Origin of the sequence: Postechiella marina (genome assembly GCF_039538365.1) — a bacterium.
Lineage (GTDB): Bacteria > Bacteroidota > Bacteroidia > Flavobacteriales > Flavobacteriaceae > Postechiella > Postechiella marina.
Window position 1 is genome coordinate 403,700 of sequence record NZ_BAABCA010000001.1, and the last position, 57,671, is coordinate 461,370.

Below are 57,671 nucleotides of genomic sequence, written 5' to 3' on the forward strand. Positions count from 1 at the left end.
TTTACTACCCTTGACAGTTTGTCATTACAGGAATTTGATGAAAACTCAGAATTAATTCCTTTAATGACGCCAGAGGATGAAGAAGAAATAAATAATGAAGCATTGCCAGAAACCTTGCCAATACTTTCGTTGAGGAATACGGTATTATTTCCTGGTGTTGTAATTCCTATTACAGCAGGGCGAGATAAATCTATAAAATTAATTAACGATGCTAATAAAGGGAGCAAAGTAATTGGTGTTGTTGCGCAAAAAGACGAATCTGTAGAAGACCCAACAGCAAAAGATATTCACGAAACAGGAACTGTAGCAAGAATATTACGTGTTTTAAAAATGCCAGATGGTAATGTAACCGTAATAATTCAAGGAAAAAAACGCTTTAAAGTAGCCGAGGTTATTACCGAAGAGCCATACATGAATGCTACGGTAAGAGATATGCCAGAGGCAAAGCCAGCGATAAAAAATAAAGAGTTTGGTGCTATAATAGAATCTATAAAAGATTTAGCTTTAGAGATTATTAAGGAAAGTCCAAACATTCCTAGCGAGGCTTCATTTGCTATTAAAAATATAGAAAGCAATTCATTTTTAATCAATTTTGTGTCATCTAACATGAACCTTTCTGTTGGAGAAAAACAAAAACTTTTAGAAAATAACGATTTAAAAAGTCGAGCTTTAGCTACGCTAAAGTATATGAATGTTGAGTTTCAGAAATTAGAACTTAAAAACGACATACAGTCGAGAGTTCAAATGGATATGAGCCAACAACAACGTGAGTATTTCTTGCATCAACAAATGAAAACCATCCAAGAAGAATTGGGAGGTGTAAGTCATGATCAAGAAATAGAAGAAATGAAGGCTCGTGCGCTAGAAAAAAAGTGGGACGAAAAAGTTGCTAAGCATTTTGATAAAGAGATAGCTAAAATGCAACGAATGAATCCGCAAGTTGCAGAGTATTCTATACAACGTAATTACTTAGATTTATTTTTAGATTTACCATGGAATGAGTTTAGCAAAGATAAATTCGATTTAAAACGTGCTATGAAAATTCTAGATCGAGATCATTTTGGTTTAGAAGATGTTAAAAAACGTATTATAGAGTATTTAGCAGTTTTAAAATTGCGTAACGATATGAAATCGCCAATTCTTTGTCTTTATGGTCCTCCTGGTGTTGGTAAAACATCTTTAGGTAGGTCTATTGCAGAGGCATTAGGTAGAGAGTATGTGCGTGTATCTTTAGGAGGTTTAAGAGACGAAGCCGAAATTAGAGGGCATAGAAAAACTTACATTGGCGCTATGCCAGGGCGTATTATTCAAAGTCTTAAAAAAGCGGGTACATCTAATCCTGTTTTTGTTTTAGATGAGATTGATAAACTTTCTAATTCGCATCAAGGCGACCCGTCTTCTGCTTTGTTAGAAGTTTTAGACCCTGAGCAAAATAGTGAGTTTCACGATAACTTTTTAGAAATGGGTTACGATCTATCTAAAGTTATGTTTATAGCAACATCTAATAGTTTAAATACCATTCAGCCAGCATTGTTAGATAGAATGGAAATTATAAACGTTACGGGGTATACTATTGAAGAAAAAGTAGAAATAGGAAAGCGTCACTTATTGCCTAAGCAAGTAAAAGAGCATGGTTTAACAGACGAGCATATAAAAATAGCAAAACCACAGCTAGAAAAAATTGTTGAAGGTTATACTAGAGAGTCTGGAGTACGTGGTTTAGAAAAACAAATAGCTAAAATGGTGCGTTATGCAGCTAAAAATATAGCTATGGAAGAAGATTATAACGTTAAAATATCTAACGACGATGTTATAGAAGTTTTAGGCGGACCAAAATTAGAACGCGATAAATACGAAAATAATAATGTTGCAGGTGTTGTAACTGGTTTAGCTTGGACGCGCGTTGGTGGCGATATTCTTTTTATAGAATCTATTTTATCTAAGGGTAAAGGAGCTTTAACCATAACAGGCAACCTTGGTAAGGTTATGAAAGAGTCGTCTACAATTGCTATGGAGTATATTAAAGCAAATGCAGATGCTTTTGGTATAGATGCTTCGGTTTTCGATAAATATAATGTGCATATTCACGTGCCAGAAGGTGCTACACCAAAAGACGGACCTAGTGCAGGTGTAACAATGTTAACATCTTTAGTATCGTTATTTACACAGCGTAAAGTTAAAAAGAGTTTGGCTATGACAGGCGAAATTACTTTGCGAGGAAAAGTATTGCCTGTTGGCGGAATTAAAGAAAAAATTCTTGCTGCTAAACGTGCAAGAATAAAAGAAATTTTATTGTGTGAAGATAACAGACGCGATATAGAAGAAATTAAACCAGAATACTTAAAAGGTTTAACGTTTCATTATGTATCAGATATGAGTGATATTGTAGATATTGCTATTACCAACCAAAAGGTAAAAAATGCTAAAAAATTATAGTTCAAAATTATAAATATTTAAAGCCTCAGCATCTAGTTGGGGCTTTTTTTATGCGGTTAAGTGGCTTTATTACTTTTTAATTTTTAAATATTTTATAGTTGTTGTAATGTCTTACAATAAATTAATATTACAACAATTACTTAATCTATGAGTAACATTTTAATTATTCATTAATCGTATTATGGTCGATTAATTAAAACGTAAATGATAAGGGTATTTTTAATTGGTATTTGCATTATATTTTATAATAATGTAGTCTCTCAACAAATAAAATTTAAAACACTTACAACATCCGATGGGTTATCTAACAACTCTGTAATAGATATAATTAGTGATGCCAATGGAGGTTTATGGTTTGGCACATACGATGGTTTAAACTATTACGATGGTAAAAACTTTAAGGTTTTTAAGCATATTAAAGATGACAAAACTTCTATTTCTGGAAATTATATTACTAACATAATAAGAGACAACTCTGGTTTTATATGGATACAGAATAAGCAAAAGGTAATTAGTAAATATATTGGTAATGGTAGATTCGAGAATTTTTATTTCGACAAAGCAATTAATGCTTTATTTATTTCTAAAGACCAAAAAGTAGTTGTGCTCTCTTTAGGAAGTTATTTTGAGTATAATGGTAAAACATTTAAGCTTGTACCAGAGGTAGAAAAACAGTTTTATAAAGATAATACAACACTAAAAAAAATATTATTAAAAAAGAGACCCGATGTTTTTATTAATGATGTTTTAAAAGATAAAAAAGGTAATATATGGTATGCTACTAAAAACCATGGTCTGTTTTATATAGATAATAAAAGCAATACAGAAAGCAAAGGTTATGTAAAAAACTACTTACACGATGCGTATAACGAGTATGCATTTAAAAGTAATGAGATAGAACGTGTTTTCGAAGACGATTCTGGGCATATTTGGTTGGCTCATAAAGATGGAGGAGTAAGTATGGCTTATTCTAATTCTGATAAAATAAATACCGTTACACCGCATCCTATAAAGAATACAAGTTTACCAAACGAAACGGTTAGGGCTATTGCTAAAAATGAAGACAATGTACTTTGGTTGGGTTATTATTCTAAAGGCATATATTTTTATGATAAACTAAAACAAGATTATCGCCATTTTATAATTAAAGAAGCAGCTTTAAATAAAGATTGGAACCGTATAAGAAGCATGTACTTAGACTCTGAAGGTGCACTTTGGATTGGAACTTATGCAGGGCTCGTAAAAATTAAAAATGGCAAGTATAACTTATACGAACCTAAAAAAGCAAATGCATTTTTTAATGGCAGAAATTATAGCATAGTAGAAGATAATGCTAAAAACCTTTGGGTTTCGTGTTGGAGTGGTGTTTCTAAATTCAATATTAAAGAAAACAAATTTGTAACCTTTAAGGGGCAAGATTCGTTTAAAAATTTAAACATTAGGCATCTTAGTTTTTATCATAACGAGTTAATAATTTCTACAGAGTTAAATGGTGTGTTTTTATTAAATACAGAAACAGGGGCTATTCAAAAAATTAATACAAAAAATAACATTCTGTCTAACAGTATTTACTACGTTTATAAAGACTATTTGGCTAATAATTATTGGATAGCAACTTCTGGAGGTATAAGTATTTATAATAAAAAAGAAGGAGTAATAAAAAATATAACCGAAAACGACGGTTTGCCTAGTCATGTAGTTTATACTTTGTTACCAAATAATTCTAAAATTTGGCTAAGTACAGCAAAAGGAGTTGCGGTAGTAGATAAAAATAATTACGATGTAAAAAACTTTCCTGCTAAAGAAGGTTGGCAAGGCGCAGAGTTTTCTGAAGGCGCATATTATCAAGACTCTAATGGCACTATTTATTTTGGAGGCGCAAATGGATTCAGTTATTTTCAGCCTAGTATAATGGATTTGTCGTCTAAAAAACCAAAAATAAAATTAAGTGTAAACGGTAACGATAAATACAATAAAAATCAGGTTAAACCATATTCTCAAAACAATATAAAGATAGATGTAACGCCTATTATTTTTGAAGGAGATCAAAATTTAAAAATCTTTTATAAGCTAGAAGGGGTAGATGATGTCTGGAAAACTGTTAGCAAAAACCAAGCAATAAGTTATTTTAATATACCGTCTGGCGCCTATAAATTTAAAGTAAAATACAAAGACGAAGCAAATACTCCTTTACAAACCAAATTTAGTTTGCTTATAGAAAAGCCCTATTACAGTACGGTTTGGTTTTACTTTTTGGTGGTACTTGTTTTAATATTATTAATGGCGTTTTATGTTTATAAGAAAAGTCTAAATAGTAAAAAGCGACAAAAAGAATTAGAAAATGAAATAACCGAGCGAACTGCGTTAATACGAAAGCAAACCATAACATTGCAAGCAACTAATGCTAAGTTAGACGACAAAAACAAAGAGATTTTAAGACAAAAAGAAGAGCTTTTAGCTATTCATAATAATTTAAAAACGGAAGATTTCGAATTAGAAAAATTTAAAACCTTTGCTTTTTCAGAGTTTCAAGAGCCTATATCTAAAATACGAAAAGCTTCAGACGAAATAGATGATGTAAAAAAACTAAAATCAGTTATACACAAAGAGTCTAAAAAATTCTTAGGTATTATGAACGAGTGGTTTTATTTAGATCATATTAAAGATTTATCTCACTCCAAAGCATCTGCAGTTCTTTTAAAAGCATTATTAAATAATTTATTGGAAGCTTTAAACGTAAAGCTTAAAAAATCTAATATTGGTTTTAATTATACCATAGATACTGCAGCGGTATCTTATTTAGAAATAGATGTACTGCGTTTTAAACTTTTGTTTCAATATTTATTTCATGATATTTTAAAATACTCAGAATCTAATAGTCTATTAAATTTAAAAGTAGCTTATAAAGCACATAATTTAGTGTTTTATATAGATAGTACAAGCTATGTTTTGATTGATAACTGGGAGGTTGTAACACAGTATAGTCCGTATTTTAAAGCTTCTAAAATTTTAATTTCAGATTTAAATGCCATCGTAAATTTAAATCTTGAAAAAAGATTTGAATTAAGCTTAAAAATTCCTGTAAAAGCACTCTCTACCGAAAAATCGACGCCCGAAGTTGTGTTATGGAAACACATGCAGTTAGATGAAACCTTACCAAAAAACAAGAATAATATATTGGTGTATACAGAGTCTACAAATTTCGATATAGTAAAACAACTTCTGGATAATAACGATAATTTTTTAATTTTTGAAAGCGATGCATTAGCGTTAGTATCGGCTGTTAAACATTTAAAAGTATCTATGTTGCTGCTCTATAACGTTGCACTTACTAATAATATAGTAACGTTAATTAGCAATTTAAATAAGAAAAAAAACAAGCTTTACATTCCTGTTGTGTTTCTATCAGAACATATTAATTATATCGAAGATCAGCAATTTATCGATTTAGATTTAGATCTAAAATTAACCATGCCTATAAGCCAAGAGCTTCTTCATAGAAAAATAAAAAAGACTTTTACTAAGCAAGAAAAAATAAATCAGAAACTAGAAAAAGATGGTTTGTACGAGCACATTAACTCTAAAGACGATTTTTTAAGTGTAAACGAAAAATTAGTAAAAAAAGCACTGTTTCTTATAAAAGATAATTTGCATGATGCTGCTTTTAATGTAGAAAGACTTGTAGAGGTTCTAGGTATTTCAAGAATAAAATGTTACCGTGTTTTTAAAGAAACTTTAAGGCAAGCACCTTCAGAGATTATTTTGAGTTTAAGAATTGAAAAAGCAGAGTATTTATTAAGAAAGAAGAAGCTAAACATATCAGAAGTTGGCTTTGAGTGTGGTTTTAACGATCCTAAATACTTTAGTAAAACATTTAAGAAGCACAATGGTGTTAGCCCTAAAGTTTTTATTAAAGAAATGACATAAAAATTATTATGCTAGGATTAACCCAATGTTAGCTAAATATTACTGAAACAAAAGTGATAAAATTAGAAACAATTCCCCCTTTATTTTGAAACATTTTCGCCTTTTAGTGAAACATTTACACCCCCTTTATAAGTTTTGTTGAAATAGTTTTGACCAGAATTTAAAAATGAAATTAAAAATGAAAAAACTTTATTTATTTATTATAACAACTTTAATATCTGTGCTAGGTTATGCACAGGTTACCGTTACGGGTATTGTTGTAGCTGCAGATGGAATGCCTATTCCTGGTGCATCTGTAATAGCAAACGGAAACACTCTTAGTGGTGTTGCTACAGATTTTGATGGCAAATTTATATTAGAATTAGATGCAAACGAGGGGGTTTTAAAAGTATCGTCTATGACTTACGAGAGTCAAGAGATTAAGTATTCTGGGAATCAAAAATTAAATATTATTTTACAAGAATCTTTAAGTGTACTTGACGAGGTTGTTTTAATTGGTTATGGGTCTACAAAAAAGGGAGATTTAACCTCTGCAATTTCTAAGGTTGAAAATATAGAAAGTATTGCAAGTAGGCCAGTTTCTAATTTAACAGATTTTATTCAAGGTAATGTGCCAGGTGTAACTGTTTTACAATCTGGTGGCGATCCTTCTTCTAGCGGTAAAGTTGTTATTAGAGGTTTAGGTTCTGTAAACTCAGGTTCAGAAAGTGTTTTAACAGTTGTAGATGGTGTGCCTTATTACGGACCAGCAATAAACCCGAACGATATTGCTTCTGTATCTGTGTTAAAAGATGCAGCAGCAGCTTCTATTTATGGGGCTTTAGCAAGTTCTGGTGTTATTGTTATTCAAACTAAAAAAGGAAAAAAAGGAAAGCCAAGAGTTAGTATCGATACCTATACAGGTATTAGGTCTGCAACTAATTTACCTACAGCTTTAAATGCAAAACAGCAAGCAGATGTTTATAATATGGCTACAGATGCTGCAGGAGCTCCAAGGCAATCTGCTCATGATGCTGCTCAAAATCCATGGGGGCAAGTAACAAGAACAAACTGGGTAGATACTATTTTTAGAGATGCAAGCACAACAAACTTAAACGCAAATATTAGTGGAGCAGGAGATAATTTTAATTATTTAACGTCTTTTGGGTATAACTCTACCGAAGGTGTTTTAAAAGGAACAGATTCAGAACGTTATTCTTTTAGAGTAAAATCTGATTTTGATTTAACTGATAAAATTACCATTGGAGAAAATGTTTATTTCTCAGAATATGAAGCTTTAGGTACAGATACTAAAAACGGTTATTCTGGTACTATTATTAATGCTATTTATATGCCATCTGCAGCACCTGCTTACGATGAGTTTGGCGAGTTTCATGGTGTAGCTCCATATAGTTTATCTCAATTTGCAGGAGCTTATGGCGATGTTTACAACCCTTTAGCGTTATTGCTAAGACCAGTAAATAAAAGACCATCAACGTATATTAATGCTAATGTATATTTAGATTACGAAATAGTTAAAGGTTTAAACTTTAAAACAACGTATTCTTATGCTTCAACAAATTCAAATTCTAAATCTTTTAACCCTAGAAGACCAGAGTTGGGTAGAACAAGTTTAAGTAATTCTCTAGTTCAAAGTGAATCAGAGACTAATAGATGGGTTTGGGATAATCAAGTATCTTATGTAAAATCTTTTGGTAAAAGCAATTTGAATTTAACAGCAATTTATTCAGCTCAATTAGAAAAATTCGAATCTTTAAGCCAACGAGGCGAAGAGTTTAGTAACGAGGCATCTTTTAATCAGTATTTAGGAAATGCTACTATTTTTAAAACGCCAATATCTTCTGCTTACGAGGAAGCTTTAACATCTTCTATTGGTAGGGTAATGTATAACTACGATAGTAAATATTTTGCTAGTGGTAGTGTAAGGCGAGACGAAACGTCTAGATTGTTTATAGAAAATCAATCAGATGTTTTTTACTCAGCAACTTTAGGATGGAAAATATCTAACGAAGATTTCTTTAAGAGCGACCTTATAGATAATTTAAAAATAAGAGCATCGTGGGGACAAATTGGTAACGTAAATTCTGTAAACAGATATTCTTTTAACGTGCCTTTAAGAAGTAACACAGTGCTTTTAGGAGAAGGAGCTACAGATAATAATAAAGCACTTTATCAAGAAATACAGTCTAACGAAGGTTTAGGTTGGGAGCGCTCAGAATCTATAGATTTTGGTTTAGATGCTTCTTTACTTAACAACTCGTTATCTTTTGTAATAGATTATTTCGAGAAACGTACAAAAGATATGATTTTAGATGGCGATGGAGACGATCATTTAGGTATTACTGCAGGTAAGGTTAATGGCGGAGAAGTTATAAATAAAGGTTTAGAATTTGCTGTAAATTACAGTAATAATATTGGCGATTTAAACTTTAGAGTTAGTGCCAATGCCTTCTCTTTATTAGATAATAAATTGTTAAATCTTAAAGGATTTAGTGAGAGTGGTACTGCATTTGTGCTTCACGACGAAGAAGAAGTAAGAGGAGGCGTTTTAAGACCATATAGATCTGGAGTTGGCGAAGAGTTGTTTTCTTATTTTTTAATTCCATACCAAGGTATTTTTCAAAACCAAGCAGAAATTGATGCTTATACAAAAGATGGTAACTTAATTCAGCCAGAAGCAGTTCCTGGAGATTTTAAATTTGAAGATACAAATAACGATGGGCGTATTGATGGTAACGATAGAAAGTATATGGGAAGTTACCAACCAGATTTTACATATAGTTTTGGTTTAAACCTAGATTATAAAGGGTTTGATATGAGTATGATTCTTCAAGGTGTAAGTGGAGCAGAAGCTTTTAATGGTTACAAATACACAACTTACAATGCTGCCTTGCAAGGTTATAATTTAGATAGTAGAGTATTAAACGCATGGACACCAACAAATATAAATACAGATATTCCTAGAATTTCTAGAAGCGATAAGAACAATAACTTTGGTAGAAACTCGAGCTGGTATTTAGAAGATGCATCGTATTTAAGGCTTAAAAACATAACAGTTGGCTATAATCTTCCTGTAAAAACAATGAATCAATTAATAGAAGGTTCGTCTTTACGTGTTTATTTCTCAGCAGAAAATTTATTTACAATAACAGATTATTCTGGGATGGATCCAGAAGTAGGAGGAAAAGGATTAGACGTTGCAAATTACCCATTGTCGCGAATATTTACAGCTGGGTTATCATTAAAATTATAAAAATCATTTAAAGAGAATATAAAAATGAAAAATACAATAATAAAATCAGCAATGGTTTCGCTATTTACTTTAGTGGCAAGTTTAGGAGCAGTTTCTTGCTCTGATGATTTTACAAATTTAGAGCCAATTGGTAGTGTGTCTTCAGGTAATTTTTGGAGTTCAGAACAAGATGCAGAAGAGGCAGCAAATAGTTTATATGTAGAGATGAAATCTCAAAATGTATTTGGTCGTGGTTTTTTCTGGTACATGAATGCATCAGATGATATGATTACAGGAAGAATAAAGTCTTACGCAGATAATGCAAAGAATTTTAACCTAACAGGAGACGAAGGCGCTTTTAATGCTATGTATGTAGATAATTACAAAGTAATAAGAAGAGCAAATGCTATTTTAGCAAATGTACCAAGCATGGACATTTCAGATGCTGTAAAAAATAAAGTTTTAGGCGAAGCTTATTTTATGCGTGGTTTTAGTGCATTTTGGGTAGCACATACTTATGGAGATGATGGAGAAAATGGAGGCGTGCCAATTATTACTGTGGAGAATATGAATAATCCTGCAGGTAGTTTTTCTCGACCTGCAAGCGTAACAGAAAATTATGCACAAATAGTTGAAGATTTAAAAATGGCTGCAGATTTGTTACCATTATTTACAAATCTTGATACAGCAGATTATGGTAGAGCGCATAAAGATGCTGCTTTGGCATACTTAGCGAAAACCTATTTATATTGGGCGCAACACGATAATACAAAATATGCAGATGCGGTTATCTATGCAGATGCTGTTGCAAACTCAGGATCTGGTAGAGCTTTATTAGATACAGATAACCCAAGTACCGATTACAGAATGCTACACAGCTCTGTAAACGAATGGGGTAGCGAATACCTTTGGTCTGTAAATTCTAGCGAAGAAGGCGGAAGCATTTTATCTGGTGTTATGTTAGAAAACAAAGGTTGGGGTAAATACAATGGTTGGGGGTATTTTCAGCCAACAGCAGAATTATATGATGAGTTCGAAGATACAGATGCAAGACGTGCAGTAACTGTTTTAAAATTTGGAGACGAATTCCAGTTTTTTGGAGAAACTAGAAGGTATCAGTCAGAGAATTCTTTGTCAGGGTTTCAATTTAATAAATACATGTACGAGTTTCAGTTTGCAGACGCTGTAGGAAACCTTGTTAACTCTAATGGAGATAACCCTACTACAGATTATAATGTGCCATTAATGCGTTATGCCGAAATTCTTTTAATAAAAGCAGAAGCTTTAATTATGCAAGGTAAAAATGGAGATGCACCTTTAAATCTAGTTAGAGATAGAGCAGGTTTGGCGCCTATTGTAAATGCAACTATGGACGATTTAAAACACGAAAGACGTGTAGAATTAGCAGGAGAATTTGCTAACAGGCATTTCGATTTAGTAAGATGGGGCGATGCACAAGCAACCTATGCAAAACCTTTACATGGTAGAATACATACAGATAGGTCTAACCCAGATTCGCCTTATACAGTAGAAGAGATTTGGCCTGCACGAACATTTAATCCAAATGTTATGCATGTTTGGCCAATTCCAAATAGATCGATAGAATCTTCGGGAATTCCTCAAAATAAAGATTGGTAGTTTTTTTATTGTTTTTTAGTCCGAAAGGGTGCTGCCATTTGGCAGCATCTTTTTTTAATTAGTTATATTTTATGTCACACAAAATCATAATATTTTATATTTTTCTTATATTTTTTCAATTAAGCTTTTCGCAAAATAAGTCTAGTTATATTGTTCATTCTCATAACGATTATTTGCAAAATTCGCCATTTTGGTCTGCCTTTTCTAGTGGTGCAAATTCTATAGAAGTCGATGTTTTTTTTAAAGATAATAAACTTTTTGTTTGCCACACAGAAAAAGAAATTATTGAAGGTAGAACGGTTAAGAGCTTATACCTAGAACCGCTTAAAAAGGCATTACAGCTAAAAATAAATACATTTAATCAGCTGTATTTAATGTTTGATGTTAAATCTGAAGCTATTTCAACATTAAAATCTTTAATAAAAACATTAAAGCAATACCCTGATATTATTCAGAATAAAAAAATAAAAATTGTAATTTCTGGTAATAGACCTCATACCGATAAATATGTAAATTATCCAGATTATATTTATTTTGATAATCAAGATGTAAACCAAAAGTTTACAAGCAAAATACTAGAAAAAGTAGCGTTTACAAGTGTAGATTTTAAAGCGTATTCTGTATGGAATGGTAAAGGAAGACTAACACACGACGACGAAAAACGTGTTAAAGCAGTTATAGCAAAAGCCAAAACTTTACAAAAACCATTTCGTTTTTGGGGCACGCCAGATTCTAAAACCGCATGGAAACGTTTTACAGACATGGGTGTAGATTTTATTAATACAGATATGCCTTTTAAATGTCAAAATTATTTAAAAACATTGTTAAATCGTACGTACACTTCTAATGTTTTTTCTAATGTTTATAAGCCCTCTTTTAAAAACGACGGAAGTAAAGTACCTGTTAAAAACGTTGTTTTATTAATTGGAGATGGAAATGGATTGTCTCAAATATCATCTGCGGTGTTAGCTAATTTTGGGCAGTTAACATTAACTCAGTTAAGCCATATTGGTTTAATTAAAACACAATCGGCAGACGATTTTGTAACCGATTCTGCAGCTGCAGGCACAGCATTGGCAACAGGCGAGAAAACAAATAACAGAGCAATTGGTGTAGATATAAATGGAAAAGCTATTAAAAACATAACAGAGCTTTTAGATGCTAAAGGTTTTTTAACAGGATGTATTACAACCGATAAAATGACGGGCGCAACACCTTCTGCTTTCTACGCGCATCAAAGCGATAGAGATTATAGTAATGCAATTGCGCAAGAGTTATTAAAATCTAAATTATCTTTATTTATAGGAGGTGGCTCAAACGATTTTAAATCGGTAAAACTAAACACCAAGTTTGACCTGCATTCAGATTTAAAGTCTTTTAATAGCGATACAAATAAAAAAGTGGGTGTTTTTATTTCTAAAGGTAAGCCTTTATCTGTTTTAAAAGGGCGCGGTAATTTATTAGCAGAAGCAACTAGTAAGAGTTTAGCCTATTTTAAGCGTCAGCAAAAACCATTTTTTTTAATGATTGAGTCGGCGCAAATCGATTCTTTTGGGCACGAAAACGATACAGCGGGTGTTATATCAGAAACCATAGATTTTGATAGAGCTATTACCGAAGCTATTAAATATGCTGAAGAAAATGAAGATACTTTAGTGTTAATAACAGCAGATCATGAAACATCTGGTTTTAGTATTCCTAATGGAGATTTAGACGATCATACTATTGAAGGCGATTTTTCTACACACGACCACACCGCTGTTATGGTACCAATTTTTGCCTATGGCGCCCAAGCTAAAAAGTTTACAGGTGTTTACGAGAACAACGAGGTGTTTCATAAAATTATAGAAGTATTAAATGTAAATTAGAAAAATTTCTTTTTTTTCTTATTTCATGATATAAAGGTGCAATAAAATAAATAATATATAACAGCGTTTTAAGATAGATTTAGTTACTTTGTACGCTATATGTTAAAGAAAATTATTGCACTTTTTTGTTTGTTATCTAGTGTTATAACTAGTGCTCAGGTTGGAGGAGAGGCTACATACCAGTTTTTAAATTTGGTGTCGTCTCCACGTCAAGCAGCATTGGGTGGTAAAGTATTAACAAATGTAGATTACGATGTTACTCAGGCTTTGTATAATCCTGCTACCATAAATATTGATATGGATAATCAATTGGCAGTAAATTACACCAATTATTTAGGTGGTATTAGTTATGGTACAGCAGCTTATGCGTATACGGTAGATAGGCGTACACAAACATTTCATGCTGGAATAACCTATATTAATTATGGCGATTTTGAAGGTTACGACGAAACCGGAAACCGCACAGGTACCTTTACAGGTAACGAAGCAGCACTTTCTTTTGGCTATGCTACACAAATAGGCTATTCAGATTTTTATTTTGGTGCCAATGCTAAATTAATATCATCAAAATTAGAGCAATATAATTCGTTTGGTGTAGCAACAGATTTTAGTGTAATTTATATAGACGAATATTTAGATTTTAATGCTGCATTGGTAGTTAGAAATTTAGGAACTCAAATAACAACTTATGCAGGTTTAAGAGAAAAATTACCTTTCGAAATAGCGTTTGGTATGTCTCAAACACTAGAGCATGTGCCAATACGTTGGCATGTTACTTTCGAGAATCTTCAAGATTGGCCAATCGCAAAGCCTAATCCAGCACGCGTAACTAGCGATTTAAGCGGAAATCAATCCGAAGAAAAAGTTGGGTTTTTGGGGCAGGTTATTCGTCACACAATATTAGGCGCAGAGTTGTTTCCAGAAAAGGGTTTTAATATAAGAGTTGGTTATAATTTTAGGAGAGGCGAGGAGTTACGTATTGTAGATGAGCGTAATTTTTCTGGTATTTCTGCTGGTTTTTCAATAAAGTTAAATAAAATGAGATTTAGTTACACGCATGCTAAATATACGAGTGCAGCAAATTCTAGCTTCTTCGGACTTCAAATAGATTTACAATAAATAGCCTTTTATCTTAAATACTATTTAAGTAATTTTGAGCCTTTCAATATAAAAAAACTAATGGGTAAAATTACTATCGCAATAGACGGATATTCTTCTACAGGTAAAAGCACAGTAGCAAAGCAACTAGCAAAGCATTTAGGTTATGTATATGTAGACTCGGGCGCTATGTATAGAGCGGTTACGTTTTACGCCATGCAAAATGGCTTAATTACAGAAACCGATTTTAATAAAGAAGCATTAATTTATCAATTAAATAAAATAAATATAAGCTTTAAATTTAACGAAGCTTTAGGTTTTGCAGAAGTGTATTTAAATGGTAATAATATTGAAAAACAAATTAGAACATTAGAGGTTTCTGGTTTTGTTAGTAAAATAGCAGCAGTGTCAGAGGTTAGAGAGCAGCTTGTTGAGCAACAGCAACAAATGGGTAAAGACAAAGGTGTTGTTATGGATGGAAGAGATATTGGCACCGTTGTGTTTACTGATGCTGAATTAAAATTATTTATGGTCGCTTCTGCAGAAAAAAGAGCTACTCGACGTTATAACGAACTTACAGAGCGTGGCGATAGTGTTACTTATGAAGCTGTTTTAAAAAACGTTGTAGATCGAGATTATATTGATACAACAAGAAAAGACTCGCCTTTGGTTAAAGCTGATGACGCCATAGAGATTGACAACTCTAATATGACAAAAGACGAGCAATTTAGTAAAGTATTACAACTAGCTATTATGACAGTTGAAGGCTTAGAATAAGCTCGATACTATTTATTAACCAATAAGTATTGTTTTTCTAAAGGCACGCCAAATTGCCCTTCTAAACCATCCTTTATTTTTTTATAAAATTTAGTATCTGGGGGCGCACTTAAATTGTCCCAAAATACCTTTTTATATGGCAAGTTATCCATGCCTATATCTAAGTTTATTCCGTAAGGAGAAACCCTTATTTGCTTTTTATTAGTAATTACTTTGTAAACAAAAGCTTCGGCTTTAAAGTGTGTTTCTTTAATATGTTTTCTATATGCCATGTCTATTCTATCTTTCGATAGATGCCAATCGTGCTTATAGTAACTTAAAACCAATTTACCGCTTTGGTGTTTTTTATAAATATATAAGGTTTTTCCTCTTTCAATTCTGTATACTTTATAACTGTCTACACCAACGTATAACTTTATAGATTCCCATTTCATTTTTGGATTTTTTCCTTCTAAAATAACAACGTCTTCACCTTCGTAAGACGAGTCGCCTGTTTTTTTCCAGATGAATTTTTTTATATTTCTTGAATGTTGAGAATCATTAGGTCTAAAAGGATTTAATTGAGCAAGAGCATTTATAGAGTGCCATCTAAGATTTGGTTTCCATATTCTATAATCTGCAGATTTTCTAGACTCTGCAATTTGCATTGGTCCAAAATAAGAGCCTAAGCCACGTGCTTTAATTTTAATATAATTTTCTACTAAATATTTAGCACTACCATTTTCTGTGGTTGCACTTCGATATAGCATTTCTACCTGGTGTGGACTTGTAATGGTATTGTTTTTAAGGTTTTTAATGGCTAGGTTTACATATTCTCCAGGAGCTAAAATTTTTACAGCGTCAAGTTCTGTTGTGCTTTCTATTAAAACAATTTCTTTTTTCTCTTGATTTAAATAGTCTTCAATTTTAATTTTAAATGGGTTATATCCTAAACTAGATATGGATAAAGAATCTTGCAATTCGTTTTTACTTACTAAAAACGAAAATTCACCATCTTCTGTACTCGATGTACCAATGTATTTTTCTACAATACCAACAGCTGTGTATGGTATAGGAAAGTTAGATTCGTCTAAAATAATACCTTTCACTTCTATTTTTTCTTGCGCAGAAATAGACGTTGTAAATGCTGTAACAATTAATAAAATTGCAAAACAGGAGTTTTTTAAGAATGAGGCTTTAGTTCGATTTCTATTAATAATCATGTATCGTTCTCTTTTTTAGATTAGTTGTTCTTAGTTATTAGAAGCAATAAATTTATAGTAAATTATTGTTTGTAATTACTCATTAATACTCTAAAACTTGTCTGCTTTTAACTATTTTGGTTTATTTATTTACTAATTCAAATTGTTTTTCTAGAGGTACACCGTAGTTGCCTTCTAATTGTTTTTTTATTTTTTTGAAGAATTTAGTGTCTGGTGGCATGTTTAAATTTTGCCAAAAAACAGGGTTGTAAGGTAACTCTATACTACCCATATCTTTTTCTACTCCAAAGGGTTTTACCTTAATTTTCTTTTTATTTGTTTCTACATTTAAAACAAATCCTTCTCTTTTATATTCTAAGGTTTCTCCTGGAGTTCCTAAATATTGTTTTGGTATTTTGTCTTTAGGAAAACGCCACTCACCTTTAGTGTAACTTAAAACCATTTTACCTGTTTTATGTTTTTTGTAAATGTATAGCGAGTTACCTCTTTCTATGCGGTATACTTTGTAAGAATCTATACCAATATAAAATTTCATTTTTTCCCATGCCTTTTTAGGGTTTTTGCCTTCTAAAATTACAACATCTTCTCCTTCGTAAGACGAGTCGCCAATTTTAGACCATTTAAACTTTTTTAAATTTCTAGAATGCTGAGAATTTCCTGGTCTTAATGGGTTTACCTCAAAAGCCCCTACAATAGAGTGTCTCCATTGTGTTCTTTTCCAATACCTGTAATCTGCAGATTTTCTAGCCTCGGCCACTTCTATAGTTCCTAGAGGGTAAGCGGGTCCGCGATCTTTAATTTTTATATAGTTTTCTACAAAGAATTTGGATTTACCGTTTTCTGATGCAGCACCTCTATACAGTATTTCTATTTTATGAGGTGTGCTAATCGTATTATCTCTTAGACTTTTTAAAGCGTTTAATATATAATCGCTAGGCTTTAATAATGTAATAGCGTTAAGCTCTGTAATTGTTTCTTTTAAAATAATTTCTTGCTTTTCTTGTTTTAAAAAATCTGCTACTTTAACTTTAAAAGGGTCAAAACCTAAACTAGAAATAGATAAAGAGTCTTGAAGCTCGTTTTTAGTTATAAAAAAAGAAAATTCGCCATCTTCAGTACTTGCAGTACCTATGTATTTTTTTACAATACCTACTGCAACATAAGGTACAGGGTATTTAGTTTCGTCTAAAATAATTCCTTTTACCTCTATTTTATCTTGAGCAGAAGCTAAAAAAGAAAAAGATAATGCGAGTAAAAAAAGTTTAAATGTGCGTTTTAAAATTGTGGTGTTTTTTATTTTTAATATAATCATTTGGGTATTTTTATTAGTAGTAGTTGGAGTAAATAAATAAAATTGCTTTTACTGTTTAGAGAACTTATTTATTTACTAAGTCGAATTGTTTTTCTAATGGGACACCATAGTTTCCTTCTAATTCTTTCTTAATTCTTTTAAAAAATTTAGTATCTGGAGGTGTACTTAAAGTTTTCCAAAAATTAGGGTTGTATGGTAAATCTTGAGAACCCATATCGGTTTCGCCTCCACGAGCTCTAACTCTTATTTTCTTTTTGTCTGTTTCTATGTTTAATACGAAAGCTTCTAAACGGTAGCTCATTTTTTCTGCTTCGGTATTCCAGTATTTCTGCGGAATCATATTTCTTCCAAATCCCCATTCGTTGGCATAATAACTTAAATAAAGTTTCCCGCTTTTATGTTTTTGAAAAACATATAAAGATTTTTGTCTTTCTATTCTAAAAACACTGTAAGTATCTAAGCCAATGTACATTTTAATTTTATTCCAACTATCTTTGCCAACACCTTCAACAATTACAACATCTTCGTTTTCGTAAGAGGTATCTCCAACTTTTTTCCATTTAAACTTTTTTAAGTTTGGTTGTTTGTCACTAGGCCTTAATGGGTTTCCGCTAGCCATATAGTTAATGGAGTGAGTCCATTGTTTTCTTTTCCAAATTCTGTAATCGGCAGATTTTCTTGCCTCAGCAACTTCTACAGTTCCTAACGGATAAGCAGAACCTTTATCTCTAATTTTAATATAATTTTCTACAAAAAACTTAGATTTACCACCTTCTGTAGCAGCTCGTCTATACAATATATCTAATTGATGCGGAGTACTAATAGTGTTAGTTTTAAGTTGTTTTAAAGCATTTAAAACGTAATCTATAGGTTTTAAAAGTGTTATTTCGTTCATCTCGACAACACTTTCTTTTAAAATGATTTTCTTTTCTGGTTGGTTTAAATAGTCTTGAACTTTAATTTTAAAAGCATCATATCCTAAGCTAGATATAGATAAACTGTCTTGCAATTCGTTTTTAGAGATAAGCATAGAGAATTCTCCATCCTCTGTACTAGAGGTGCCTTTGTATTTTTCTATAATACCTATGGCAACATATGGTACAGGGTAATTTGCTTGGTCTACAATAATACCGCTTAGCTCAATATTGTCTTGTTGAGCGTGGCTGTAAAACGAAAAAAGAAGTAAGCATGTAATGGTTAAAAATAAAAGATTTAATGTTTTAGTAATGTTGTGAATCATAAATAAGTTTTAATAAATAAAGAACCTTGTAAATATATATACAAGGTTTTTTATTTACCACGAAAAATGTCCAAGAAACTAGAACAAATGTGTTTCTATAGGTTTGGAATAATTAATTCTTGATCTGGATGAATAATGTCAGGATTTTTTAAAATATCTGAGTTTGCTTTAAAAATGTCCTGATAATTAGAAGCTTTTCCATAATATTTAACAGCTATTTTACCTAAAGTTTCTCCACTTTTAACGGTATGTCTGTGAAAAACAGATTCGTCTTCCACTTTTATATCAGCCATAATATCTGATGGGTTTTCGCCTCCAATTTCTTTTATTTTATCCCAAAGTAAGTTTTTTTCGTAAGGCGTTTTTGCTGTTCCCCAAACTTTAAGTACGCCATTTTCTTCTTGAACGTCTCCGTTTTTAATACTTAAAGCCTCTCCTAAATCTAGTACTGCTTGGTATTTTGCTCTCATAATGCTGTTTTTTATTAAAATTTAACTCATTAAATATAGCAAAAGGACTATTAATTAGCTTAAAAAAAATATAATATATTTAGAGGTCTATAAATCAACACTTTAAAATAATATCATCTAATTAGGGATATTTGTTAAAAATGTGTATTTTTGCACTCCTTTTAGCGATTTGTAGGAAAGATAAAAGGAATTAAACTAAAATAAAAATAACGCTTCTGTGTGTTAAACGCTTAAATCTTCCTAAACATGCAGAATACAAAATGTAATGTCTAAACAAAGGTCGCTAAAGCGATAAAATAATCAAGACATTATATAGAATAATATTTAAATGGCTGAAAAAGCAAAACAAGCTGAGGTTGAAGCAACTGAAGCAAAAACTGTTGAAGCTCCAGTAGTATCTGAAGCGCAAGCAAACCCTGAAAAATTCTTAGCAGAGTTTAACTGGCACAATTACCAAGAAGGTATTGATGAGGTTGACGATTTACAACTTAAAGAATTTGAAAAATTAGTAGCAGAAAATTTCGTAGACACTCTTAATGATGAAGTTGTTGAAGGTACTGTAGTTCACATCTCAGATCGTGATGCAATTATCGACATTAACGCTAAATCTGAAGGTGTTATTTCTTTAAACGAATTTCGTTACAATCCTAACTTAGCAGTTGGAGATAAAGTAGAAGTGTTAATTGATGTACGTGAAGATGCAACAGGTCAATTAGTATTATCTCACAGAAAAGCTCGTGTAATAAAAGCATGGGATCGTGTTAATAAAGCACACGAAACTGGCGAAATAGTAAATGGTTTTGTTAAATGTAGAACTAAAGGAGGTATGATTGTAGATGTTTTCGGAATCGAAGCATTCTTACCAGGTTCTCAAATTGATGTTAAACCAATTAGAGATTACGACCAGTATGTAAATAAAACTATGGAATTCAAAGTTGTGAAAATCAACCATGAGTTTAAAAACGTAGTTGTTTCTCATAAAGCACTTATTGAAGCTGATATTGAAGAACAAAAGAAAGAAATTATTGGTCAATTAGAAAAAGGTCAAGTATTAGAAGGTGTTGTTAAAAACATTACTTCTTACGGTGTATTTATCGACCTTGGTGGTGTTGACGGTTTAGTTCATATTACAGATCTTTCTTGGTCTAGAATTAACCATCCAAATGAGATTGTTGAGTTAGATCAAAAATTAAATGTTGTAATCCTTGATTTTGATGAAAACAAATCAAGAATCCAATTAGGTCTTAAACAATTATCTAAACACCCATGGGAAGCTCTTGCAGAAGAAGTTAAAGTTGGTGATAAAGTAAAAGGTAAAGTTGTTGTAATTGCAGATTACGGTGCATTTATCGAGGTTGCAGAAGGTGTTGAAGGTTTAATTCACGTTTCTGAAATGTCTTGGTCTACACACTTACGTTCTGCTCAAGATTTCGTTTCTGTTGGAGACGTTGTTGAGGCTCAAATCTTAACTTTAGATAGAGAAGATCGTAAAATGTCATTAGGTATTAAGCAATTATCTCAAGATCCTTGGACAGATATTACAGCTAAATACCCATTAGGTTCTAAGCACACAGGTATTGTACGTAACTTTACAAACTTTGGTGTTTTTGTTGAATTAGAAGAAGGAATTGACGGATTAATTTATATCTCTGATTTATCTTGGACTAAGAAAATTAAGCACCCATCTGAGTTCTGTGCAGTAGGTGATAAATTAGACGTAGTTGTTATAGAGTTAGATGTTGAAGGACGTAAATTATCTTTAGGTCACAAACAAACAACTGAGAACCCATGGGATAAATATGAAACTGAATTCGCTTTAGAAACAGTTCATACATCAGAAATAACTGAAATCGTAGATAAAGGAGCAACTGTTACTTTTAACGAAGATATCGTTGCTTTTGTACCATCTCGTCACTTAGAAAAAGAAGATGGAACTAAACTTAAGAAAGGTGAAACTGCTGAGTTTAAAATTATCGAATTTAATAAAGAGTTTAAACGTGTAGTTGCTTCGCATACTGCAATATTTAAAGCAGAAGAAGTTGCAAATGTAAAAGCTGCTGTTAAGAAAGCTGCTAGTGCTGCTGCAGAAGCAAAACCTACTTTAGGTGATGCTAATGATGCTTTACAAGCTCTTAAAGATAAAATGGATGGGAAAGCATAATTTTTCAAATCATTTATAAAATTAAAGCCTTCAAGAAATTGAAGGCTTTTTTTATTCTCTAAATTTATTATTAGGCTTATAAAGTTACTTAAACTGATGTATATTTAATGTTTCTACTTTTAAAATTTTGCATTACCTTTGCTTACCGAATACGTTTGGATACTATATGAGTCAAAAAGTTTTACTTAACGAAAAAGAGGTAAACATCATTCTTCACCGATTGGCTTGTCAACTTATTGAAAAACATCACGACTTTTCTAATACCGTATTAATAGGTATGCAACCACGTGGCGTATTTTTAGCCAATAGAATAGCAGCTATTCTAGAAAAAGATTACAAGGTTAAAAATATTCAATTAGGGCAATTAGATATCACTTTTTATAGAGATGATTTTAGAAGAAGCAATAAACCTTTAGAGGCAAACTCTACACAAATTAATTTTATTGTAGAAGATAAAAATATTGTGTTTATAGACGATGTTTTATACACTGGCCGAAGCATAAGAGCAGCATTAACAGCTATTCAATCTTTTGGAAGACCCAACGAAATAGAATTGTTAACGCTTATAGATAGGCGTTTTAGCAGACATTTGCCAATTCAGCCAAATTATAGAGGCAGACAAGTAGATGTAATAAATAATGAAAAAGTAAAAGTAAACTGGAAAGAAAATGAAAACGAAGATGCAGTTTACTTAATAGAAAAATAATGATTTAGCTAGAAGCTAAAATAGAGAATAATAGGCATTTTAAAATTGCCATCTGAATACTAAAAAGAATGAGCGAATTAAGTGTAAATCACTTATTAGGAATTAAATATCTTAACAAAGAAGATATTAAACTTATTTTTGAAACTGCCGATCATTTTAAAGAAGTGATTAATAGGCCTATTAAAAAAGTGCCTTCGCTTAGAGACATAACTATTGCAAATCTTTTTTTCGAAAATTCTACCAGAACAAAATTATCTTTCGAATTGGCAGAGAAAAGATTGTCTGCAGATGTTATTAACTTTTCATCAGCTCAATCATCTGTTAAAAAGGGCGAAACACTAATAGATACCGTAAACAACATTTTGTCTATGAAAGTAGATATGGTTGTTATGCGTCATCCAAACCCAGGCGCAGGATTATTTTTATCTAAGCATGTAAATGCAAGTATTGTAAATGCAGGAGATGGAGCGCACGAGCACCCAACACAAGCTTTGTTAGATTCTTACTCTATACGCGAAAAATTTGGTGAGGTTAAAGGCAAAAAAGTTGTTATTGTTGGAGATATTTTGCACAGTAGAGTAGCGTTATCTAATATATTTGCTTTGCAATTACAAGGTGCAGAGGTTATGGTTTGTGGCCCTAAAACATTAATTCCTAAATATATAGATAAGTTAGGAGTAAAAGTAGAAACTAATTTGCGTAAAGCCTTAAATTGGTGTGATGTCGCAAATATGCTTCGTGTACAAAACGAACGTATGGATATAAGCTATTTCCCGTCAACACGAGAATATACACAACAATTTGGAGTTAATATGGAGATATTAAACTCATTAGATAAAGAGATTACAATAATGCATCCAGGACCTATAAATAGAGGGGTAGAAATTACTAGCGATGTGGCAGATTCTGGACAGTCTATAATATTAGACCAAGTACAAAATGGTGTGGCAGTAAGAATGGCAGTTATTTATTTATTAGTTTCAAAAATAAAACAATAAGTTATGATTTTAAGTCAAGACGGAAACATTTACATTATTACTCAAGAAAAGGCTACTATTATAGAGTTAGTAAAGAAAATAGAAGCATTATACCCTAAGTTTAAAAACAACAATGTTATTGTTAATTTAACATCTTTAGGAGAAATTAAGAGTAATGAAGTTGTAGAATTTCTTCAAATATCTAAAACGCATAGAAACACAAACCAGTCGTTTGTTATTGTGTCTAATAAAGTTAATCTCGATGATACTTTAGACGAGCTTATTATAGTACCAACGCTTCAAGAAGCTTACGATATTATTGAGATGGAAGACATGGAACGCGATTTAGGGTTATAATTTATGAGCGTTTATCATTTATCTCAAGTAAATATTGCCAAGCGGTTAGCTCCCATAGACGATCCTATTATGCAAGATTTTGTAAATAACGTCGATAGAATTAATACTTTAGCCGATAAGCACGAAGGGTTTATTTGGCGATTAAAAGATGAAGATAAAGAAGTGGCTGCTCAAGTTTTTGAAGATGATACTTTATTAATAAATATGTCGATTTGGGAAAATCTAGACACACTTTTTAATTATACTTATAAATCGGGTCATGTAGATATTTTTAAACGAAAAAAAGAATGGTTTAGCAAAATGAAATTAATGCATATGGCTTTTTGGTATACACCAGAAGGTTATAAACCAACTTTTAAAGATGCCAAACAGCGTTTAGATTACTTACATAAACATGGCGATACACCTTATGCTTTTGGGTTTAAAAAGAAATTTACGGTAAAGGATGCTATAAATTACACACCAATTATATAATATGAAACTATCAATATTAGGGTGTTACAGTGCAACGCCAAGAGCTATAACTAACACAACTGCGCAAGTTTTAGAGATTAATAACAATATGTTTTTAATTGATTGTGGAGAAGGTACCCAAGTGCATTTACGCAAGCATAAAATTAAATTTAATAGAATTAAGCGTGTTTTTATTTCTCATTTACATGGCGATCACTTTTTTGGTTTAGTAGGTTTAATATCTACATTTAGGCTGTTAACAAGAGAAGCAGATTTACATGTTTATGGACCTAAGGGCATTAAAGAAATAGTAACGCTTCAAATGAAGTTAGCCGATTCTTGGACAAATTATAACCTTTATTTCCATGAGTTAACCTCAGATAAATCTGAATTAATTTTTGAAGATGATACCGTAGAGGTTTATACCATACCGTTAGAGCATAGAATTTATACAAATGGCTATTTGTTTAAAGAAAAAGCCCATGATCTTAAAATAGATATTGAAGCAGTTAAAGAAGCTAATATTAATGTGGCGTATTATAGAAAACTTAAGCAAGGCTTTGATGTAGAGAATGAAGATGGCGTATTAATAGACCATAAAAAAGTAACACAAAAAGGTAAAAAAGCCCAAAGTTATGCATTTTGCAGCGACACGGTTTATAAAGAAGACATAGTGCCAATTATAAAAGATGTAGATGTTTTATATCATGAATCTACGTTTTTAGATCAACACGCTCATTTAGCACCAAGAACAAAACATTCTACAGCAAAAGAAGCAGCCATTATAGCTAAAAAGGCAAATGTAGGTACATTATTGCTAGGTCACTATTCTACACGCTATGGCGATTTAAAGCCCTTTAAAGATGAAGCTAAAAAGGTTTTTAATAATGTGGAATTGAGTGAAGACGGAAAAGTATTTGAGTTTTAATTCAACTCATTTAAACCTGTAATCCAAGTAACAGCCTCATCAAGAGAATTACAGCGTTTCATACTAGTTTTAGAAAAATGTTTCTCTAAAGTTGCATTTAAATAAGTAGAAGAATTGTAAATAACAATTGCACTCGCCAATAGTAAATTATGTTCTTTTTGAACTTTAGACCAATTTTGAGGATCTATAGAATAGGCATTAACTCGGTTTGATATAAAACCAATTTTGGCATTATCTCCATAAAACTCTATTAATTCCTTAAGTAGTAATTTTGTTTTATCCCAATCAAAATGGATACCATGATCTAGTTCTGAAACAACAAACTTTTCATATAAATAGTAATTACCCCATGGCATTACCAACTTAAAATGTTTTATAGTTTTAAAATATTTAGATTGTTCAAATTTCATACTACCTTTGTGGAAAATCGTGCAAATATAAGAAGTAATGTTTGTATTTTTTTTAATATATCTGTAATAAATTGTTAAAATGGAAAAAGACTTAAGTAATTATAGAAGATCTTACGAAAAAAGTGAGTTGCTTATAAAAGATGTACCAGAAAATCCTATAGAGTTATTTCAAAAATGGTTTTTTGAGGTAGATAAATTTTTTCCTGAAGATGAGAATAACGCTATGACTGTTTCTACTTTTGGGTTAGATGGTTTTCCTAAGAGTAGGGTAGTACTTCTTAAAAAATATACTTTTGAAGGTTTTATATTTTATACTAACTACGCAAGCGAGAAAGGTAAAGCTATAGAAAACAACCCCAATGTATGTTTATCTTTTTTTTGGCATGGTGCAGAACGTCAAGTTATAATTAAAGGTAAAGCAGAAAAATTACCAAGTAATTTAAGCGATGGTTATTTTGAGTCTAGACCAAGAGGTAGCCAATTAGGTGCCTTAGCTTCTAACCAAAGTGAGGTAGTAGCTTCTAGAAATGTTTTAGAAGAACGTTTAAAAAAACTAGAAAGTAAGTATGAAGGAAAGCATATAGACCGACCAGATTCTTGGGGAGGTTATATTGTTAAACCTGTTGAAATTGAATTTTGGCAAGGACGTCCAAACAGGTTACATGATAGAGTACGTTATGCTTTACAAGCGGATTATAATTGGCAGATAGATCGTTTATCTCCTTAAAAATACGCTGTAACGCGTTTTTTATTTTGTTAAAAATGCATTTTAACGATTAAAAACATAAAGTATCGATAAAATGCATGTTTTTGGTCGATTTTAACATTTCATTAACGTTTATTTGAGGTAAGTCTCCTAATTTTACAGAACCTAAAACCTACTTACCTATGAAACTACCTACAAAACTTCCGTTAATGGTATTAATTGCCATATTATCTTTTTCATGTTCAACAGATAGTATTGATGAAAAAGCTGATGCTATAGAATTAAATTTAACTACACTTGATGCAAAAAGTATAGAAGTAGAAATTCTTGAACTTATTAACGATCATAGGATGTCTATTGGACTTAATACTCTTAAAGAAATGCCTGTAGTAAAGTCTGTAGCATATAGTCATACAGATTATATGATAGATAATAATGAGATATCGCATGATAATTTCTATACTAGAAGTGATTATTTAAAAGCTAAAGCTGGAGCAAAAAAGGTTTCAGAAAATGTAGCTTATGGTTATACATCTGCTGAGTCTGTTGTTAAAGCTTGGATTAAGAGTGAAGGACATAAAGCAAATATTGAAGGTGATTTTTCTAACTTTGATATTTCTGCAGAACAAGGCGTAGAAGGTAAATGGTATTATACAAACATTTTTATTAAAAAGTAATATTAAAATATATTTTAAAAAAAAGAATCTCGTAGCCTTATGGTTAAGAGGTTCTTTTTTGGTTTTTGTTAGTTATGTTTTAAAATTGATATTCTATAAACGTTAGATTAAGCTAGTATTGTCTTTAGTATCTAGATAGGATATAAGTAAAAACCACAAAAGAAATGCTCTTTTGTGGTTTTAAAATAAATTGGTGGTTAGTGCTTTGTTATTTTATTTCATTTTTATAATCATAAACTGGGTACGTCTATTTAATTGATGTTGTTGATTTGTACATTTAATAGTGCCATCGCAGTTATTTATTAATTGCTCTTCGCCATAACCTTTGTGCGACTCAATTCTAGTAGCATCTATACCTTTCGAAATTAAGTACTCGTAGGTAGATTTGGCACGTTGGGCAGATAGTTTAAGGTTATATGATGCAGGCCCTCTAGAATCTGTGTGAGATTCAATTTTTATAACCATATTAGGATACTTGTTTTTCATTAAATGAGCAATTTTGTCCAATTCTATGCTACTGTCTCCACGAATGTTATATTTATTGTAATCAAAATAGATGGGATCGAGCTTAATAGTAGGCTCTGGTTCTTTTATTTTGTTAGCAATGGGGTTTAATATAATGTCTGCTGTAATACTATATACATTATCATCAATATTTTTAGAGGTTACTTGTAGTGTTCTGTCCTCGTAACCTTCTTTTTTTGTATCAATAATATAATCTGTATCTCTATCTATATTTAGTTGGTAGTAGCCTGTACTGTCACTCTCTAATATAGCTATTTCTTTCTTATTACTATCTAAAATAGAGACAAGTGCTTTGTTAATAGGTTTGTTTGTTTTAGAGTTACTTACTACGCCTTCAATTATAAGTTGTAAAATCCTATTGTATGCATATATATCGTCGTCTCCTAAACCATCGTCTCTATTTGATGATATATATCCAGAGAGGCCATCATTATTCATAAAAAAAGAAAAATCATCTTTATTAGAGTTAACAGGAATTCCTAAATTTAAAATGCTTACAATATTATTTTCTCTATCAGAGACGGTTCCAAATATGTCTAAAAGTCCTAAACCTAAATGTCCATCAGACGAAAAGAATAGCACATCTTCGCTATTAACAAAAGGGAACAATTCATTTTTATCTGTGTTTACAATTGGCCCTAAGTTTACAGGAGTACCAAAAGAACCATTCTCAAATAAATCTATATAATATATATCTGATCCACCCATACCTCCAGGCATATCCGAAGCAAAATATAGTTTAGTACCATCATTATTTAAAGCTGGATGACCTACAGAATAGTCGTCGCTATTAAAGCTAAGCTCTTCTACATTTATCCATTTATCATCTACCAAAGTAGATTTATAAATTTTTAAATTACTTACACCTTTGTTGTCCTTTTTTAAACCAATATTTTTGTTGTAATTGTTGCGACAAAAGTACATGGTTTTTCCATCTTTTGATAAGGTAAGAGGTCCGTCGTGGTAAGTTGAATTTATATCGCCTTTTACTTTGGCTTTATGATGGATAATTGTGTCGCTACCTTTATCTGTAGCATATATATCTAAAAAAGGTTGGTTGTTCCAGCCATAAAGATGTTTTATTGACACGCCTTTATTCGCTGTCGATGTAAAATATATTTTACTGTCGTGCTCGAAGGCTCCAAAATCGCTTAATTTAGAATTAAAGTTTACGTCTTTTAAGAAATAGTGTTGTTTTGCATTAAATATAGATGTTATAAAATTTGCATCTTTAGAAAGTTGTTTTTCATTTATAACACCACCCAAAGTCTTAAATTTTCTCATCCATTCTCGAGAGGCTTTATAATTTTTAACACCTCTTAAAGACTGCGCGTATTTATAGTAATATGCTACAGGAATGTTTTGCTGAGTTATAACTTTTTTATAATATACAACTGCACTATCTGGGTTTCTTAAATATGCATAGCAATCTGCTAATTGCCTAGTGGCATAATCTGTATTAAAATTTTTATTTATTAATTCGCGATATGCTTCGGAAGCTTTAACAAAAGAAAATTTATTAAATAAGTTATCGGCTTTTTTTTGTAAACCTTGCTGAGCAAAACTTAATGAAGCCCAAAAAGCAATACAAATTACTAAATAGTTTTTTAATTTCATGGGGTCTTATGTTTTAACACACAATTGGTTGGTTGTGTTTTGAAATTTATTCCATTTTTATAACAATAAATTGAGTTCTTCTATTTAATTGATGATCGTCTTCTTCACATTTTTCTCCATCTTCGCAACCATTTGTTAATTGGCGCTCTCCAAAACCTTTATGTTCTGTTATTCTTTTAGCATCAACACCATTGGCTACTAAATACTCGTAAGTTGCATTGGCTCTGTCTATAGATAGCCTGTCGTTGTATGAGAGTGACCCTCTAGAATCTGTATGAGATTCTATTCTAATAACCATATCTGGGTATTCTTTGGTCATTAATTTTACAATTTTATCAAGTTCTAATTTAGCATCTTCTCTAATGTTATGCTTGTCGTAATCAAAATAAATATTATTTAATTCGGCTAAGACAATAACGTCTTGAACAGGGTTTAAAATTAAATTCGCAGTTATGGTTGACTCTACACTTTTTAAATGTTTTGATGTAAATTCTCTATAATCGTCAATGTATTTCTTTTGACTACCAACTATTTTATAGTCTTTATTTCGGTCTATATTAATTTCATAATAACCAAATTCGTCGGTTACCATATAGGCAATTTCATTTTCTTTATCGTCAAATAATTTAATAACAGAATTAGCAATAGGTTTTCTATTAATAGCATCTGTAACCACTCCTTTTACGTGTAGTACAGGAACTCTATAAAACCCATAAATATCGTCGTCTCCACGTCCACCTTTTCTGTTAGATGAAAAATAACCAGTTACACCATCGTCATTTGCAAAAAAGGAGAAATCATCTTTATTTGAGTTAATTGGTACGCCTAAATTTACATAATCTACAATTTTATCGTTTTCGTCTGTTATTGTAGCATATATGTCTAAAAGACCAATGCCTAAATGCCCATCAGATGCATAAAACAAAGTGCCTTCGTTATTAATAAATGGTGTGCCTTCTGTTTTTTCTGTGTTAACAATATCTCCTAAGTTTTCAGGAGTACCTAAGGTACCATCAGGGTTAATGTCTACAGAATAAATATCTGATTGGCCATAGCCTCCAGGCATATCCGATGTAAAATATAACTTAGTATTATCTCTATTTAAAGCAGGATGTTGGGTAGAGTATTCTACATTATTTATCGATAAATCTTCAATATCTGTCCAAATGCTATCTTTAAGAGTCGCTCTGTAAATTTTCATATTGCTTATGCCTTCTTTATCGGTTACTTTGCCTAACTCGTTAGCATTATTTCGAGAAAAATACATTGTTTTTCCGTCGTTGGTAATGGTCGCAGGGCCATCGTGATAAATAGAGTTTACATCTCCTTTTACTTTTGAAGAATAATCTACTTGTCTTTTTCGGTCTTTGTCTGTTACATAGAGGTCTAAGAAGGGTTGTTCGTTCCAACCATAAACACGTTTTATAGCTACACCTTCGTCTCTTGAAGAAGTAAAGTATATTTTGTTATCATGCTCAAAAGCACCGAAGTCGCTGTATTTGGTATTAAACCTAATTCTAGATAAGAAATATTGTTGTTTGGCGTTAAACACATGCGTTATAAAATCGATGTCTTTATCGAAATCTTCAGTGTTAGCTATACCTCCAGAGTCTTTAAAGGTTTGCATCCATTCTCTAGATTCTTTATATTTTTTTGTTCCTCTTAAAGATTGAGCATAACGGTAATAATACTCTACAGGAACATTGTCTTGTTTAACTACAGATTTGTAGTATCTAGATGCATTTCGCGGATCTCTTAACAGGGCATAGCAGTCTGCTAATTGTCTTGTAGAATAATCTTTGTTGTAATTATCTTGAATTAATTCGCGGTATATTTTAGCAGCTTTTACAAAAGAAAATTTGCTAAATAGGGTATCTGCCTTTTTTTGTTTTCCTTGTTGAGCAAACATAATTAAGTTTAGCATTAAAGCTAGACAGACTAATATGTATTTTTTTAGTTTCATAATAAAAAATTAAAAATATCTAGGAGATTTTAATTTAGAACTTAAGAATTTGAATTCGTACATAAGTAATAATTCATGAGTTCCGCTAGTATATGCTCTAATTTCTGAGGTTGGTTTTTCGTAGGCGTAACCTATTCGTAGTTGTCTTGATACTTGAAAATCTGCAATGCCACCAATGGCTGCTGTAGACTCGTTAATTCTATAAGAACCACCTAGCCAAAACTTCTCGTTAAACAAGAAATTGGCTGTTAAATCGTAAGATAGTGGTGCGCCATTTGTTGCTTTAACTAAAAAAGCTGGTTTTAATTTTAAACGTTTACTTAAATCGAATACATAGCCACCTGTAAAATAATAGCTTAGTCGCTCTAAGGCTTCATATTCTTTAGTCTTGTTATAATCTGTATTAAGTATTCTAGGTGTAGAAAGGCCTAAATACATTTTATTTGTACTCCAATAAACACCAACACCGATATTTGGAGACCATCTATCTTCTACGCCTAATATATTGGGGTCAAAACTTTGAGATTCTCTAAAATCTGCATCTAAGCTATATTGTGTAAACCCAGCTTTTAAACCAAAAGCAAGTTTACCATCTCTACCTGTAGGAATTGAATATGAAAAGTCTCCATATAAATATGAAAAGTTTTGAGGCCCTAAGTCGTCTTCAATAAAAGATAAACCTAAACCAATTCTATCGTTTCTTAATGGGGTATGAATGGATAATGTTTGTGTTATTGGACCTCCGTCAAAACCTACCCATTGGCTTCTATGTAGCCCAACTACACTTAAAGCTTCTCTACTACCTGCGTAGGCAGGGTTAATTGAGATTGTGTTATACATATACTGTGTAAATTGCGGTAATTGTTGGGCAATTCCGACGGTACAGCTAAATAACGCAATAGCGATTATGTTCTTTTTTAAGAGTTTCATAGGTTAATTGTTATTTGGTTCCTAAGTAAAGAGGTCCAGTAAATGGTTCCAATCCACTGTTTTTTAAGACTATTATATAATAATATGTTCCGTTAGGTACTTTGTCTGCTGTTCCAATTGATGATTTGTGAGCAGATCCTTTCCAGGTTCCTTGTTTTTCTCCTAATGTGTATGCATCATCTTCATAAATTAATGCACCCCATCTATTAAATATTTTTACATTAGCAGTAAATCCACATAAATCAATTCCCATAATATCGAAACTTTCATTTATACCATCACCATTAGGAGTTAAAGCTGTAGATATTTCAATATCATTTTGACCACATGGTAAAACAACACAATCTGCATTAATAGATAAAGATATTTCGGTTACACTAATACATCCATTATCTGTTGTTGTATAGCTAAATAAGTAGTCTTTTGTGCCTTCTCCAGGAAGAAAATCTTCGGCTAGTTCAAGAGTACTTGGGTTAAAAATATTATTATTTAATTCTGCATTAGTATCGCCTTCTAATAATTCCCATACGCCAGATAAATTTTCTACAGTAACATACTCATTTAAATCTATAAGACCATCGTCAAAACATTTTTCTGGAGCAGTAACTTGAATTACGACTTCGTCTAGAATTACAGTAAGTGTTTGTACATAATCTTTTTCGTTGCCACAATCATCTTTAACAGTCCATGTTCTTACAATTTCGTAATCTGTAGGTGTATTTTCGTTAAAAGAGTTTGTTTCATTAAAATCTACTGTAACACTTGAAGAACAGTTATCTACGAAATCTAAATTAGGTATTTCAGGAATATCTGTACAGCTTACAGTAATACCAGCCTCAAAAGTAGTTGTTGGTTCTGGAGCTGTAGTATCTTGTACAGTTATTTGTTGCATATGGCTTATTGCTAAACCACATTCATCTGTAGCAGTATAAGTTCGCTCTATTACATAAGAAGAATCGCAATCTCCATCTATTTTAACATCTACTACCGTTACGGTTGCTGTATTACAATTATCTGAAGCAGTTATATCTTCAGCATCAGGAATATTGTCGCATTCTACAGTTATATCCAAAGGTAATGTACTAGTAAATTCAGGAGCAGTAGTATCTTCAACCGTAATTGTTTGTGTGTGTATTGTTGTTAAGTTTGAAGAGTCTGTTGCTGTCCATGTTCTTTCTAATGCATAATTAGATTCACAATTGCCATTTATTCTAACTTCTTCAAACGTAACTTGTGCATCTCCACAATTATCGATTGCAGTTAAGGTTTCTGCATCAGGAATGTTGTCACATTCTACAGTTGTGCTAGTAGGCAGTGTTTCTACAAATTCTGGTGCAAGGTTATCTACAACAGTTATGGTTTGTTCGCAATTGGTTTCGTTACCAGCTTCGTCTGTAATAGTCCATGTAACAATGGTTTCTCCAACATTAAAAGTAACAGGAGCATTGTTTGTAATAGTAAGGTTGGTACAATCTTCTGCCTCTAAGTTACCTATATCAACATTGGTAGCGCCACAAGTATTGGAGTCTACATTAACGGTAACATTTTCTGGGCAAATTATTTCAGGTAAACTTTGGTCAATAACTGTTACAGTTTGTTGGCATGTAGCAATGTTTCCTGAGCCATCTGTAATTGTCCATGTTATAACAGTTTCTCCAATTGCAAAAGGTTCTACAGCATTATTGGTTACAGATTCTACTGTGCAATTATCGTTAGTTATTGCTTCACCTAAATCTACATTACTAGCAGAACAAGTGTTTGGATCTGCAGTAATAGTTAAATTCTCAGGACATGTTATTGTAGGTAATTCAGTATCTACAACAGTTACGATTTGTTCGCAGGTTACAGTGTTTCCAGAACCGTCTATAACTGTCCATGTTACAGTAGTATCTCCAATAGCGAATGGTTGTACAGCATCATTTGTAATAGAAGCTATACTGCAATTATCATTTGTAGTAGGAGTTTCAAGATCTACAGCCGAAGCGGTACATAATCCAGCATCGGTAGATACAGAAATATTACTAGGACATGTTATTGTTGGTAGCTCATTATCTATAACGGTAATAGTTTGTTCGCAGTTAGTTTCGTTACCAGCTTCGTCTGTAATAGTCCATGTAACAATAGTTTCGCCTACTTCAAAAGTAGAAGGCGCATCGTTTATAATTGTAATTGTAGTACAATCTTCAGCAGCTAAAGTACCTAAGTCAACATTTGTAGCACCACATGTACCTGGATCAACATTAACAGTTATATCTTCAAGACAGGTTATTTCAGGTAAACTTTGGTCAATAACTGTTACAGTTTGTTGGCATGTAGCAATGTTTCCTGAGCCATCTGTAATTGTCCATGTTATAACAGTTTCTCCAATTGCAAAAGGTTCTAGAGCATTGTTTGTAATAGAATCTACTGTGCAGTTATCATTTCCAATTGCTTCACCTAAATCTACATTACTAGCAGAACAAGTGTTTGGATCTGCAGTAATAGTTAAATTCTCAGGACATGTTATTGTAGGTAATTCAGTATCTACAACAGTTACGATTTGTTCGCAGGTAGCTGAGTTTCCAGACTCGTCTGTAACTGTCCATGTTACAATAGTATCTCCAATAGCGAATGGTTGTACAGCATCATTTGTAATAGAAGCTATACTGCAATTATCATTTGTAATAGGAGTTTCAAGATCTACAGCCGAAGCGGTACATAAGCCAGCGTCGGTAGATACAGAAATATTACTAGGACATGTTATTGTTGGTAGCTCATTATCTATAACGGTAATAGTTTGTTCGCAGTTAGTTTCGTTACCAGCTTCGTCTGTAATAGTCCAATTTACTATTGTCTCTCCAATATTAAAAGTAGAAGGCGCATCGTTTGTTATTGTAATGCTAGTACAATCTTCTGCATCTAAATTTCCTAAATCAATATTTGTAGCAGTGCAAGAACCAAGGTCTGTATTTACAGTTAAGTTATCTGGACAAACTATTTCAGGTAAATCTCCATCAATAACTGTAACAGTTTGTTCGCAAGTAGCAGTGTTTCCAGAACCATCTGTAATAGTCCAAGTTACAGTGGTATCTCCAAGTGGAAATGGCTCTAAAGCATTATTTATGATAGAGGCTACAGAACAATTATCGCTTCCTGTAGCATCTCCAAGAGCTACATTTGAAGCAGAGCATAGCCCGCTATCTGCATTTACTGTAATGTCTGGAGGACATATAATTGTTGGTAACTCGTTATCTGTTACCGTAACAGTTTGTTCGCAAGTAGCAGAGTTTCCAGAACCATCTGTAACTGTCCAAGTTACAATAGTATCTCCAAGAGCGAATGGTTCTACAGCATCATTAGTAACCGATGCTACCGTGCAGTTATCATTTGAAGTTGGAACATCCAGATTTACACCTGAAGCAGTACATAAACCGGTATCAGCAGAAACCGTTACATTTGTTGGGCATACAATTGTAGGTAGTTCATTATCTGTTACTGTAACAATTTGTTGACACGTAGCACTATTTCCAGAACCATCAGTTACTGTCCAGGTCACTATTGTGTTTCCAATAGTAAAAGGTTCTGCAGCATCATTGGTAATAGATGCCACAGTACAATTATCATCTGTAATCGGGTTGCCTAGATTTACATTGGAAGCTGTACATGAGCCTAAATCAGTAGAAATAGTTATATCGCTAGGACAAGATATTGTAGGTAATTCATTATCTGTTACTGTAACAATTTGTTGGCATGTAGCACTGTTTCCAGAACCATCTGTGACTGTCCAAGTTACTGTAGTATTTCCAATAGCAAAAGGTTCTGTAGCGTCATTAGTAACAGAAGCTATACTGCAATTATCATTTGTAATAGGGGTGTTTAGATTTACATTTGAAGCAGTACATAAACCAGCATCTGCAGTTGTTGTTATGTTTTCAGGACATGTAATTGTTGGTAGTTGTTCATCTGAAACAGTAACAGTTTGTTCGCAAGTAGCACTATTTCCAGAATCATCCGTTACTGTCCAAATTACAGTTGTATCCCCTAGCGGAAAAATAGCAGGCGCATTGTTACTAACAGTTGTCTCAACACAGTCTGAGGTTGTAGGAGTGCCTAAGTTTACATTTGAAGCAGTACATAAATCAGCGTCAGTATTTACAAATACATTAATGGGGCAAGTAATACTTGGGGCTATATTATCAACAACTGTTACTGTTTGTGTACAAGTAGCACTGTTTCCAGCTTCGTCTGTAACTGTCCAGGTTACAGTTGTATCTCCTATAGGATAAGAATTTGGGCTATCATTGGTTATTGTATCTATATTACAGTTATCTGTAGCTGTTGGTAAACCTAAATCTACAGTAGAAGAAGAGCAATTTGCTACATCTACATTTACTGTGACATTGTTAGGGCACGAAATTATAGGTAACTCTGTATCTTCAACAATAACAGTTTGGTTAACATTTACGCTATTACCATTCCCATCATCAAAATTCCAAGTAATAGTATAAGTACCTTGGTTATTATAAGTTAAAGGGGCGTTGGTTGTAGCTGTGATTGTTCCCGAACAATTATCAGTAGTTGTAGGCGCAGTAGCAGTAACCGAACATTGCCCTGTTAAATCTGTAAGTGTAGGTTCTGCTGGCGCAGTTGTATCATTTACAATAACAGTTTGGTTAACATTTACGCTATTACCATTCCCATCATCAAAATTCCAAGTAATAGTGTAAGTACCTTGGTTGTTATATGTTAACGGATCGTTGGTTGTAGCTGTGATTGTTCCCGAACAATTATCTGTAGTTGTAGGCGCAGTAGCAGTAACTGTACATTGCCCTGTTAAATCTGTAAGTGTAGGTTCTGCTGGCGCAGTTGTATCATCAACAATAACAGTTTGGTTAACATTTATGCTATTACCATTACCATCATCAAAATTCCAAGTAATAGTGTAAGTGCCTTGGTTATTATAAGTTAACGGATCGTTTGTTGTAGCTGTGATTGTTCCTGAACAATTATCTGTAGTTGTAGGCGCAGTAGCAGTAACCGAACATTCACCTGTTAAATCAGCAAGTGTAGGTTCTGCTGGCGCAGTTGTATCATTTACAATAACAGTTTGGTTAACATTTATGCTATTACCATTACCATCATCAAAATTCCAAGTAATAGTGTAAGTACCTTGGTTGTTATAAGTTAAAGGGTCGTTGGTTGTAGCAGTGATTGTTCCCGAACAATTATCTGTAGTTGTAGGCGCAGTAGCAGTAACCGAACATTCACCTGTTAAATCAGTAAGTGTAGGTTCTGCTGGCGCAGTTGTATCATTTACAATAACAGTTTGGTTAACATTTATGCTATTACCATTCCCATCATCAAAATTCCAAGTAATAGTGTAAGTACCTTGGTTGTTATAAGTTAAAGGGTCGTTTGTTGTAGCTGTGATTGTTCCCGAACAATTATCTGTAGTTGTAGGCGCAGTAGCAGTAACCGAACATTCACCTGTTAAATCAGTAAGTGTTGGTTCTGTTGGCGCTGTTGTATCATTTACAATAACAGTTTGGTTAACATTTACGCTATTACCATTACCATCATCAAAATTCCAAGTAATAGTATAAGTACCTTGGTTATTATAAGTTAAAGGGTCGTTTGTTGTAGCAGTGATTGTTCCCGAACAATTATCAGTAGTTGTAGGCGCAGTAGCAGTAACTGTACATTCACCTGTTAAATCAGCAAGCGTAGGTTCTGCTGGCGCAGTTGTATCATTTACAATAACAGTTTGAATAGCATCAGTACTATTACCATTACCATCATCAAAATTCCAAGTGATAGTGTAAGTGCCTTGGTTGTTATATGTTAATGGGTCGTTTGTTGTAGCTGTGATTGTTCCTGAACAATTATCTGTAGTTGTAGGCGCAGTAGCAGTAACCGAACATTCACCTGTTAAATCAGCAAGCGTAGGTTCTGCTGGCGCAGTTGTATCATTTACAATAACAGTTTGAATAGCATCAGTACTATTACCATTACCATCATCAAAATTCCAGGTAATAGTGTAAGTGCCTTGATTATTGTATGTGAGAGGGTCACTTGTTGTCCCTGTTATTACATTTCCACTACATCCATCTGTAGTTGTAGGAGCAGTAGCAGTAACCGAGCATTGCCCTGTTAAATCAGAAAGAGTTGGTGCAGTAGGTTCTGTTGTATCATCAACAATAACAGTTTGGTTAACATTTATGCTATTACCATTACCATCATCAAAATTCCAAGTAATAGTATAAGTACCTTGGTTATTATAAGTTAAAGGGTCGTTGGTTGTAGCTGTGATTGTTCCTGAACAATTATCAGTAGTTGTTGGCGCAGTAGCAGTAACCGAACATTGCCCTGTTAAATCAGAAAGAGTTAGTGCAGTAGGTTCTGTTGTATCATCAACAATAACAGTTTGGTTAACATTTATGCTATTACCATTACCATCATCAAAATTCCAAGTAATAGTATAAGTGCCTTGGTTATTATAAGTTAAAGGGTCGTTGGTTGTAGCTGTGATTGTTCCCGCACAATTATCAGTAGTTGTAGGCGCAGTAGCAGTAACCGAGCATTGCCCTGTTAAATCAGAAAGAGTTGGTTCTGCTGGCGCAGTTGTATCATTTACAATAACAGTTTGGTTAACATTTATGCTATTACCATTCCCATCATCAAAATTCCAAGTAATAGTATAAGTACCTTGGTTATTATAAGTTAAAGGGTCGTTGGTTGTAGCTGTGATTGTTCCCGCACAATTATCAGTAGTTGTAGGCGCAGTAGCAGTAACCGAGCATTGCCCTGTTAAATCAGAAAGAGTTGGTGCAGTAGGTTCTGTTGTATCATCAACAATAACAGTTTGGTTAACATTTATGCTATTACCATTCCCATCATCAAAATTCCAAGTAATAGTATAAGTACCTTGGTTATTATAAGTTAAAGGGTCGTTGGTTGTAGCTGTGATTGTTCCCGCACAATTATCAGTAGTTGTAGGCGCAGTAGCAGTAACCGAACATTGTCCTATTAAATCAGAAAGAGTTGGTGCAGTAGGTTCTGTTGTATCATCAACAATAACAGTTTGGTTAACATTTATGCTATTACCATTCCCATCATCAAAATTCCAAGTAATAGTATAAGTACCTTGGTTATTATAAGTTAAAGGATCGTTGGTTGTAGCAGTGATTGTTCCTGAACAATTATCAGTAGTTGTAGGCGCAGTAGCAGTAACTGTACATTCACCCGTTAAATCAGCGAGTGTAGGCGCTGTAGGCGCTGTAGAATCTTGTATAGTAATTAGTTGTGTAACGTTAGTAACATTATCACAATCATCAGTTACACTATAAGTTCTCGTTATGATTTCTGGATTAGAACCATTATCAGAAATATCAGAAAGGTGTGTAACGGTAGGAAGTATCCCAGAATTGTCAGCTAAATTTGTAACAGTGGTAATATCTGCTTGCGGTACATTTTGATTACATTGTACTGTTATAGCAGCTGGAGGAGTAGCAGTAGGAGCTTCATCTACATAGTCTCGATAATTTATGTCAATAATATTAGGAGCAGGTATGGGTTCTCCTTTACAAGGGCCACTTGTTTCGTAGCCTCTAATTAAATTAGTAGAAAATGATGTTCCTGATGTTGCTCCTGTACCAGAAATGGTTCCGCTGAGGCTAATAGTAGGGTTGTTTTCAAATACTGTACTCTTTAAAATATCACAATCTTGTGTGGCTGTAAGTTTAAATGTTATATCTGCTAAAACGGTATCTGGGTCGTTGGGCTTTGGTAAATTACCTATTTCCCAAACAATAGAACCATTAGGGCCAAAGCCAGGTCCTGTTTTGTATTCCGGAAGGGTTGTAGTTGTTAGAGGCGCATAAGTATTAGAACTTACAGAAAGAGAACTAGCATCTACACTTGTTGGTATGGGTAGAGTGATAATAGTTTTATCTATAGCTTCTGTACCAGTATTTTTTAGTTCTATTTTATAAGATACATTTTCGCCAGGTATAATTTCTAATGTGCCAGGGTTTGTGTTTCCATTTACCTCTGTAGTAGTTAATATACCTTCAGGTTCTGGAACATAAGCATCAACAGAAAACGTTACATTAAATATAATATACGTATCTCTAGTAGATCCATATCTAAATCGTGTATATGTTTGATTGTTTTTTATAACTTCAATAATACTGTTGTCAATATCAAACATAGCAATGTCTAACCCTGTATTGTTTTGCAAATTAGGGTTTCTAAGATTTCCACCGGTATTAATAGAAGAGTCGAAAAAGTTAGTAGCAGAATTTGTAGAATGACTTAGTGGTTGGTATAAGTTATTATTTAAAGTACTTACATTATTCGGGTCATCATCATTATCAGGAATTAATATATGAAAATAATCACCAGAAACTCCAACATCTCCTTCTCCAGACATAAGACCTAGCTTTAGGTTTACGTCTCCATTTTGTACTGCATTAAAGCCATTAATATCAAGCGTTTCAATTCGAGGGTTTGTAGGAGAACCTATTTGAACATAGGCATGACCATCAAAAACAGTAACATCTCTATAATTCATTTTAGAGTTTTCGTAAACAACTACCATTCCCCATCCACCGTAATATCCAATATCATCGGTAGAGCCTTCTCTTAAAGCTAAATCTGCAACAAAATATTCACCAATACCATTTTGTTGCACATATTCAGTAATTTCAGAATATGCAGAATACATTTTGCCATGTTGACTTGTCGGGAAGTATATCTCGTCTGCGGTAAGTTCTGTATAACTCGTAGAATTTGGACCTTTTAATTTAGCTTTATTTGTATTAAATGTTTTAGTTTCTCCATTTTTAGTAACCTCAAATTCATTTGTAGCAGTTTCAGAGACTGTAAAAGCTCTTCCTGTCCAATATAAACCTGCATAAATAATATTAGAACAATTTTGATCAGCACCATTTTCATTAGAAAAAGTTAATGTAGAAGAAGATGAATTCCAAGTATCATCATCGCCATCAATATCTACATAACGCATATCATTATTATTGTTGGTAGAGTTACCATAAGTTACCAAGGTTAAGTTGGTATTACCCATCATAGTAAAATCTCCTTTAACACTATAGATAGTGGGTGCAGGGCTAGGAATTACAGTAGATGTTCTAGGAGTAAACTTTACTATTTCTTGAGAGTAGCTAATGCCAATGTTAGCTAATAGTAATATAGCAAGCAGAATGAAATTAACAATTTTGGGTTTCAATTCTGATTTGGTTAGGTATGTTTTTTCCATTTCTTAATCTATTAAATTGATCTTGAGACTGAATTTATGATGGATTTTCCATTTTATAGAAAACTCTATTATGCTCTTTTGTTTTTATAAAAGATTTAATTTGTGCTTCGTTAGGTTTAAAGTAGCACCTTATAAATATGTATTTTAAATTATCGAAACCTTTTAATGAAGATAAATCCATTGTATTTTGGATTTCAGAAATAGTATCAAGTGTAATTGTTATTATTTCAATGTTTTTAAAGTTGTGGTTAGCGGTTTTTAAATAATTAAAAGCGCCTGTTCCTCTTAAAGCTAATTTTTTAGGTTTTCCATCTCCATAAGCCTTTTTTATTTTGCCATTATTAACATAATAGGTTGTATAAATGTTTTCTATAAGATTGTAAAACTCTACTCTATCTAAACTAGAGCCTTTTTTATACTTCCCTTTATTTACTTGTCCTTGCGTTTTTGCAATAGTAGCATTGTCTAGTTCATAAATATCTTTTTCTTGCGCGTTTACATGTTTTACAATTACTAATAAAAATAAACATGTAATAAGGCTCGACCTTAAGGTTAAAGTTAATTTATTACTCATGACATTATCAATTTATATTTTGTTTAACTATATGTTTATGTTTGGCAATGTTTACTAATTAAATAATTCTTGATTGTATTAGCTATAGTCATATGGTATTATTGACGATAACAAATAATTTACTTGTGTTTTGAGGGAAAAAACAGAGAGGGAGAGCTTGTAATACGTAGTATTGTTTTTTTTTGAAATTAGATTTGGGGTCATAATTTTCTGTAATTTTAAGGTTAACAAAAAAAAACATATAATAATAGAAAGTCAAAAATATGTGGTTAAACACGAATAAACTCGTTAAAAAGAAAAATCTTTCATTTTATCGTGCTTTAGTAATGTTTAATCGGTGCGTGTTGTTTTGTTTATATTTTTGTCCAGTAAACTTTATCTTTTACCAACAATTATTAATAGCTTTACATTGCAAATAACATGATTTTTATCGATAATAACAACTTTTAATCGATAATAAACGCGCTTAATCGAAAAACATGAAAAAGTTAATTATAATAAGACACGCTAAATCATCATGGAAATATGATGTTATAGATCACGAAAGACCATTAAATTCAAGAGGATTATCAGATAGTGTTTTGATTTCTAGTACTTTGAAGTTTAAAAATATAACAGCAGATCTAGTTATGGTAAGTGACGCTTTTAGAACAAAAGAAACTGCAAATATTATTCTCAAGGCATTAAAATTTGATGAAAATAAGGTTATTTTTAATCATGATTTGTATGATTTTGAAGGGCGAAATTTATTGCAGGTTATTAAAAATTGTGACAAAAGCATAAATACCTTAATGGTTTTTGGTCACAATCACGCGATAACCTCATTTGTAAATACTTATGGTAATAAAATTATAGAAAACGTACCCACATGCGGAGTAGTGATTATTGATTTTGATATAGATAGTTGGAAGGGTTTAAAAAAAGGCAAAACGGTAGAAACAATTTTTCCTAAAAATTTAAAAAATTAAAAAGCACTTTTAGTAAAAAAATGTTGATGTTAACTAATCATCATTAGTAGGTTAATTTATCAATTAAAAGCCTTTGTTTTTGGTGGTTTGTTAAATATTTTGTGTAACAAAATAGGCGTAAAAACCTAAAATAATTGAATTAAAAAAAATACATTTTATTAGATTTAAATTTCAATTTAAATAGAATATATTTGTTTTTAGATTATGAAAATAAAATAAATAATGATCAAAGCCGAAAACCAAAACAACCAGTATATAAACAGAGAAATTAGTTGGTTACAATTTAATGGAAGAGTTCTACAAGAAGCTTCAGACAAAGATGTACCTTTAATAGAACGTTTAAGATTTCTTGGAATTTTTTCTAATAATTTAGATGAGTTTTTTAAGGTAAGATATGCAACAGTTAAACGAATTGTTGATGCAGGAAAAGGAGGGAAAAATGAGTTAGGAGGTATTAGGGCAAAAGAATTATTAGCCATAATAACAAAAAAAGTTATTGAGCAACAAAGCGAGAGTTTAAATATTCTTAATAGCATAAAAGACGCCTTAGAGGGAGAAAACATTTATGTTATTAACGAGACGCAAATCGATAATTACCATCATAATTTTATTAAAAAATATTTTATAGAAGATGTAAGCCCTGCATTGGTAACCATTATTTTAAACGATATGGTAGAGCTTCCTAATTTAAAGGATAGTGGTGCTTATTTGGCGGTAAGAATTTTAATGAATGATGATACTAAGCAATTTGCTTTAATAGAAATACCAAAAAATATAAATCGCTTTGTAGAGTTACCTATGCAAGGAGACAAGAATTATATTATAATGATAGACGATTTAATTCGTTATTGTTTAAGCGATATTTTTAATATTTTCGATTATAAGAGTATTAGCGCTCACATGATAAAAATTACGCGTGATGGTGAATTGGATTTTGAAAGTGATTTAAGTAAAAGTTTTATGGATAAAATCTCTGATAGTGTAAAACACAGGCAAGTTGGAGACCCTGTACGTTTTGTATACGATAAAACCATAAACGATGATACATTAGAGTATTTAATGTCTAAAATGGGAATAGATCAAACAGATAGTATTATTCCTGGTGGACGTTACCATAATAGAAGAGATTATATGGGGTTTCCTAGTTTAGGACGCAAAAACCTTATGTACGATAAAATGCAAGCCTTACCAGTAAAAGGGTTAAGCTTAGAAAGTAGTATTTTTGATGCTATTTCGCAGAAAGATTATTTGCTATATGCGCCATATCACACCTTTTCGTATGTTGTAAAGTTTTTAAGAGAAGCAGCCTTAGATCCTAAGGTAAAAAACATAAAGATTACAATATACCGTTTAGCTCAAATTTCGCATATTGCAAGTGCTTTAATAAATGCAGCCATAAACGGAAAAACAGTAACCGTTTCTATAGAGTTAAGAGCAAGGTTTGATGAGCAAGCAAATATCGATTATGCTCAACAAATGGAAAACGAAGGTGTTAATCTTATTTTTGGAGTACAAGGACTAAAAGTACACAGTAAAATGTGTGTTGTAGAGCGAGAAGAAGGAAAAAAAATAAAACGCTATGGCTTTTTAAGTACAGGTAACTTTAACGAATCCACAGCAAAAATATATACAGATTATACCTTGTTTACTTCAAACCAGAGTATACTTAAAGATGTAAATAAGATTTTTAGTTTCTTTGATACTAATTACAAAATATACAGATATAAGCACTTAATTACTTCTCCGCATTACACACAAAGTTCTGTTTTTAAATTAATAGACAAAGAAATAAATAAAGTAAAACAAGGTAAAGAAGGATTTATTCGTTTAAAAATGAATAGTATATCTAGCTATAAAATGATAGATAAACTTTATGAAGCTAGTAGAGGCGGAGTAAAAATTCAAATGATAGTTAGAGGTATTTGTTGCTTAATTCCGGGAGTAGAAGGAATGAGCGAAAATATTGAAGTTATAAGTGTTATAGATAAGTTTTTAGAGCACACCAGACTTTATGCTTTTGGTAAGGGTGAAGAAGCAAAACTTTATATTTCTTCTGCCGATTGGATGACAAGAAATATAGATAATAGAGTAGAGGTAAGTTGCCCTATTTACGACGAAGATGTAAAACAAGAAATATTGGATACTTTTAACATTTGTTGGAGCGACAATGTTAAAGCTAGGCTTCTAAACACAGATATAGAAAATGAATACAAAATAGATAACAAGCCTAAAGTAAGATCTCAAACCGCTATTTACGATTATTATTTAAATAAGAATGTTTAATATATGCTTTCAATAAAAAAATACGCAGCCATAGATATTGGCTCTAATGCAGTACGTTTACTAATTTCTAATATTATAGAAGAAAAAGGTAAACCGGTACAATTTAAAAAAAACTCATTAGTTCGTGTGCCTATTCGTTTAGGAGCAGACGTATTTTTAAAAAATAAAATATCTAAAGAAAACACACAAAGAATTTTAGATACCATGTTAGCCTTTAGGCTTTTAATGAAATCGCATAAAGTAGTTAAGTATAAAGCGTGTGCAACATCTGCCATGCGCGAATCAGAAAATGGAAAGAAACTAGTAGAAAGGGTCTTAAATGAATCTGGAATTAGTATAGATATAATTGGAGGCGAAGAAGAAGCAGCTATAATAGCAGCAACCGATTTAAACAAGTTTATAGATCCAAATAAAACCTATTTATATGTAGATGTGGGTGGTGGAAGCACAGAGTTTACAGTAATAGATAAAGGTATACAAGTAGCATCAAAATCTTTTAAAATAGGTACCGTAAGGTTGCTTAACGATATGGTGAAGCAAGAATACTGGAAGGAATTAGAGCAATGGATAAAAGAAAAAACAAACCAATACGATAAAATTAGTGTTTTAGGTTCTGGAGGTAATATTAATAAAATATTTAAGTTATCTGGTAAGTCTATGGGTAAGCCATTAACTTTCTTTTACTTAACATCTTATTATAATATGCTTCAAACTTATTCTTACGAAGAGCGTATTACAGAATTGGGTTTAAATCAAGATAGAGCAGATGTTATAATTCCAGCAATGCGCATTTATTTGTCTGCAATGAAATGGAGTAGTTCTAAGCACATATATGTTCCAAAAATAGGATTGGCAGATGGTATAATAAAAAGTATATTTTACGACACTGTTTCTAGTAATACACAGTAAAATATTGCTTTTTACCCTTTATAATTGTTCTTTTTTAATTTTATAATATATATTCGTACATATATAATTACTAGATAATTATACCCTAAATCTATTAAAATGAAATTAGCATAACCTAGTTCTCTTCTATTTATGGAAGCTTTTTAATATGCATATAACATTATTTTATTTACGATTAATAAAGAAAAAGATGAAAAAAATATTACTATTAGCTTTATTTCTTGGTGTTTCAATTCAAGGCTTTTCTCAAAAAGGAATGTATGGTATTCGTGGTGGTTACAATATTTCTAATTTGAATTTTGAAGAAGGAAAAAGCTCAAATATAGAGAATAAACATAGAAACAGTTTTTATATAGGATGCTTTGGAGATTTTAAATTATCTGAAAAAGTATCTATTGTTCCAGAATTACAGTTTTCTGCTGAAGGTGCTAAAGATGAAAGATTACATTTAGATTATATTCAAGCTCCAATTCTTTTTAAATTAAAAATAAGCCCGAAAATTCGATTAGCAGCAGGGCCACAAATAAGCTTAAAGTCTTATAAATACGAAGACGGTGTAAAAAACTTTGCTTATTCTGGTGTTGGAGGTGTAGAGTATAAATTAACAGAAATGTTGTTTATTGATTTGCGATATACTTTAGGGATGTCTAATATCTTTGACGAGCATTTAATTACAGAAGCAAAGAACACAAATATTCAATTTGGAGTTGGTTACCAATTCTAAAAGCTAAAATATAAAAAACAAAAAAAGCTCTATTATTATAATAGAGCTTTTTTTGTTTAACCGTGTATAGATTCGCTTTTACTAAGGTTTTTCATAATTTCGGCTTCAAACTCTAAAAGAGCTTGCCACTTAGTGTCTACCTCTTTTTTATCTCCATATTGTCTAGCAAAGCCTAAAAACATGGTGTAATGGTTGGCCTCACTTACCATTAGGTTTCTGTAAAACTCTGCCAATTCTTTATCTTCTAATTCTTCCGATAGTAGTCTAAAACGTTCACAACTTCTAGCCTCAATTAAGGCAGCATAAAGTAACCTGTGTACTAATTGGTTAGTTCTGCTTCCTCCTTTAGGAAAAAACGTTATTAATTGTAAAACATAATCGTCTCGACGGTCTCTTCCTAAGGTCCAACCTCGCTCTAAAATTTTATCGTGAACCATTTTAAAGTGACTTATTTCTTCTTTAACCAAAGCAGTCATTTCCTGTACTAAATCAGAATATTCAGGGAAACTAACAATTAAAGAAATAGCAGTACTTGCTGCTTTTTGTTCGCAAAAGGCATGATCTGTTAATATTTCTTCAATATTTTTTTCTACAATATTTACCCATCGTGGGTCTGTTGGAAGTTTTAGTCCTAGCATAATTATAATATTAAATGGGGTAGCTCTTGGTGGTGTGCATAGTATATTTGCCTGTTTTATCTATATGCAGGTTTATTCTAAAGTCTAATTCGTGATTAGGGTTGTAAGCATTTATACTAAAATAGATTGCTTTTTTATTTGTTATAAATGTTTTTTGGTCTAGATTTAAATCTCTTATAATTAAATCGTCTTTGCCTATTTTGGTAAGTATGTTGGTATTATTTTTTAAAAAAGCTGTGTCTATATCATTATCAAAAATTAGCTCATCTTTATAATATAATTGTAGTTTTACTATGCTTTTTCTGTAATATAAACTTTTAGTTAATTGGTTATTTGTATTTTGTTTTAAAATAGCTTGATCCATATTAGCAGAAGACATAATTTTAAATTTAAAGTGGTTACTTAAAATTGTATCTGTTACTGTAATTTTATTTTCTTGAGGTATAAAACTAGCTGTTTCTATAGGAGTAATAGAATTTTTAAATCTAGAAACAGATTGATTTAATAGGTCCTTTTTATATTTTTTACTATCGCAGCTGCTAGCTATGCCTAAAACCATAATTAAAAATAAAAGGATTAATTTATTCATAATAAGGATTAATTTATTCATAATAAAGAATTATAGAACATCTAAATCAAATGTGCGTCTTAAAAGTTCTAAATTAGGATTTTTTTCTTTTAACATTTCAAATTTATCTGCTGTAGTGTAAGCGTATTGTTTTTCTAAAACTTCGTTTATGGTAATAGAAAGGTTTACGTTATAGTTGTTTACAGATTTTCTAAGGTAATTCATTAAATCGTATTGTTGGCGTTCCAATTCTACCTTATTTGTTTCGTTAGGGTATTCTAAATGTATTGTTGTTCCTTTTACTTTAGGTACAGCCATAGATAAAATAGAGGCTAAGTTATGTTTGCCTTGCTCTATTAATATTTCTGTAAATTTATGCCAATGTGCTATTAAATCTTCTGGATCGAAATCTTCTGTTGGTAAGTTTTCTTCTTCAACAACAACGTCCATTTGTTTAATTTGATGCGCTTTTTTGGCGCGAATACTACTAAGAGATAGTCCGGAAGATCGTCTTTCGTTTTGTTTTAATATAATTTTTTTTGGCGTACTGTTAGAAAACTGACTTGTGTTTTTTGTAGCAGTATTTGTTTCTTCTTTTTTCTCTACTTCTTGGGCATCTTCTTTTCTAGCAACATTAACTGGTACAGGGGTAATGCCTTTCTTTTTAAAATAAGAAGCTGGTATTATGTAATGTTTGCTATTTTTTTTTTTTCTCCATCAAAAGTGATAGAGGCAAGCTGCATTAAACAAAGTTCGACGAGAAGTCGTTGGTTTTTACTGGATTTATACTTGAGATCGCAGTCGTTAGCAAGATTTATGCCTTGTAATAAAAACTGTTGCGATGCTTTTTTAGATTGCTCTAAGTATTTTGTTTTAGTTTGATCTCCAACCTCTAGCAAATCTATAGTTTGTGGTGTTTTACTAACAAGTAAATCTCTAAAATGAGAGGCTAAACCTGCTATAAAATGGTGTCCATCAAATCCTTTTGATAAAGTGGTGTTAAATTGTAGCAACAATTCGGGTATTTTATTCTCTAAAATTAAGTCTGTACTAGTAAAATAGGTTTCGTAGTCTAGTACATTTAAGTTTTCTGTTACTGCTTGTCTTGTTAGGTTTTTACCAGAGAAACTCACTACTCTGTCAAAAATAGATAAAGCATCTCGCATAGCGCCATCAGCTTTTTGAGCTATAATATGCAAGGCATCGTCATCTGCTTGTACTCCTTGTTCTTCGGCTATATATTTTAAGTATTCTTTAGCATCTTTTACCGTTATACGCTTAAAATCGAAAATTTGACAACGAGATAGTATGGTTGGTATAATTTTATGTTTTTCGGTAGTTGCTAATATAAAAATGCAGTGTTTTGGTGGCTCTTCTAATGTTTTAAGAAAGGCATTAAATGCAGCTTGAGATAGCATGTGTACCTCATCTATAATGTAAACTTTGTATTTGCCTACTTGTGGAGGTATTCTAACTTGGTCTGTTAAGCTTCTAATGTCGTCTACCGAGTTGTTTGATGCAGCATCTAATTCGAAAATATTAAAAGCGAAATCTTCCTCAGAATTTTCAGAATCTTCACTGTTTATCATTTTAGCTAGAATACGTGCGCATGTTGTTTTGCCAACACCACGTGGCCCTGTAAATAATAAGGCTTGTGCTAAATGGTTATTATCGATAGCATTAAGTAACGTGTTGGTAATGGCTTGTTGCCCCACTACATCTTTAAATGTTTGAGGTCTATATTTTCTTGCCGATACTATAAAGTGTTCCAAATTTTATCGAATTTGATTTTAGCAAATTGTGATAACAAAGTTAAGAAATAGGCTTAAAATTAAGAATTTTGTTAGGTTGTTTTTTGGATAGTTATTAACATCTTTTAAAACTAGGTACTACTCGTAGTTAGTTATTTGTAATTATAATTTTTTTGTAATGCTGCTTGCGTTAGGGATTAAGGTATTGTTGAAGCTCTTTTTGTGTTGTTGCGTATATGCAACACAAAAAATCGACTACCGAAAGCCCGACCCCTTGTGGTAACGCCTAAATTTTTAAATAGTGTTAAATAAACTTAGATTTTAGTGTTTGTTTATTGTAATTTTGTAAACAAGTAAATCGCCCTATCGAACTAAAGTTAATTTTGGTTAGGAAAGTCCGGACACCGTAGTGCAATGTAGTGGTTAATGGCCACCAGCCGAGAGGTTAGGAAAAGTGCAACAGAAAGTATGTACAGGTAATGCTGTAGTGAAACCAGGTAAACTCTATGTGGTGCAATGTCATGTAAACCAGTGATTGAAGGCGGCACGCTTGATGCTGGAGGGTAGGCAGCTAAAGCGTATTGGTAACAATGCGCTAAGATAAATGATAGGGGCTCTTTTAGGGTACAGAATCCGGCTTATAGATATACTTAAATAAACAGAAGAGCTACTTTTTTTAGAGTAGCTCTTCTTGTTTTTAATAGAGTGACTAATTCTATAATTATTATTGTTTATTAGAAAAATAATATAAATCGGGCCTCATTTGCCCTGTATACTCCTCAATTCTTGAGGTGTATTTTAATAGTTTTCTAAAAGTTTCTATACGTTCTGGACCAAGAACTTCTTTGTTATTTATGCTTTTTGTCGCAGAGTCTATTTCATCTTTACTGGAAATTACTACGAGGTAATAATTTTCTAATTGACCAAATACACCTTGATATATTCTGTAATAGTTTTTCGATTTTTTTGAAGTAAACATATCTTTTACAGCGCTTATGTTTTCTCGTATTTTTTCGGCATTGCTAGGTGTGTAATAGAGGTATAAGAAATCGAGGTAGTTTTCGTCTTCACTTGATGAAGACTCGTTTTCTGGCATGTACGATAGTTTTTCGTTTAAGCTTATAATGTACGAACCGTGGGTGTCGTAACAAGCATTAAATTTTTTAAAGAGTTTTGAAAAATCGTCGCCCATAGCTTTAGCCATGTCTGCAAAAGGGTCTACGTCTAGTTCTGCAAAGTTTTTTATGGGAGTAAGGTAAAAGTAGTTTAAGTTACTTGTGCTTACTGTTATCCAGCTGGTTTGTAAATTGTGTTTAGTGCTAGCTGTAATAAATTCTTTTGAGGTTTCTTCGTACTGGTTTAGCATTGATGGCTTTACATTGTCTTGATGTACCAAGTACATTTTTTGATAAGCTGCAAGGTTTAGTGTTAAAAACATGGTTAACACTAGTGTTAAAACGGTTTTAAATGGTTTCATAATTATTGGTTTTTGGTTAGTATTAGTTAACAAAAACCATAGCAATAAGATAAAACAAAGTGTTTTCTAGGAAAAAAATAATATGTTAGAGTCGGGGATGACTCTTAAGGAGGATGCTAATTTACTGATAAAAAACGACTTACGTTTCGTTTAAATGTTAAATTTATTGTTTTTCGAAAAAACTAAACATATTACCTCCATAACTTTTTGAATAATCGAAGTTTTCTAAATGAGATAAATCTGTATGTTTAGAGTGTTCTATAATTAAAATACCATCTTCTAACAAAAGATTATTTTTAAATACTAATTCTGGTATTTTGGCAAATAATTCTACAGTAAAATTATATGGAGGATCTGCAAATATAATATCTGCTTGTAAACTAGACTTTTCTAAAAATTTAAAAACATCACTTTTTATAACCTGCAGTGGCATATCAAAAGCATCTGCGGTTTGATTTATAAATTTAACACAGCCATGGTCTTGATCTACACAAGTAATTTGCTCTGTGCCACGCGAAGCGAATTCGTAACTTATATTGCCAGTGCCTGCAAACAAATCTATAACAGATATTTCATCAAAATAAAAATGATTATTTATAATATTAAAAAGGGACTCTTTGGCCATATCTGTTGTTGGGCGAACAGGTAAATTTTTTGGCGCAACAATTTTTCTACTTTTATATAATCCTGAAATAATACGCATTAAAAACTTTTTATTAAAGTGAAATTACTGTGGTTTGTATTTGGTGTTTTGGTGTATTTATAGTTGTCGTTTCTATTACCAAAATGTATGTGTCTAATGTACTTGTAGGTTATATTGTAAATGGCATCATCTTTTGTTATATCGCCTAAAAAAACAAGTTCTACTTGCTCTGGGTTTAAATGTAATTGCTCTGCAGTAAATAATAGATAATAAATAAAATCTTCTTCACTATTATATTCAAAACTATTGTATAGTAAAAGTTTACCGTCTTTGGTTATTACAAGTTCGAAATGGTTCGAGCTTACATGTGCGTAAATTTTAGTAGATGTGTTATTTTTTTCTAACAGCAATATTTGTTCTATTAAAATAGTAGAAAAGTGTTTGAAAGTAAAAGCGCCAAATTTTTCGTAAATAAAATTATTAATATTTACATAAGGTACATAAACGTTAACGCTTTCGTTTAGTTTAATATCATCGTAAGTTATATAGTCAGACTTGAGTATTTTAGAATTAAATTTAAGGTAGTCTGCTATATTATCTTCATTAAATAAAGCTTTGGGTACCAATGTGGCTAACTCGTTAACATGTATTATGTAAACAGCGTCAAATTGCTTTTGTAGAGCTTCCTCTGTATTAAAAAGTTGTTTTAATTGGTCTAGAAGAGCAAAAGGGTTTAGTTTTTTATTAAAGCTAAAATGGTTTAAATAGCTTATGGTATTGGTTTCTTTTTGTAGTATACAAAAAGAAAGTCCACTCAAACTAATTTGAATGGACAATTCTGTATAATTATTTACGTCTTTAATCTTAGTTTGTGTCATAAAGTTTAGGCCAGTTTCCAGAGGTATTAACTTCGTCCATAGAACCAACTTTAATGTTATCACCATTCACAGCTTCAACAGACATAACTTGATTTTCTGCTACTAAAAGATCTTTATCTTGATCGTATAAAATAATATCTTTTTTAATAGAAGCTTCAAATACAGGTATTTTAACATCGCTTTGCTCGATAAATCCAGCTTTAAGTTCAAATTTAGCACCCGGTTTACCAACACCTTCTGGTAAATTCATCATGTTTTTGTATCGTGTAGATCCTTTAAATAAAGAATCTTTAACAGATGCGGTGCCTAATGTATCTATAACTACAATTTCTTTAGTCATAGAGTTTAATCCAAAACGTCTATTTGCTTCCTCATCAATTACTGTAGAATCTTTACGTTGTGTAATTGTAAACTCTGCTGTATCAATAAATTTAATTAAATTTTCAAATTTATCAGCAAATTTACCTGTCACTGTTCTGTGCGCTAATTGTGCATCCCTAATATCTTCTAAGCTACTAATAACTTTAGCGTATCGTTTTTCTTTTTCTTGGTTAAACAAAATAGGATTGTAAACAGACATATATGTATTGTATCCTAAAAAGGCAATCAACGCCCAAAGAGCAACTATTAATACTGGTTTAAACTTTGTAGGTATAAATTTATCTACAAGCTTAACCAAACCGATTGTTAATAATATTACACCAACGGCTACAAGAAGAATTTTAAACATAGTATACTATTTTATTTATAAAGTTTATTTAATGGTCTTTCGCAAATCTACAATTTTTTTTTAATCGTAAAAACCATTGTAGCTAAAAATCATTTCTATATTTGAATAAATTTTAATTTTTAAGTCAGAAAATGACCTCATCTCAATTTTATTCGCTTGTAAAACAGTCTTTTCCGTTTGCTCCAACGTTAAAACAAAATATTGTACTTCAGCAATTATCTAATTTTATTTTCGATAACTCTAAAAACAAGCTTTATTTGCTAAAAGGGTATGCAGGAACGGGTAAAACCACCATTATTGGTAGCATTGTAAGCAATTTATGGAAAGCAAAAATGAGTGCTGTTTTAATGGCTCCCACAGGTAGAGCTGCAAAAGTAATTGCTAATTATTCCCAAAAAGAAGCGTTTACAATTCATAAAAAAATCTACTTTCCTAAAAAAGAGAGTGGAGGTGGAGTAAAATTTGTTTTACAACCAAATAAGCATAAAAACACCATTTTTATTGTAGACGAAGCATCAATGATTCCAGATACACCAGGAGAATCTAAATTTGTAGAAAATGGATCTTTACTAGACGATTTAATGCAATATGTTTATGCTGGTAAAAATTGTAAGTTACTTTTAATAGGAGATACTGCACAGTTGCCTCCCGTAAAATTAGATATTAGCCCTGCTTTAGACGAAAATAAATTAGAATTAAACTACGATAAGGAGGTTATAAAAATGGAACTAGACGAAGTGGTTAGGCAAGGACAAGACTCTGGTATTTTGTCCAATGCTACTATACTTCGAGAAGTTTTAGCAAGTTCGTTTTTCGAATCGTTTCAATTTAATTTAGGCCATTTTAAAGACATTGTTAGATTAACAGATGGATACGAAATTATGGAAGCCATAGATGGTGCGTACAGTAATTTAGGAAACGAAGAAACCGCAATTATTGTAAGAAGCAACAAGCGTGCTAATTTATACAATAAGCAAATACGTAGTAAAATTTTGTTTAACGAGCACGAATTGTCTTCTGGAGATTATTTAATGGTAGTTAAAAATAATTATTTTTGGTTAAAATCTAATTCAGAAGCTGGTTTTATAGCAAATGGAGATATTATAGAGGTTCTAGAAATTTTTAGCATTAAAGAACTGTATGGTTTTCGCTTCGCGGAAGTAAAAATTAGAATGGTAGATTATCCGAAGATGAAACCTTTTGAAACCGTTTTAATGCTAGACACTATTGATGCAGAAACACCATCGTTACCTTACGAAGATTCTAACCGATTATATCAAGAGGTAATGAAGGATTTTGAAGACGAAACCAGCAAATATAAAAAGTTTTTAAAAGTAAAAAACAACAAGTATTTTAATGCTTTACAAGTTAAGTTCTCGTATGCAATAACATGCCATAAATCTCAAGGAGGCCAATGGAATACAGTTTTTGTAGAACAACCGTATTTACCAGATGGTATAGACAAAGATTATTTAAGGTGGTTATACACAGCTGTAACAAGAGCTAAAGAAAAACTATATTTAATAGGCTTTAAAGACGATTTTTTTGAAGAATAGTATTTAATTAAGATTTAATGTAAATTTATAAACCTAAAATTAAAAGTCTATAAAAAGGTGATTATATTATGACAATAGAAACGATTATAAGTATTTGCCTTGGTATTGGTTTGGCTGCATCGGTTGGTTTTAGAGTGTTTTTACCATTATTTGCATTAAGCTTAGCGTCTTATTTTAATGCTTGGGAGTTAAATGAATCTTGGCAATGGATTGGCAGTTTAACAGCTTTAATAACCCTGGGTGTAGCTACATTAGTAGAGGTTTTTGCTTATTACATTCCTTATGTCGACAACCTTTTAGATAGTATATCGGTTCCTTTAGCAGCGTTCGCAGGCACTGCGGTAATGATGTCTACTGTGGTCGATTTAAGTCCAGTAATTACTTGGGCTTTGGCTATTATAGCAGGAGCAGGTACAGCAAGCGCCATTTCTAGCTCGGCAGGAGTAACACGCTTAGCATCAACAGCATCTACAGGAGGAGTAGGCAACCCTATTGTGTCTACAATAGAAACCGGTACAGCAATTACAATGTCTGTAGTTTCTATTTTTTTTCCAGTATTAGCTATTGTATTAGTAGTTGTAATCTTAATTGTTATCTTTAAAATATTCAAAAAGTTTAGACCTTCTAAAGGTTAAAATCAACAATAATTATTATATTTTTGAAGTCGAAATTGACTTATATTATAACATGAAAATAATTTCAATGATTCCGGCGCGATATGCTGCCTCTCGTTTTCCAGGTAAATTAATGCAAGATCTAGGTGGTAAAACAGTAATTCGAAGAACATACGAAGCTACCGTTGCTACCAATTTATTCGACGATGTATTTGTTGTAACAGATAGCGATATTATATACAAAGAGATTGTAAATAATGGAGGTAAAGCTATTATGAGTACTAAAGAGCACGAATGCGGAAGCGATAGAATAGCAGAAGCAGTTGCTAATTTAGATATAGATGTGGTTATAAATGTTCAAGGCGATGAGCCTTTTACAGATAAAGAGTCTTTACAAAAGCTTATAGAAGTTTTTGAAGTAGATAGCAAGAAGGAAGTAGATTTAGCATCTCTAATGGTGCATATAACAGACCAAGACGAAATTAACAACCCAAATACGGTTAAGGTTATTGTAGATCAAACTAATTTTGCACTTTATTTTTCACGTAGTCCAATCCCTTATCCAAGAGAAAAAAATGTGGGTGCCAAGTACTTTAAACATAAAGGAGTTTACGCTTTTAGAAAAGAAGCTATACTCGATTTTTATAAATTACCAATGTTGCCTTTAGAAGCTTCAGAGAAAATAGAATGTATTCGTTATTTAGAGTATGGTAAACGTATTAAAATGGTAGAAACTAGTATTGAAGGGGTAGAAATTGATACTCCAGAAGATCTTGAACGTGCTAAAAAAATATGGAAATAAAAACGTCTTTATTTTCGAATTAAATGGTCGATTTATATGATAGATTATAAAAACATAAAAGTTATAGGCTTTGATGCAGACGATACGCTTTGGGTTAACGAAACGTATTTTAGAGAAGCAGAGCAAGAGTTTGTAAAACTTTTAAGAGATTACGAAACACCTAATAAGATAGATCAAGAATTATTTAAAATGGAAATTCAAAATCTAGACCTATATGGTTATGGCGTAAAAGCTTTTACTTTGTCTATGATAGAAAGTGCCTTAGATTTGTCTAACTATAATGTGTCTAGTAAAACAATCGAAGCGATTTTAAATATTGGTAAAACCATGATAAATAAGCCTGTAGATTTACTTGAAGGTGTAGAGGATGTTTTAAAACAAGTGTCAAAAACACATCGTTTAATTGTAGCAACCAAAGGCGATTTGCTAGATCAAGAACGAAAATTAGAAAAATCTGGATTAACAAAATATTTTCATCACATAGAAGTTTTAAGTGATAAAAAAGAAGCTAATTACTCTAATTTATTGAAACATTTAGATGTAAAACCATCAGAATTTTTAATGATAGGAAACTCTTTAAAATCAGATGTTTTACCTTTAGTAAATATAGGCGCTCAAGCAATACATGTTCCGTTTCATACTACTTGGGCTCATGAAGAGGTTACAGAAAAAGAAACAAACGGAAAATCATATAAAACAATATCTAGTATAATAGATATATTAAAATTAATAAAATAATTTGAAAGTTTTAGATTTAGAAACATGGAATAGAAAGCAACTATTCAATCATTTTAATGCCTTGGCAGATCCATATTTTGGTGTAGTTATTCCTTTTGATGTTACAAAAGCTTACAAAAAAGCTAAAAAAGAAAATATTAGTTTTTTTGCAAAGTATTTACACGATTGCATGCGTGCTATAAACGAAATAGATAATTTAAAATTAAGAATTGTAGAAGGTAATGTTGTACAGTATAATGTTATTAACGCCTCGGCTACCCTAATGAGAAAAGATAAAACGTTTGGGTTTTCCTTTATTAAGTTTAACGAGAGTATAGAGGTTTTTATAAAAAATATTGAATCAGAGAAAAATAGAATAGAAAATTCATCAAATTTATATCCGCCAACAAATAGTTTAGACTGTATACATTGCTCTGCTATGCCTTGGGTAAATTTTGTAGGACATAAAGAACCAGTGTCTGGAAATAAAGAATCTGTACCTAAATTTGCTTTTAGTAAAATGACCCAAAATGGTGACAAATTAATGATGAATGTGTCTATAGATGTAAACCATGCGCTGGTAGATGGTTACCATATAGGTATATTTTCTGATAAATTTCAGAGTTATTTAGATGCATAAAATTAAAATAATGGTATTTTTACCTTTCGAAAAAGAAAATAGAATAAATGAGCTATAAAAACTTTCCGATGGTACCAAGGGTGATTTTTGGTAGAGGTAGTTTCAATCAATTAAGTGAAATAATATCTCCGAATCGCTTAAATACAAAAGCACCTTTTATATATTTAGTAGACGATGTTTTTAAGAGTAATACTTGGTTAACGTCAAGAATTTCTTTGTCTTACGATGATAAAATCCTTTATATCTCAACAAAAGAAGAACCTAAAACGTCACAAGTAGATCAGTTGGTAGAAGACATTATACTAACCTGTAAAGAGCGTCCGTCTGGTATTA

Annotated in this window: 41 protein-coding genes, 1 other RNA gene and 1 pseudogene (2 of these 43 running past the window's edge); 26 read left to right on the forward strand and 17 right to left on the reverse strand. The window is 31.8% G+C overall.

All coding sequences use genetic code 11. From position 1 onward, the window contains the following. The 7 genes from lon to cmk all read left to right on the forward strand — a co-directional run. On the forward strand, window positions 1-2,436 hold the 3' portion of the coding sequence (gene lon / locus ABD715_RS01665) for an endopeptidase La (RefSeq protein WP_344786297.1). The gene continues 15 nt to the left of window position 1, outside the view; only the last 2,436 of its 2,451 coding nucleotides appear in the window; the start codon falls outside the window, past its left edge; it ends in the stop codon at window positions 2,434-2,436. A 204-nt stretch (window positions 2,437-2,640) separates the two neighbouring features. Further along, window positions 2,641-6,363, forward strand: coding sequence for a two-component regulator propeller domain-containing protein (locus ABD715_RS01670; protein ID WP_344786299.1), 3,723 nt, complete (start codon window positions 2,641-2,643; stop codon window positions 6,361-6,363). Between the two features lie 178 nt (window positions 6,364-6,541). Further along, window positions 6,542-9,616: a SusC/RagA family TonB-linked outer membrane protein gene (locus ABD715_RS01675; protein WP_344786301.1), complete on the forward strand. Its 3,075-nt coding sequence runs from the start codon at window positions 6,542-6,544 to the stop codon at window positions 9,614-9,616. A 24-nt stretch (window positions 9,617-9,640) separates the two neighbouring features. Beyond that, entirely contained in the window at window positions 9,641-11,233 is a 1,593-nt protein-coding gene (locus ABD715_RS01680; protein ID WP_344786303.1) for a RagB/SusD family nutrient uptake outer membrane protein, read from the forward strand. Between the two features lie 71 nt (window positions 11,234-11,304). Continuing rightward, the gene (locus tag ABD715_RS01685) at window positions 11,305-13,101 is read left to right on the forward strand and encodes an alkaline phosphatase (protein WP_344786304.1); all 1,797 of its coding nucleotides are present in this window, start codon (window positions 11,305-11,307) and stop codon (window positions 13,099-13,101) included. A 99-nt stretch (window positions 13,102-13,200) separates the two neighbouring features. Continuing rightward, window positions 13,201-14,220, forward strand: a complete 1,020-nt coding sequence (gene porQ, locus ABD715_RS01690) for a type IX secretion system protein PorQ (RefSeq protein ID WP_344786305.1) — start codon at window positions 13,201-13,203, stop codon at window positions 14,218-14,220. A 60-nt stretch (window positions 14,221-14,280) separates the two neighbouring features. Further along, entirely contained in the window at window positions 14,281-14,976 is a 696-nt protein-coding gene (gene cmk, locus ABD715_RS01695; RefSeq protein ID WP_344786306.1) for a (d)CMP kinase, read from the forward strand. An 8-nt stretch (window positions 14,977-14,984) separates the two neighbouring features. On the opposite strand, the gene ABD715_RS01700 is transcribed toward cmk, so the two are convergent. From ABD715_RS01700 to ABD715_RS01715, 4 genes are all read right to left on the reverse strand, one after another. After that, window positions 14,985-16,178, reverse strand: coding sequence for a carboxypeptidase-like regulatory domain-containing protein (locus tag ABD715_RS01700; RefSeq protein WP_344786308.1), 1,194 nt, complete (start codon window positions 16,176-16,178; stop codon window positions 14,985-14,987). 121 nt (window positions 16,179-16,299) lie between these two features. After that, window positions 16,300-17,490 (reverse strand): carboxypeptidase-like regulatory domain-containing protein, encoded by a 1,191-nt coding sequence (locus ABD715_RS01705; protein ID WP_344786310.1) that lies wholly within the window; start codon window positions 17,488-17,490, stop codon window positions 16,300-16,302. Window positions 17,491-17,554: 64 nt separating this feature from the next. After that, entirely contained in the window at window positions 17,555-18,730 is a 1,176-nt protein-coding gene (locus ABD715_RS01710) for a carboxypeptidase-like regulatory domain-containing protein (protein ID WP_344786312.1), read from the reverse strand. Between the two features lie 95 nt (window positions 18,731-18,825). Continuing rightward, window positions 18,826-19,200: a LysM peptidoglycan-binding domain-containing protein gene (locus ABD715_RS01715; protein ID WP_344786314.1), complete on the reverse strand. Its 375-nt coding sequence runs from the start codon at window positions 19,198-19,200 to the stop codon at window positions 18,826-18,828. A gap of 328 nt (window positions 19,201-19,528) precedes the next feature. Between ABD715_RS01715 and rpsA the strand changes: the two genes are divergently transcribed. From rpsA to ABD715_RS01745, 6 genes are all read left to right on the forward strand, one after another. Then, a complete protein-coding gene (rpsA, locus tag ABD715_RS01720) occupies window positions 19,529-21,361 on the forward strand; it encodes a 30S ribosomal protein S1 (RefSeq protein WP_344786316.1) in 1,833 nt (610 codons plus the stop codon). A 166-nt stretch (window positions 21,362-21,527) separates the two neighbouring features. Continuing rightward, on the forward strand, window positions 21,528-22,067 hold the full coding sequence (gene pyrR, locus ABD715_RS01725; protein WP_344786318.1) for a bifunctional pyr operon transcriptional regulator/uracil phosphoribosyltransferase PyrR: 540 nt from the start codon (window positions 21,528-21,530) through the stop codon (window positions 22,065-22,067). Window positions 22,068-22,135: 68 nt separating this feature from the next. After that, on the forward strand, window positions 22,136-23,065 hold the full coding sequence (locus tag ABD715_RS01730; RefSeq protein WP_344786320.1) for an aspartate carbamoyltransferase catalytic subunit: 930 nt from the start codon (window positions 22,136-22,138) through the stop codon (window positions 23,063-23,065). A 3-nt stretch (window positions 23,066-23,068) separates the two neighbouring features. After that, window positions 23,069-23,401 carry a ribonuclease Z gene (locus tag ABD715_RS01735; RefSeq protein ID WP_344786322.1) on the forward strand — a complete coding sequence of 111 codons (333 nt, stop codon included), beginning with the start codon at window positions 23,069-23,071 and terminating at the stop codon, window positions 23,399-23,401. 3 nt (window positions 23,402-23,404) lie between these two features. Further along, window positions 23,405-23,875: a DUF3291 domain-containing protein gene (locus ABD715_RS01740; protein WP_344786324.1), complete on the forward strand. Its 471-nt coding sequence runs from the start codon at window positions 23,405-23,407 to the stop codon at window positions 23,873-23,875. 1 nt (window position 23,876) lies between these two features. Then, a complete protein-coding gene (locus ABD715_RS01745; RefSeq protein WP_344786326.1) occupies window positions 23,877-24,782 on the forward strand; it encodes a ribonuclease Z in 906 nt (301 codons plus the stop codon). On the opposite strand, the gene ABD715_RS01750 is transcribed toward ABD715_RS01745, so the two are convergent. Continuing rightward, the gene (locus tag ABD715_RS01750; protein WP_344786327.1) at window positions 24,779-25,192 is read right to left on the reverse strand and encodes a hypothetical protein; all 414 of its coding nucleotides are present in this window, start codon (window positions 25,190-25,192) and stop codon (window positions 24,779-24,781) included. The genes ABD715_RS01745 and ABD715_RS01750 overlap by 4 nt on opposite strands. Before the next feature lie 79 nt (window positions 25,193-25,271). Here ABD715_RS01750 and pdxH point away from each other — a divergent pair, with 79 nt between their 5' ends. After that, window positions 25,272-25,919, forward strand: a complete 648-nt coding sequence (gene pdxH, locus ABD715_RS01755; protein ID WP_344786329.1) for a pyridoxamine 5'-phosphate oxidase — start codon at window positions 25,272-25,274, stop codon at window positions 25,917-25,919. A 161-nt stretch (window positions 25,920-26,080) separates the two neighbouring features. Continuing rightward, the gene (locus tag ABD715_RS01760; RefSeq protein WP_344786331.1) at window positions 26,081-26,575 is read left to right on the forward strand and encodes a CAP domain-containing protein; all 495 of its coding nucleotides are present in this window, start codon (window positions 26,081-26,083) and stop codon (window positions 26,573-26,575) included. 213 nt (window positions 26,576-26,788) lie between these two features. On the opposite strand, the gene ABD715_RS01765 is transcribed toward ABD715_RS01760, so the two are convergent. From ABD715_RS01765 to ABD715_RS01785, 5 genes are all read right to left on the reverse strand, one after another. Further along, the gene (locus ABD715_RS01765) at window positions 26,789-28,717 is read right to left on the reverse strand and encodes an OmpA family protein (RefSeq protein WP_344786333.1); all 1,929 of its coding nucleotides are present in this window, start codon (window positions 28,715-28,717) and stop codon (window positions 26,789-26,791) included. A 46-nt stretch (window positions 28,718-28,763) separates the two neighbouring features. Further along, entirely contained in the window at window positions 28,764-30,626 is a 1,863-nt protein-coding gene (locus ABD715_RS01770) for an OmpA family protein (RefSeq protein WP_344786335.1), read from the reverse strand. A 63-nt stretch (window positions 30,627-30,689) separates the two neighbouring features. Next, window positions 30,690-31,610, reverse strand: coding sequence for a PorP/SprF family type IX secretion system membrane protein (locus ABD715_RS01775; RefSeq protein WP_344786337.1), 921 nt, complete (start codon window positions 31,608-31,610; stop codon window positions 30,690-30,692). Between the two features lie 10 nt (window positions 31,611-31,620). After that, window positions 31,621-40,866 carry an HYR domain-containing protein gene (locus ABD715_RS01780; RefSeq protein ID WP_344786339.1) on the reverse strand — a complete coding sequence of 3,082 codons (9,246 nt, stop codon included), beginning with the start codon at window positions 40,864-40,866 and terminating at the stop codon, window positions 31,621-31,623. A 34-nt stretch (window positions 40,867-40,900) separates the two neighbouring features. Continuing rightward, window positions 40,901-41,440: a hypothetical protein gene (locus ABD715_RS01785; protein WP_344786341.1), complete on the reverse strand. Its 540-nt coding sequence runs from the start codon at window positions 41,438-41,440 to the stop codon at window positions 40,901-40,903. 479 nt (window positions 41,441-41,919) lie between these two features. On the opposite strand from ABD715_RS01785, the gene ABD715_RS01790 reads away from it, so the two are divergent. The 4 genes from ABD715_RS01790 to ABD715_RS01805 all read left to right on the forward strand — a co-directional run bounded on the left by ABD715_RS01790 (window position 41,920) and on the right by ABD715_RS01805 (window position 46,324). Beyond that, on the forward strand, window positions 41,920-42,408 hold the full coding sequence (locus ABD715_RS01790) for a SixA phosphatase family protein (protein WP_344786343.1): 489 nt from the start codon (window positions 41,920-41,922) through the stop codon (window positions 42,406-42,408). Between the two features lie 222 nt (window positions 42,409-42,630). Continuing rightward, complete coding sequence (gene ppk1, locus ABD715_RS01795) at window positions 42,631-44,691, forward strand: polyphosphate kinase 1 (RefSeq protein ID WP_344786345.1); 2,061 nt, start codon at window positions 42,631-42,633, stop codon at window positions 44,689-44,691. A 3-nt stretch (window positions 44,692-44,694) separates the two neighbouring features. Continuing rightward, window positions 44,695-45,600: a Ppx/GppA phosphatase family protein gene (locus ABD715_RS01800; RefSeq protein WP_344786346.1), complete on the forward strand. Its 906-nt coding sequence runs from the start codon at window positions 44,695-44,697 to the stop codon at window positions 45,598-45,600. 190 nt (window positions 45,601-45,790) lie between these two features. Beyond that, the gene (locus ABD715_RS01805) at window positions 45,791-46,324 is read left to right on the forward strand and encodes a porin family protein (RefSeq protein WP_344786348.1); all 534 of its coding nucleotides are present in this window, start codon (window positions 45,791-45,793) and stop codon (window positions 46,322-46,324) included. A gap of 56 nt (window positions 46,325-46,380) precedes the next feature. Here ABD715_RS01805 and ABD715_RS01810 read toward each other — a convergent pair whose 3' ends face one another. From ABD715_RS01810 to dnaX, 3 genes and pseudogenes are all read right to left on the reverse strand, one after another. Beyond that, window positions 46,381-46,962 carry a MiaE family protein gene (locus tag ABD715_RS01810; RefSeq protein WP_344786350.1) on the reverse strand — a complete coding sequence of 194 codons (582 nt, stop codon included), beginning with the start codon at window positions 46,960-46,962 and terminating at the stop codon, window positions 46,381-46,383. A 10-nt stretch (window positions 46,963-46,972) separates the two neighbouring features. Beyond that, the gene (locus ABD715_RS01815) at window positions 46,973-47,551 is read right to left on the reverse strand and encodes a hypothetical protein (RefSeq protein ID WP_344786352.1); all 579 of its coding nucleotides are present in this window, start codon (window positions 47,549-47,551) and stop codon (window positions 46,973-46,975) included. 30 nt (window positions 47,552-47,581) lie between these two features. Continuing rightward, window positions 47,582-49,302 (reverse strand): annotated as a pseudogene (dnaX, locus tag ABD715_RS01820) (DNA polymerase III subunit gamma/tau). A gap of 329 nt (window positions 49,303-49,631) precedes the next feature. Here dnaX and rnpB point away from each other — a divergent pair. Further along, window positions 49,632-49,938: RNase P RNA component class A (rnpB, locus tag ABD715_RS01825), an RNA gene on the forward strand. A 67-nt stretch (window positions 49,939-50,005) separates the two neighbouring features. On the opposite strand, the gene ABD715_RS01830 is transcribed toward rnpB, so the two are convergent. The 4 genes from ABD715_RS01830 to ABD715_RS01845 all read right to left on the reverse strand — a co-directional run bounded on the left by ABD715_RS01830 (window position 50,006) and on the right by ABD715_RS01845 (window position 53,009). Beyond that, on the reverse strand, window positions 50,006-50,758 hold the full coding sequence (locus tag ABD715_RS01830) for a hypothetical protein (RefSeq protein WP_344786354.1): 753 nt from the start codon (window positions 50,756-50,758) through the stop codon (window positions 50,006-50,008). A gap of 163 nt (window positions 50,759-50,921) precedes the next feature. After that, window positions 50,922-51,461, reverse strand: a complete 540-nt coding sequence (locus ABD715_RS01835; protein ID WP_344786356.1) for an RsmD family RNA methyltransferase — start codon at window positions 51,459-51,461, stop codon at window positions 50,922-50,924. Further along, on the reverse strand, window positions 51,461-52,279 hold the full coding sequence (locus ABD715_RS01840; RefSeq protein ID WP_344786358.1) for a DUF3822 family protein: 819 nt from the start codon (window positions 52,277-52,279) through the stop codon (window positions 51,461-51,463). Before ABD715_RS01840 ends, ABD715_RS01835 begins: the two co-directional genes overlap by 1 nt. After that, window positions 52,266-53,009, reverse strand: a complete 744-nt coding sequence (locus ABD715_RS01845; protein WP_344786360.1) for a hypothetical protein — start codon at window positions 53,007-53,009, stop codon at window positions 52,266-52,268. The genes ABD715_RS01840 and ABD715_RS01845 overlap by 14 nt, the downstream gene beginning before the upstream one ends. A gap of 131 nt (window positions 53,010-53,140) precedes the next feature. On the opposite strand from ABD715_RS01845, the gene ABD715_RS01850 reads away from it, so the two are divergent. The 6 genes from ABD715_RS01850 to ABD715_RS01875 form a co-directional block, all read left to right on the forward strand. Further along, the gene (locus ABD715_RS01850) at window positions 53,141-54,565 is read left to right on the forward strand and encodes an ATP-dependent DNA helicase (protein ID WP_344786362.1); all 1,425 of its coding nucleotides are present in this window, start codon (window positions 53,141-53,143) and stop codon (window positions 54,563-54,565) included. A gap of 68 nt (window positions 54,566-54,633) precedes the next feature. Continuing rightward, entirely contained in the window at window positions 54,634-55,200 is a 567-nt protein-coding gene (locus ABD715_RS01855; protein WP_344786363.1) for a DUF4126 domain-containing protein, read from the forward strand. Window positions 55,201-55,252: 52 nt separating this feature from the next. Continuing rightward, window positions 55,253-55,981, forward strand: coding sequence for a 3-deoxy-manno-octulosonate cytidylyltransferase (gene kdsB, locus ABD715_RS01860; RefSeq protein WP_344786364.1), 729 nt, complete (start codon window positions 55,253-55,255; stop codon window positions 55,979-55,981). A gap of 36 nt (window positions 55,982-56,017) precedes the next feature. Next, window positions 56,018-56,719: an HAD family hydrolase gene (locus ABD715_RS01865; RefSeq protein WP_344786365.1), complete on the forward strand. Its 702-nt coding sequence runs from the start codon at window positions 56,018-56,020 to the stop codon at window positions 56,717-56,719. A gap of 1 nt (window position 56,720) precedes the next feature. Beyond that, window positions 56,721-57,338 carry a CatA-like O-acetyltransferase gene (locus ABD715_RS01870; protein ID WP_344786366.1) on the forward strand — a complete coding sequence of 206 codons (618 nt, stop codon included), beginning with the start codon at window positions 56,721-56,723 and terminating at the stop codon, window positions 57,336-57,338. Window positions 57,339-57,385: 47 nt separating this feature from the next. Further along, a protein-coding gene (locus ABD715_RS01875; RefSeq protein ID WP_344786367.1) for an iron-containing alcohol dehydrogenase family protein crosses the window boundary here: on the forward strand, window positions 57,386-57,671 show its start. It continues 797 nt past the right edge of the window; only the first 286 of its 1,083 coding nucleotides appear in the window; it begins with the start codon at window positions 57,386-57,388; its stop codon lies off the right edge, out of view.

Bases quoted from the DNA above. Each gene is read 5' to 3' on its own strand.
- ABD715_RS01670 (WP_344786299.1), top strand. From the start codon at position 2,641: ATGATAAGGGTATTTTTAATTGGTATTTGCATTATATTTTATAATAAT.
- ABD715_RS01675 (WP_344786301.1), top strand. From the start codon at position 6,542: ATGAAAAAACTTTATTTATTTATTATAACAACTTTAATATCTGTGCTA.
- ABD715_RS01680 (WP_344786303.1), top strand. From the start codon at position 9,641: ATGAAAAATACAATAATAAAATCAGCAATGGTTTCGCTATTTACTTTA.
- ABD715_RS01685 (WP_344786304.1), top strand. From the start codon at position 11,305: ATGTCACACAAAATCATAATATTTTATATTTTTCTTATATTTTTTCAA.
- porQ (WP_344786305.1), top strand. From the start codon at position 13,201: ATGTTAAAGAAAATTATTGCACTTTTTTGTTTGTTATCTAGTGTTATA.
- cmk (WP_344786306.1), top strand. From the start codon at position 14,281: ATGGGTAAAATTACTATCGCAATAGACGGATATTCTTCTACAGGTAAA.
- ABD715_RS01700 (WP_344786308.1), bottom strand. From the start codon at position 16,178: ATGATTATTAATAGAAATCGAACTAAAGCCTCATTCTTAAAAAACTCC.
- ABD715_RS01705 (WP_344786310.1), bottom strand. From the start codon at position 17,490: ATGATTATATTAAAAATAAAAAACACCACAATTTTAAAACGCACATTT.
- ABD715_RS01710 (WP_344786312.1), bottom strand. From the start codon at position 18,730: ATGATTCACAACATTACTAAAACATTAAATCTTTTATTTTTAACCATT.
- ABD715_RS01715 (WP_344786314.1), bottom strand. From the start codon at position 19,200: ATGAGAGCAAAATACCAAGCAGTACTAGATTTAGGAGAGGCTTTAAGT.
- rpsA (WP_344786316.1), top strand. From the start codon at position 19,529: ATGGCTGAAAAAGCAAAACAAGCTGAGGTTGAAGCAACTGAAGCAAAA.
- pyrR (WP_344786318.1), top strand. From the start codon at position 21,528: ATGAGTCAAAAAGTTTTACTTAACGAAAAAGAGGTAAACATCATTCTT.
- ABD715_RS01730 (WP_344786320.1), top strand. From the start codon at position 22,136: ATGAGCGAATTAAGTGTAAATCACTTATTAGGAATTAAATATCTTAAC.
- ABD715_RS01735 (WP_344786322.1), top strand. From the start codon at position 23,069: ATGATTTTAAGTCAAGACGGAAACATTTACATTATTACTCAAGAAAAG.
- ABD715_RS01740 (WP_344786324.1), top strand. From the start codon at position 23,405: ATGAGCGTTTATCATTTATCTCAAGTAAATATTGCCAAGCGGTTAGCT.
- ABD715_RS01745 (WP_344786326.1), top strand. From the start codon at position 23,877: ATGAAACTATCAATATTAGGGTGTTACAGTGCAACGCCAAGAGCTATA.
- ABD715_RS01750 (WP_344786327.1), bottom strand. From the start codon at position 25,192: ATGAAATTTGAACAATCTAAATATTTTAAAACTATAAAACATTTTAAG.
- pdxH (WP_344786329.1), top strand. From the start codon at position 25,272: ATGGAAAAAGACTTAAGTAATTATAGAAGATCTTACGAAAAAAGTGAG.
- ABD715_RS01760 (WP_344786331.1), top strand. From the start codon at position 26,081: ATGAAACTACCTACAAAACTTCCGTTAATGGTATTAATTGCCATATTA.
- ABD715_RS01765 (WP_344786333.1), bottom strand. From the start codon at position 28,717: ATGAAATTAAAAAACTATTTAGTAATTTGTATTGCTTTTTGGGCTTCA.
- ABD715_RS01770 (WP_344786335.1), bottom strand. From the start codon at position 30,626: ATGTTTGCTCAACAAGGAAAACAAAAAAAGGCAGATACCCTATTTAGC.
- ABD715_RS01775 (WP_344786337.1), bottom strand. From the start codon at position 31,610: ATGAAACTCTTAAAAAAGAACATAATCGCTATTGCGTTATTTAGCTGT.
- ABD715_RS01780 (WP_344786339.1), bottom strand. From the start codon at position 40,866: ATGGAAAAAACATACCTAACCAAATCAGAATTGAAACCCAAAATTGTT.
- ABD715_RS01785 (WP_344786341.1), bottom strand. From the start codon at position 41,440: ATGAGTAATAAATTAACTTTAACCTTAAGGTCGAGCCTTATTACATGT.
- ABD715_RS01790 (WP_344786343.1), top strand. From the start codon at position 41,920: ATGAAAAAGTTAATTATAATAAGACACGCTAAATCATCATGGAAATAT.
- ppk1 (WP_344786345.1), top strand. From the start codon at position 42,631: ATGATCAAAGCCGAAAACCAAAACAACCAGTATATAAACAGAGAAATT.
- ABD715_RS01800 (WP_344786346.1), top strand. From the start codon at position 44,695: ATGCTTTCAATAAAAAAATACGCAGCCATAGATATTGGCTCTAATGCA.
- ABD715_RS01805 (WP_344786348.1), top strand. From the start codon at position 45,791: ATGAAAAAAATATTACTATTAGCTTTATTTCTTGGTGTTTCAATTCAA.
- ABD715_RS01810 (WP_344786350.1), bottom strand. From the start codon at position 46,962: ATGCTAGGACTAAAACTTCCAACAGACCCACGATGGGTAAATATTGTA.
- ABD715_RS01815 (WP_344786352.1), bottom strand. From the start codon at position 47,551: ATGAATAAATTAATCCTTTTATTTTTAATTATGGTTTTAGGCATAGCT.
- ABD715_RS01830 (WP_344786354.1), bottom strand. From the start codon at position 50,758: ATGAAACCATTTAAAACCGTTTTAACACTAGTGTTAACCATGTTTTTA.
- ABD715_RS01835 (WP_344786356.1), bottom strand. From the start codon at position 51,461: ATGCGTATTATTTCAGGATTATATAAAAGTAGAAAAATTGTTGCGCCA.
- ABD715_RS01840 (WP_344786358.1), bottom strand. From the start codon at position 52,279: ATGACACAAACTAAGATTAAAGACGTAAATAATTATACAGAATTGTCC.
- ABD715_RS01845 (WP_344786360.1), bottom strand. From the start codon at position 53,009: ATGTTTAAAATTCTTCTTGTAGCCGTTGGTGTAATATTATTAACAATC.
- ABD715_RS01850 (WP_344786362.1), top strand. From the start codon at position 53,141: ATGACCTCATCTCAATTTTATTCGCTTGTAAAACAGTCTTTTCCGTTT.
- ABD715_RS01855 (WP_344786363.1), top strand. From the start codon at position 54,634: ATGACAATAGAAACGATTATAAGTATTTGCCTTGGTATTGGTTTGGCT.
- kdsB (WP_344786364.1), top strand. From the start codon at position 55,253: ATGAAAATAATTTCAATGATTCCGGCGCGATATGCTGCCTCTCGTTTT.
- ABD715_RS01865 (WP_344786365.1), top strand. From the start codon at position 56,018: ATGATAGATTATAAAAACATAAAAGTTATAGGCTTTGATGCAGACGAT.